This window comes from Paenirhodobacter ferrireducens (assembly GCF_004022265.1).
Classification (GTDB): Bacteria; Pseudomonadota; Alphaproteobacteria; order Rhodobacterales; family Rhodobacteraceae; genus Rhodobacter; species Rhodobacter ferrireducens.
Genome location: NZ_SAVB01000029.1, coordinates 1 through 57,546, shown reverse-complemented (window position 1 = coordinate 57,546; position 57,546 = coordinate 1). Strand labels below are relative to the sequence as shown.

The following is a 57,546-nucleotide window of genomic DNA, read 5'->3' as shown; positions in this document are numbered from 1 at the left end:
GTTGGAAGTTCTCGAACCACTCCATGAAGTCGGGGCGGAACATCTGCCGCTTGCCGTAGAAGGTGTTGCCGCGCAGCCAGGTGCTTTCGCCCCGCGTCAGCCGCAGCCCGCGCGCGTAATCCAGCTGTTCACGCAGCTCGCCCTCGTCGATCAGCTCGGCCAGGCGCACGTCCTTGGCGCGGTTGATCAGGCTGAAGGTGACGATCGTGTCCGGCTTGTTGCGGAAGATCGACTGACACATCAACAGCTTGTAGAAGTCGGTGTCGATCAGCGAGCGCACGATCGGGTCGATCTTCCACTTGTGGTTATAGACGCGGGTGGCGATGTCGACCATGGTGCGGGGTCCTTTCACTTGTCGAGCACGACGCCAGCGGCGCGCATCGCGTCCCGGGCCGCGGCAAGCGAGCCCGCCAGGTCGATCGCCCGGCACGCGCCTTCCAGCACGCGGGCACGGAAACCGAGCCTCGCCGCGTCGATCGCCGACCAGGCGACACAATAGTCAAGCGCCAGTCCGACGAAGGTCAGATCGGTGATGCCGCGCTCGCGCAGGTAGCCGGCCAGCCCGGTGGGGGTGGTGTGGTCGTTCTCGAAGAAGGCGGAATAGCTGTCGACCTCGGCGCGGAAGCCCTTGCGGAGGATCAGATCCGCCGGGTCGATCGACAGCCCCGGATGGAAGGCCGCGCCCGCGCTGCCCTGCACGCAATGCACCGGCCAGAGCGTCTGCGGCCCATAGGGCATCTCGATCGTCTGGAACGGCGCACAGCCCGCATGGATCGCGGCGAAGGAGCTGTGCTCCTCGGGGTGCCAGTCCTGGGTCAGCACGGTGACCGGCAATTCCTGCATCAGCGCGTTGACGCGCGGGATGATCTCATCGCCGCCCGCCACCGCCAGCGCACCGCCGGGGCAGAAGTCGTTCTGGATATCGATCACGATCAGGGCTTCGGTCACATCGGCCATGGCGCTCTCCCTTGGTTTTGCAATGGGTAAGGCCCATGGGCGGCGGGGTCAATCACGCTTGCGGGAGGGCGGGGCGGCGGCGTAAGGGAAGCCATGTTCACTGTTGCTGCCCTTTATCACTTCACCCGCTTCGACGATCCCGCCGCGCTGCGCGGCCCGCTGCTGGCCTGCGCCGAGGCGGGCGGGGTGCGCGGCTCGCTGCTGCTGGCCCGCGAGGGGATCAATGGCACCATCGCCGGCCCCCGCGCCGGCGTCGACACGCTCCTTGCCCACATCCGTGCCCTGCCCGGCTGCGAGGGGCTCGAGTGGAAGGAAAGCGGCGCGGCCGAAATGCCCTTCGGCCGGATGAAGGTACGGCTGAAGCGCGAGATCGTGACGATGGGCGAGCCCGACGTCGATCCGCGCGCGGCCGTCGGCCATTATGTCGAGCCCGCCGAGTGGAACGCGCTGATTTCCGCCCCCGATGTCGTGGTGATCGACACCCGCAACGATTACGAAGTCGCCATCGGCAGCTTCGAGGGCGCGATCGACCCGCAGACGAAGTCGTTTCGCGATTTCCCGAAATGGTGGAAGGAAAACGCCGCCCGCTTTCACAACAAGCGTGTGGCGATGTTCTGCACCGGCGGCATCCGCTGCGAAAAATCCACGAACTACCTGCTGGCGCAAGGCGTCGAGGAGGTCTTTCACCTGAAGGGCGGGATCCTGAAATACCTCGAGGAGGTGCCCGAGACCGACAGCCTGTGGCGCGGCGACTGCTTCGTCTTCGACGGCCGCGTCAGCCTGCGCCACGGGCTGCGGCAGGGCGACTACGAACTTTGCCACGCCTGCCGCCGCCCGCTTGCCCCTGCCGACCGCGCCCGTCCCGAGTTCGAGGACGGCGTCAGCTGTCACCACTGCCTCGACGAGTATTCAGACGCCGACCGCGCCCGGTTCCGCGAACGCGCGCAGCAGATCCGGCTGGCCGAAGAGCGTGGCACGGCGCACCTTGGCGCGGTTCACCGCCCTGAATGACCGGCCCCCGGCGCGCTCTGCGTCACCGGCGCCTCTTGGCTCGGAAAGCTGAAGCGCGGAAGATCGACGCCGAAGCCGCCCGCGGCTGCGGCGCGGACGGTCAGGGCAAGCATGAGGAGGCCGGATGCGATGCGGTTCATGACTTTCTCCATGGTCTGAACTTGTCGGTTCACTTTCAAAACTGAACTGCCCGGTCTGGATACGCAAGCGAATAGTGAACTGACAAGTTCAGATTTCGCAGTTGCAAAACATCCGCCCCCGGATATTTTGGAACCATTCTAAAAAGGACGTCTCGATGATCCCCGGATTCGCCTCCCGCCGCCGTTTCTCGGAATTGTCCGAGCAGGAAGTTCTCGCCCTCGCGATCTCCTCTGAGGAGGACGACGCGCGCATCTATCGCCTCTATGCCGAGAAGCTGCGCAAGCAATACCCGGCCTCGGCCGCGGTCTTCGACGGCATGGCCGCCGAGGAGGACGAGCACCGCCGCCGCCTGATCGAACGTCACCGCGCCCGCTTCGGCGAGGTGATCCCGCTGATCCGGCGCGAACATGTCGCGGGGTTCTACGCGCGCAAGCCGGTCTGGCTTAGCACCAATCTCTCGCTCGAGACGATGCGCGGCGAGGCCGAGTCGATGGAGCGGGAATCGGCCAATTTCTACACACGTGCGGCGCAGCGCAGCACGGATGCCGACACCCGCAAGCTCCTGGGCGATCTGGCTGCGGCCGAGCAGGGCCACGAGAAGAAGGCCGAGGCGCTCGAGGCCGAGCACCTGACCGGGGACGCCCGGGCCGAGGAGGACCGCGCCGCCTATCGCCAGTTCATTCTGACCTGGGTGCAGCCCGGGCTGGCCGGGCTGATGGACGGCTCGGTCTCGACGCTGGCGCCGATCTTCGCCACCGCCTTCGCCACGCAGAACTCGCACACCACGCTGCTGGTGGGGCTTGCCTCGGCGACTGGCGCCGGGATCTCGATGGGCTTCACCGAGGCCGCGCATGATGACGGCGTCATCTCCGGTCGCGGCAGCCCGCTGAAGCGTGGCCTTGCCTCGGGGCTGATGACCGCAGCGGGCGGCTTCGGCCATGCCCTGCCCTATTTCATCACCGATTTCTGGACCGCGACCACGGTCGCGATGATCGTGGTGTTCATCGAGCTCTGGGTGATCGCCTGGATCCAGAACAAGTACATGGAAACCCCCTTCCTGCGTGCCGTGCTGCAGGTGGTGCTGGGGGGCGCGCTGGTCTTTGCCGCAGGCTCGCTGATCGGCGCCGGCTGAGCCGGCCGCGTCCGGGTCAAGGCGAGTATTCGGGCCAAGAAAAAGCCCGGCGCTTGCAAGGCCCGGTGCTGGTGCGGCGGCGGAGCGCATGCTAGCCCTGTCGGATGCTCGCGATTTTTCTCAAGACGCTTCCGTTCTTCGGCCTGATCGGGCTGGGCTGGGCCGCCGGCCGGGCGCGGATGTTCCCCGCCGAGGCGACGGCGGCGCTGACGAAATTCGTCTTCTATTTCGCACTTTCGGCGATGCTGTTCCGCTTCACCGCGACGCTGCCGCTTGAGCAGCTGTTCGACCCGGCCTTCTTCGCCGCCTATCTGAGCGGCTCGGCGCTGGTCTGGGGGCTTGGCTTTGCCGTGGCGCGCGCGCGCCGCCGGCCGCTGGCCGAGGCGGCGATGGAGGCCCATACCGCAATGACCGGCAATACTGGTTTTCTGGGTGTGCCGATGCTCGTGGTGCTGCTCGGGCCGCAGGCGGCGGGGCCGGTGCTGATGGTGCTGTCGGCCGACATGATCGTGTTCTCGACGCTCATCACCGCGGTCATCACCGGGGCACGGCATGGGCGGATTGCGGTCCGGCCCATTCTTCTGGGAATCCTGAAAAATCCGATGGTGGTTTCGATGGCGGCGGGGCTGGCCTGGGCGGGGCTGCATCTCCCGATGCCGGCGCCGCTTGCCGAGTTCCTGACGCTGCTCGGGGCCGCGGCCACACCCGGCGCGCTGTTTGCCATCGGCGCCTCGCTTGCCGGCAAGTCGGCCGAGCGGGCGGGGCCGGCGCTCTGGCTCTCGGCGGCGAAGCTCTTCGTGCATCCGCTGGCCGTCGGCGGCGCCGCGCTGCTCTTTCATGTCGAGCCCTTCGCCGCCGGCGTGATGGTGGCCGCCGCGGCCTTGCCCGTCGCCGGAAACGTCTACATTCTGGCGGCACATTACGCCGTCGCGCCGCAGCGGGTCTCGACCGCGATCCTGATCTCGACGGCGGCCAGCATTCTGACCATTCCGGGCGTCATCGCCTGGATCACACGATAGGAGGTGCCGATGCGCACGGTTTCGGAAAACAAGTGCTTCGGCGGGGTGCAGGGGGTCTATAGCCACACGTCGGAGGTCACCGGCACGGAGATGACCTTCGGCCTGTTCCTGCCGGCCGAGGCCGAGACCCGCCCGGTGCCGGTGCTGTGGTATCTGTCGGGGCTGACCTGCACGCATGAGAACGCGATGGTGAAGGCCGGGGCACAGCGTTACGCGGCCGAGGCGGGCATCGCGCTGGTCTTCCCCGACACCTCGCCGCGCGGCCCGGGTGTGGCCAATGACGAGGCCTATGACCTGGGGCAGGGCGCGGGCTTCTACGTCAACGCGACCGAGGCCCCCTGGGCCGAGCATTACCGGATGTGGGATTACGTCGCCGAGGAGCTGCCCCGCGTCGTCACCGCCGCCTTCGACATCGACGAGGAACGCCAGGGCATCACCGGCCATTCGATGGGCGGACACGGGGCGCTGACCCTCGCCATGGGGCTGCCGGGGCGCTTCCGCTCGGTCTCGGCCTTCGCGCCGATCGCCCAGCCCACGCGCAGCGACTGGGGCCGCAAGCAGCTGACCGCCTATCTTGGCGCAGACGAGACCGCGTGGCTGCCGCATGACGCGACGCACGTGATGCGCGAGACGGGGTTCGACGGCGAGGTGCTGATCGACCAGGGCGGTTCGGACCAGTTCCTCGACCTGCTGCGCCCCGAGGTGCTGGCTCAGGCGATGGCCGCACGCCGCCAGGCCGGCGCCTTCCGCATGCAGGCGGGCTATGACCACAGCTATTTCTTCGTCGCGACCTTCATGCCCGATCACGTCGCCTTCCATGCCGCGGCGCTGACGCGGTGATCTGGGTCGATGCCGATGCCTGCCCGGTGAAGGCCGAGGCCGAGCGCGTGGCGACGCGGGCCGGGGTGCCGATTGCCTTCGTCTCGAACGGCGGGCTGCGGCCCTCGGCCAATCCGCTCGTCACCATGGTCTATGTATCCGAAGGGCCGGACGAGGCCGACAAGCATATCGCCGAACGTGCGGGGCCGGGTGACGTGGTGATCACCAACGACATTCCGCTGGCCGCGAAATGCGTGGCGGCGGGGGCGCGGGTGCTGCGCCCCGACGGATCGGCCCTGACCGAGCGCAACATCGGCGAGGTGCTGGCGATGCGCGACCTGATGTCCGACCTGCGCTCGGCCGATCCGTTCCGGCAAGGCGGCGGGCGGCCGTTTTCAAAGGCCGACCGGGCAGAATTCCTGCAAGCGCTGGAACGGGCGGTGCAGGCGGCAAAGAGGGAAACCCATGGTTGACGCAGTGATCTTCGACATCGGCAACGTTCTGATCGAATGGCAGCCCGAACGGCATTACGACACGCTGATGCCGCAGGCGGAGCGCGAGGCGATGTTCGCCGAGGTCGACCTGCACGGGATGAACGACCTCATCGACAGCGGCGGCCCGTTCCGCGAGACGATCTATGACTGGGCCAAGCGCTATCCGCGCTGGTCGCGCTGGATCCGGCTGTGGCACGACGACTGGATCCGCATGGCAACGCCCGAGATCCCGCACTCGGTGCGGCTGATGAAGGCCTTGCAGGCGAAGGGCGTGCCGGTGTTCTCGCTGACCAATTTCGGCATCGGCTCGTTCGACTATGCCACCGGCTTCTATCCGTTCCTGCGCGATTTCGACCGCGCCTATGTCTCGGGGCACATGGGGGTGACGAAGCCCGCGCCGAAGATCTACGAGATGGTCGAGGCGGACAGCGGCCTGTCTGGTGCGCAGATCCTGTTCACCGACGACCGCGCCGACAACATCGCCACCGCCCATATGCGCGGCTGGAAGACGCATCTCTTCGAGGGGCCCGAGGGCTGGGCAAGGCGCCTTGTCGCCGAGGGCCTGCTGAGCGAGACCGAGGCCGCCTGACACCTGCCCGGGCCCTTCGGCGCCCGGTCTTTTTTCTGGCCCGAATACTCCCGCCGAAGGCGCCTTTCCGCGCGCCCCCGCTCAGGCCCGTTTCGCCACCGCGACGCCCAGCAGGTCGAGCACCTTCGCCTCGATCTCGGGGGCGTTCATGCCGGCGCTGCGATACATGTCCTCGGGGCTTGCGTGGTCGATGAAGGTGTCGGGCAGCACCATCGAGCGGAAGCGGAAGCCGCGGTCAAAGACCCCGCTCTCGGCCAGGAATTGCGCGACATGGCTGCCGAAGCCGCCGATCGCGCCTTCCTCGATGGTGAGGATCGCCTCGTGCTCGGCCACAAGCCGCAAGATCAGATCGGTGTCGAGCGGCTTGACGAAGCGGGCATCGGCCACGGTCGGGGCCAGCCCGCGCGCCGCCAGCGCTTCGCGTGCCTTCAGCACCTCGGCCAGCCGCGTGCCATAGCTGAGGATCGCGACGCGCGCCCCCTCGGCCACGATCCGGCCCTTGCCGATCTCGAGCGGCACGCCCGACTCGGGCATCTCGACGCCCATGCCCTCGCCGCGCGGATAGCGGAAGGCGATCGGCCCCTCGTCATGCGCGGCTGCGGTGGCGACCATGTGGACAAGCTCGGCCTCGTCGGCCGCGGCCATCACCACCATCCCGGGCAGCGAGGACATGAAACCGATGTCGAAGCTGCCGGCATGGGTCGCGCCATCGGCGCCCACCAGCCCGGCGCGGTCGATCGCGAAGCGCACCGGCAGGCGCTGCACCGCGACGTCATGCACGATCTGGTCATAGCCGCGCTGCAGGAAGGTCGAATAGATCGCGCAGAAGGGTTTCATCCCCGCCGCGGCCAGCCCGGCCGAGAAGGTCACCGCGTGCTGCTCGGCGATGCCGACATCGAAGCAGCGGCGCGGGAAGCGCTCGGTGAACAGGTTCAGCCCGGTGCCCTCGGGCATGGCGGCGGTCACCGCGACGATCTTCTCGTCACGCACGGCCTCCTTCACCAGGCTCTCGGCAAAGACCCGGGTGTAGGAGGGCGCGTTCGACGGCGCCTTGACCTGCACCCCGGTCGCCACGTCGAAGCGGTTCGTCGCATGGCCACCGTCGGGGCGGCTTTCTGCCGGGGCATAGCCCTTGCCCTTCTTCGTCAGCACATGGATCAGCACCGGCCCCGTCGCCCGCGCCTTCAGCATCCGCAGCAGCGGCAGCAGCGCATCGAGGTCATGGCCGTCGACCGGGCCGACATAGGTGAAGCCAAGCGCCTCGAAGAGCGTGCCGCCGACGGCCATGCCCTTGAGCATCTCCTTCGCGCGCCGCGCGCCTTCCTGCAGGGTCTCGGGCAACAGGCTGACCGCGCCCTTCGCCACCGCCTTCAGGTCCTGCATCGGGCCCTCGGCATAAAGCCGGGTCAGATAGGCCGAGAGCGCGCCCACCGGCGGGGCAATCGACATCTCGTTGTCGTTCAGCACCACGAAGAGCCGCTTGCCGAGATGGCCGGCGTGGTTCATCGCCTCGAAGGCCATGCCGCCGGTCATCGCGCCGTCGCCGATCACCGCAATCGCGTCGCCCGTGGGCGCGCCCAGCTCGCGCGCCGCGGCAAAGCCCACGGCGGCCGAGATCGAGGTCGAGCTGTGCCCGGCGCCGAACGGGTCATAGGGGCTTTCCGAGCGCTTGGTGAAGCCCGAAAGCCCGCCTTTCGCACGCAGGGTGCGGATGCGGTCGCGCCGGCCGGTGAGGATCTTGTGCGGATAGCACTGATGGCCGACGTCCCAGATGATCTTGTCGCGCGGCGCGTCGAAGACGGCATGCAGCGCCACGGTCAGCTCGACCACGCCCAGCCCCGCGCCCAGATGCCCGCCGGTGACCGACACTGCCGAGATCGTCTCGGCGCGCAGCTCGTCGGCCAGCTTTCGCAGCTCGCGGTCGTTCAGCGCCTTGAGATCGGAGGGCAGCCGCACACGGTCGAGGATCGGGGTCTTCGGGGTCTCGCTCATCGGCACTCCCGTTTCATCTGTCGCGCGAGATAACGAAGCGCGCCGTTTCCCGCAAGGTTTCGGCCCTTTCGCCGTAAGGCGCAAGGGCGGCTTCGGCCTCGGCCACCAGCGCCGCGGCACGCGCCTTCGCGCCTTCAAGGCCGAGCAGCGAGACGAAGGTCGCCTTGCCCGCCTCGGCATCCTTGTGCAGTCGCTTGCCCGCCGCCTCTTCCGAGCCCTCGACATCGAGGATGTCGTCGGCGATCTGGAAGGCAAGCCCAAGCGCCTGCGCATAGGCCGCCAGCGGCGCGCGGTCGGTGCCGGCAAGGATCGCTCCCGCCTCGGCGGCAAAGGAGATCAGCGCGCCGGTCTTGCCGGCCTGCAGCCGGGTGATTTCGGCAAGCGTCAGCGGCACGGGCGCGGTCTCGGCCGCGATGTCGAGCATCTGGCCATGCACCATCCCTGCCGCGCCCGAGGCCTGCGCCAGCGCCGCGACCAGCGCGATGCGCCGCTCGGCCGGGCCAAGCACCGGATCCGCGCAGAGCTCGAAGGCGAGGGTCTGCAGCGCGTCGCCCGCAAGGATCGCCGTCGCCTCGTCCCATTTGCGGTGCACCGTGGGCTGGCCGCGGCGCAGGTCGTCGTCATCCATCGCCGGCAGGTCGTCATGCACGAGGCTGTAGGCGTGCAGCGCCTCGACCGCAGCGGCGGCGGGCATCGCCTGCGCCGCGGGAATGCCGAACAGCGCCGCCGATTCGAGCACGAGGAAGGCCCGCAGCCGCTTGCCGCCCTGCGCGGCATAGCCCATGGCATCGCGCAGCGGCCCCTCGGGCAGCCGCGTCATCGCCTGCGCCAGCGCCGCGCCAACGGCCTGCTGCGCCGCGTGAAGACGGGTGTCGAACATCACAGGCCTTCGACCGGCACCGTGCCCGTGGGCGCACCGTCGGCGCCAAGGGTGATCTTCTCGACCCGCTCCTCGGCCTCCTTCAGCAGCGCCGCACAGCGCGCCTTCAGCGCCGCGCCGCGCTCGTAAAGCCGGATCGAGGCATCGAGCGGCACCTCGCCGCGCTCGAGCTGCCCGACGACGGTCTCGAGTTCCTTCATCGCCTGTTCGAAGCTCATCGCCGCAATGTCGGCATCGGTCGCGGTCATCGCATTCTCCCTTGCTTGCCGGACGGGATGCCACGGACGGGGGCGGTTTTCCAGCCAAACCATGCGCACCGCGGCGAAATCGCGCCAAATAGAAAGGGCCGCATGCCTCCGGCAGCGGCCCCCGAGATCTACGGAGATGGTCCGGTTAGGGTCTGGATCAGATCCTCCGTCCCAGCCAGGGTTCTTGCCCTTGGGGTTGCCCTCAGGCCTCGGCCCCCCTGACTGTCCCGACACCTCTCTCCAATATCACTCTAGACACTGGACCACCTCCTTTCATGCGTTGCCGATAAGGAAAGGGTGGCACAGATCTGGTGTATGGCAAGTCAAATTACGCAAGTCTTGGCGTTTTCCGCCAAGTAAATGCCCGAAAAGGCGCCAGAGCGATCACCGCAAGTGCAATTTTTACACACCAGTCGGCGCAGGCGAGCGAGATCCACAGCGGCACCATCGGCCCGAAGCTGAGCAGCGGCAGCATCTCGTTCGCCCAGGAGACATCGTTGCCCGGTTCGAGCCAGGCAAGCTGCAGCGAGAAGGCCGTGGTGAAGAAGATCGCGGTGTCGAGGCTCGCGCCGATCAGGGTGGAGACGAGCGGCGCCTTCCACCAGCGGTCGCGGCGCAGGGCGTTGAACACGGTCACGTCGGTCAGCTGCGCCGCGAGGAAGGCCGCGCCCGAGCCGAGCGCCACGCGGAAGCTGACGAGCGGGCCGAACTCGCCGATGATCTGCGAGCCGATCAGCGAGCAGACGATGCCGACGACGAAGCCCGCGACGACCACGCCGCGCGCCGCACGCGGGCCCTGCAGGCGGTTGGTCACGTCGGTGACGAGGAAGGCGAAGGGATAGGTGAAGGCGCCCCAGGTCAGCCACTGGCCGAACAGGTATTGCACCAGGATGTTGGAGGCCACCACGATGGCGGCCATGGCGAGAACGCCGGGCAGATAACGTTTCATGGTTCACCGTTTTTACATGGTCGCGGAGACATGGCCCGGCCGTGCCGGACAAGGGGCGCGGATACGCCCGCGCGCCCCATCGGTCAAGCGCGATCAGGGGCGCAGACGATATTCGACGACTTCGGTGCGCTGGAAGAAACGGAAATTGTCGTCCGAGATCATCGTCAGCCGAATCGCCCCCTGCGCGTCGCGCCAGACCGCAAGGCCTTCAAGGTTGTCATGCGTGCCGGCCGGGGTCTGCACCAGCACCTCGCCGCCGGTGATCGTGTCGCCCTTGATGTCGAAGACCCGCACCCGGGTGAGGAAGCCCAGAAAGCCCCAGAAGTCGCGCTCGAGCAGGTAGAACCGCCCGTCGGGGCCGAAATCGGCATCGGTCGGCAACCAGCTGCCGTCGCGCGGAATCGAGAAGGGCTGGTCCCAGGCGCCGTTGCGATAGCGCCAGACCGGGAAGGGCAGCTCGAGACTGCCCGAGCGTTCGGGCAGGGTGTAGAGCGTGCCCTCGGCGTCGATCGCCAGCGATTCAAGCGAGGAGTTGCGCTGGAAATGCTTGAACGCCTCGGGGCGCGGCAGGCGCTCTGCCGGGCCGTCGTCGGTGGGATAATGGGCGACACGTGCCACCCCCTCGAAGGAGATGTAGACGCTGCCGTCGGGGGCCTCGGCCAGCCCCTCGGAATCGCCCGTCACCGTGTCGAGCGGCTTGCCCGCGCTGTCGTGCAGCAGCACCGGGCCGCTGGTCGAGACGCCGAGGATGCGGCCGGTGGCATCGCGGTTGATCCGCCCGCGCCAGATCGTGGCCCGGTCCGACTGGGTGACGAAATCCCGCCCGTCGGGGCCGAGTTCAATGCCGGAAAAGCCGCCGAAGGCGGGGTTCGCCACCGTCCAGACCCAGCTTTGCAGATATTCCGCGCGTGGCGCCTGCGTTCCGGCGGCGCTGCCCGCCCCACCACCAAGGCCCAGCACCAGCCCGACGAGGGCGCCGGTCAGCGCGAGGCGAGGACGGTGCGGCATTCGGCAGGCAGATCCGACAGGACATAGGTCTTCGCCGTCTTCGGCGCAGGCCCCGGGTTTGCGGGACGCTTCGGCGGGTGGCGCAGCTCGTCGAGATAGGTGGTCACCCACCAGTTCAGCGTCTCGTCACAACCGTCACCGCCTTTCGACAGCTCGTCGACCGTGGGGCTTTGCACCTGGCACAGGGGCGAGCCGGGCGGGCATTTCAGCCGCACGTGGAAATGCTCGTTATGGCCATAGATCGGGCGGATCTTCTGCAGCCAGGCGCGGTCATTCCGCGGTGCGGCATTGCACATCGCGATCTTCGCGGCAGCGGCGACGAACACCCGGTCGACCCGCGAGTCAGAAGCGGCAGCGCGCAGCAGCGCCATATGCGCCGGCGTCCAGTTCCCGTTCACCCGGGTCTGGTCCTCGGTGCGCACAGAGATCGAGGAGATCTTCTCGCGGTCGGCGCGGCTCAGGGTCAGCCGGCTCGCGGGCAGCATCCAGATATCGGCATCAAGGCCGATCTGGTGGCTGGCATGGCCGCCGGTCATCGGGCCGCCGCGGGGCTGGCTGATGTCGCCGATGTAGAGCCCCTTCCAGCCCGGCAGCGTGGCGGCATAGCGCGACAGGTCCTGAAGATAGGAGATCATCTCGGGCTGGCCGTAATAGCGGTTGCGGCTGAGCCGCATCGCCTGCCAGGTCGGCCCGGTTTCGGGCAGCGCGACCAGCCCTGCCGCACAGCCGCGCGAATAGAACCCGATCGGCGCCGGGGCGCCCGCCGTCGGCGCCGTCTTCGCGCCGAAGAGTTGTCGCGCCAGCGGCTCGGCCGAGACGGGCGCGGCCGCACCGGCGATCACGGTGGCGACGAGGGCGGCAACACGAGCGGCGGCGCGGCAAATCACTTGCGTTCTCCGTAGGGTTTCACCCATCTCAACAGGACCATGCCGATCAGGAAGAGGCTAATCAAAGGTATGGAAATGCCGATCCGTTGTGAACCGGTAATCGTCGTGGCTATGGCAATCGTGAACGGCGCGATGAAGGCGGTTGCCTTGCCCGAAAGCGCATAGAGACCGAAGGCCTCGGTCGCGCGCTCCTGCGTGGTGTGATAGACCATCATCGTCCGGCTGGAGGCCTGCAGCGTGCCCCCCGCCGCACCGATCAGGAGGCCGCAGACATAAAAGATATAGTCAGGCAGTGCCGATCCGGGGGGGAAGGCCAGGCCGTAAAAGGCATCCCGCGACATTCCCGCGATGACCAGGCAGACCGCGATCAGCACCACCATCGCCAGCTCGATCACCGGTTTCGGTCCGCGCGCACTGTCCATCTTGCCACCCAACCACGAGAACAGCGCGCCCGAGATCGCGCCGACGATGCCGAAGACGCCGATCTTGGTCACCGTCCAGCCCAGCACCCCCGAGGCATAGACCCCGCCGAACCCGTAAAGCGCATTCAGCGCGTCGCGATAGAACATCGAGCTGAGCAGATGCGCGGCCAGGCTTTCGCGGGTGCGCAGCGACCGGATCAGAGCCCACAGATCGGCCATCGCGCCGGTCAGGTTGAAGCGGCGCGCCGGGCCCCTTGCCTCGCGCACCCAGGCGAAGAACGGGATCATGAAGATCACGTACCAGATCGCGGTCAGCGGCCCCACTGCGCGGGTGCCCTCGCGCAGGGCGGGGTTCAGGCCGAAGGGCGGGTTGAGGCCGATCAGAGTCTTGCCGGTCTGGCCGCTCTCGCCGAAAAGCAGAAGCATGATGATGAGCGAGATGATCCCGCCGACATAGCCGAAGGCAAAGCCCGACCCCGAGACCTTGCCCATGTCCTCGTCCCCGGTGAGGTCGGGCATCAGCGAATTGGTGAAGATCGTGGCGAATTCCATTCCGATCAGGCCGATCCCGAACCAGAGCATCGCCATCATCAGGTCGGGCTGATCGGGCGCCAGATACCATAGCATCCACGAGCCGATCACATAGAAGCCCGAAAACAGCCAGATCCAGACCATGCGCCGGCCGGTGCCATCGGCGATCGCGCCGAGGATTGGCGCAAGAAGCGCGATAATCACGCCCGAGGCGGTCTGCCCCCAGCCCCAATAGGCCTGCGCCGCCGCCGCCGCCGCATCATGGCCGAGCCCGCCCGCCATGAAATGCGCGCGGGCGACCTCGGCGAAATAGGGGCCAAAGACGAAGGTCAGCAACAGGGTATTGTAGGGCTGGCTGGCCCAGTCGAAGAACCACCAGCCCCAGATCCGCTTGCGCGTGGTGATCATACCCGTCCCCCGTGTGCCACGGGCACCCGCGTCGCCCGTGGCGCGATCAAGCCGCAAATCGCGCCGCGGCGCAAGCCGCCGCGCCAGGCGGGCTCAGAGCGCGGGGGGCCAGGGGCGTTCGTGATCGGCGGCGATCCAGTGCTGCACCCAGGCCGGCAGCTCGGGGCTTGGCGCCGCCTGTCCCATCGCCGCGACCACCGTGTCGGGCGGTACGATCCCGGCCTTCGAGGTGACGGCGGCGCGGATCAGGATGTGGTTGCAGCACTCGCCGTCGCGATACATCCCCTGCTCCATATAGACGAAGCGCTGGTCCCAGCCGATGCAGCGGGTCCGCATCTCGAAGCGCTGCAGCATGGTGATGCGCTTGCGATAGCGGGTGGTGTTGCCCGCGACGACGATGCCCCAGCGGTTCGCCAGCAGCGTCCGGTTCAGCCCCGAGCGGCTGGCAAGCTGGATCCGGCCAAGGTCGAACAGGGTCAGGATCCGGCCGTTGTTCAGGTCCTTCCACGGGTCGATGTCCCAGGGCCAGGCGATATGCGTGCTGACCACCGGATCGAGAATGCCAAGCGGCGCGCCCCGCCCGACCAGCAGGGCCTTGCCCATGCGAATGACTGGATACATCTGCGTCTCCCCTTTCCCGATCGGTGCCGCAGCGCGGCGCAACGGTCAACGGCTACGTGGCGGCAGATGCGCCCTTGCGGTTGCAAGCGGCCCCGTGCTGCCTTACCTCTGAGCCGGCACCACCCGGAGGTTTCGCATGGTCACGCTGTTTCAGGCACTCAACCTGATCCTGAACGTCATCTGGTTCGTGATGATCGCCCATATCATCATGAGCTGGCTGATCAACTTCCAGGTGCTGAACCTGCGTCAGCCGCTGGTGGCCCAGCTCTGGTACGGGCTGAACAACCTGCTCGAGCCGGTCTATGGCCGGATCCGGCGGTTCCTGCCGATGACCCCGGGGCTCGATCTGGCGCCGCTCGTGGCCTTCATCGCGCTGATCATCCTGCAACGCGCGCTGCTCAACAATGCGGGCTTCTTCTACAGCTACTGAGATGCCCGCACCGGCCCTGCCCGCGCCGGAAGAGGCGCTTGCCTCCGTCTTCGGCTTCCGCGCCTTCCGGCCGGGGCAGGAAGAGATCGTGCGTGCCGTTCTGGCCGGGCGCGACACGCTGGCGATCATGCCCACCGGCGGCGGCAAGTCGCTGTGCTATCAGCTGCCGGCGCTGTGTCTGCCCGGGCTGACGGTGGTGATCTCGCCGCTGATCGCGCTGATGCGCGACCAGGTGCGCTCGCTGCGCGAGGCGGGGGTGGAGGCCGGCGCGCTGACCTCGGGCAACACCGAGGACGAGACCGAGGCGGTATTCCAGGCGATTGACGCGGGGCGGCTGAAACTTCTGTACATGGCGCCCGAGCGGCTTGCCGCAGGCGCCACCACGGCGCTTTTGCGCCGCGCCGGCACGCAGATGATCGCGGTCGACGAGGCGCATTGCGTCAGCGCCTGGGGCCACGACTTCCGCCCCGATTACCTGCGCATCGGCGAGCTGAAGCGGGCGCTGAACGTGCCGCTTGCCGCCTTCACCGCCACCGCCGACGAGGAGACCCGCGCCGAGATCGTCGCACGGCTGTTCGAGGGCCGCGCGCCCGAGACCTTCCTGCGCGGTTTCGACCGGCCGAACATCCACCTCGCCTTTGCGCCGAAGGACAGCCCGCGCAAGCAGATCCTCGATTACGCCGCCGCCCGGCGCGGCCAGTCGGGCATCGTCTATTGCGCCTCGCGCGCCCGCACCGAGAGCCTGGCGCAGGCGCTGCGCGAGGCCGGCCACCCCGCCTGTCACTATCACGGCGGCATGGAGGCCGAGGACCGGCGCGAGGTCGAGGCGCGGTTCCAGCGCGAGGACGGGCTGATCGTGGTGGCGACGGTCGCCTTCGGCATGGGCATCGACAAGCCCGACATCCGCTGGGTCGCGCATGCCGACCTGCCGAAGTCGATCGAGGGCTATTATCAGGAGATCGGCCGCGCCGGCCGCGACGGCGCCCCGGCCGAGACGCTCACCCTCTACGGCCCCGACGACATCCGCCTGCGCCGCACTCAGATCGACGAGGGCCTTGCGCCGCCCGACCGCAAGGCCGCCGACCATGCCCGGCTGAACGCACTTCTGGGCCTGGCCGAGGCGACGGGCTGCCGCCGTCAGCGGCTGCTCGCCTATTTCGGCGAGGAGTCGCAGCCCTGCGGCAATTGCGACCTGTGCGAGCATCCGCCTGAGCTCTTTGATGCCACCGACGCGGTGCGCAAGGCGCTGTCGGCCGCGCTGCGCACCGGCGAGAGCTATGGCGCGGGCCACCTGATCGAGATCCTGCTCGGCAATACCAATGACCGCATCCGCGCCCGCGGCCATGACGCGCTGCCCACCTTCGGCGTCGGCCGCGAGCTGAGCCGGCCGCAATGGCAGGCGGTGTTCCGGCAGATGATGGGCCACGACCTCGTGCGCCCCGACGCCGAGCGCCACGGCGGGCTGGTGATGACCGAACGCGCCCGCCCGATCCTGCGCGGCGAGGAGCGGATCACCCTGCGCCACGACCTCGTCCGCCGGGCCCAGTCGAAACCCGTGGCGAAGGCGCTGGTCTCGGACGAGGACGCGCCATTGCTCTCGGCGCTGAAGGCAAAGCGGCGGGCGCTGTCCGAAGCGGCGGGCCTGCCCGCCTACATGATCTTCCCCGACCGCACCCTGATCGAGATGGCCGAAAGCCGGCCCTCCACGCTTGATGCAATGGCGCGGGTGAACGGCGTCGGCGCGAAGAAGCTCGAAAGCTATGGCGCGGCCTTCCTCGAGGTGATCGCGGGGGCGGGCGCGGCACCGCTGCACCCGTCGCGGATGAAACTTGCCGGGCGCGACGAGGGCGCGCTTTTCGACCGGCTGGCCGAGGCGCAGCTTGCCCTTGTGCGCGGCGAGGATGGCCACGACCGCTATCTCAGCTGCACCCATTCCACCCTGCGCCGCATTGCCGAGACGAAACCGCGCAGCCGCGACGAGCTTTCCCGCATCGCCGGCCTTGGCGAGGCGAAGATCGACCGCTTCGCCGACACCTTCCTTGCCCTCGTCGAGGAATTTCGCTGATTACCCTGCCGCGGGGGGCTGGAACGGCCGGGTGTCCGGCGGCTGATGTGCCTGCATCTGCTCGAGGATCGCGCTTTTCTTCAGCGGTTTCGTCAGATAGGCGTCGAGCCCCGCCGCGAACATAGACGCGCTGTCGCCCTCCATCGCATGGGCGGTGAGGGCGCAGATCGGTACGTGTCGCCCCTCCGGCTCCTCGGCACGGATCAGCCGCGTCGCCTCGCGCCCGTCCATCTCGGGCATCGAGATGTCCATGAAGATCAGGTCGGGCTGGAAGCGGCGCCAGACCTCGACCGCCTCGCGCCCGTTCGTGGCAAAGCGCAGCTCGATGTCGAGATTCTTCACCATCTTGCCGAAGACGAGCTGATTGGTGCGGTTGTCCTCGACAGACAGCACGCGCATCGGCCGCGCCCCCGCGTCCTCCGCACCGATCGTGACGACGGCCGCCGCCGGCTCGGGCGGTGCCCGGCCCGACAGCTTTTGCAGCATGTGGAACAGCTCCGCGCGCAGCACCGGCTTTTCCAGCCAGTCAATGCCGCGACAATCGGCCTGCGCCGCACGGAACGCCTCGGCATCCGAGGTCAGCAGCAGGATCGGCGTGTCGATGCCGCGCTCGCGCAGCCGCCGGATCAGCTCGATCCCGTCGATATCGGGCATGCGGTGATCGGTCAGCACGATGTCGAAAGCAATGCCCTCGTCGAAGGCCCGCAATGCCTCGGCGCCGGTGCGGCACAGCGTCACCTCGAGCCCGTAGGTCTGCAGCTGCCGTTCGAGGATCATCCGGTTGACCAGGCTGTCGTCGATCACCAGTGCCGCGCGCAGCGTGATCGGCTGCGTCGGCCCTGCCCCCTCGACCGGGGGGCCGGGTTCGGCGCGCGGCACGGTGAAGCGCACGCCGAAGCAGGAGCCACGGCCAAGCTCGCTTTCCACCCAGACCGTGCCGCCCATCAGCCGCACCAGCTCGCGGGTGATGGCAAGGCCGAGCCCGGTGCCCTCGAACCGGCGATTGGTGGCGGTGTCCACCTGATTGAACTCGCCGAAGATGTGCTCGATGTTCTCGGGCGCGATACCGATGCCGGTGTCCTCGACGGTGAGATGCAGGTCATACTCGCCATCCGCCCGCTCGAGCCCCACGACGCGGATCAGCACATGGCCGGTCGCGGTGAACTTGACCGCATTGCCGATCAGGTTGGTCAGGATCTGCCGCACCCGGCCCGGATCGGCGCGGAAGCGCGTCGGCAGGAACAGGTCGTAATCGACGAGGAGCTCGATCCCCTTTTCCTTCGCCGAGGGCTGCAGCAGCATCATGATCTCGTGGATGCAGCGCTCGAGATCGAAGACCTCGGGGAAAAGCTTCAGCCGCTCCGCCTCGATCTTCGAGAAGTCGAGCACATCGTTGATGATTGTCAGGAGCGCCTCGCCCGAGGAGCGGATGGTTTCGGCATAAAGCCGCTGTTCGTCGCTCAGCTCGCTGTCGACCAGAAGTTCGGCCATACCGACGACGCCGTTCATCGGGGTGCGCAGCTCGTGGCCCATGTTGGCAAGAAAGGCCGATTTCGCCCGGCTCGCGGTTTCGGCCCGCTGCCGCGCGGTTTCAAGCTCGGCCTCGCGGGCGATGGTGCGGGTGATGTCCTGCACCACGCAGACCAGATCACCGCCCTCGCCCCAACGGTCGATCAGCTTCAGGTGATGACCACGATGGGTGCGCACGGTCATCGGCGTGATGCGCTCGCAGCGCACCCGCGCCACCATCTGGTGATGCCAGTCGAGCGGATCGCGCCCCTCCAGATCGATCATGTGATGCGTGGCCACGATCTTCACCACAGCCTCGTAGGCAACCCCCGCGGCCAGCGCGACCTCGCCACGGAAGAACGACAGATAGGCCCGGTTCGCCACGACCAGCCGGAGGTCGCGGTCGAAGACGGCAAAGCCATCCTCGATCGTCTCGATCGCATCCCACAGCCGGCGCTGCGCGATCAGCGCGACCGAGGTGGCGCGTTCCAGATCGCCGCGCACCCGGCTGTTCTCGCCCTTCAGCGATTCCGCCTCGGTCAGGGCGCGCTGCAGCCCGTGGCGCTGCTGCACGATTTGCTCGGACAGCGCGCGCGCATGCAGCGCGAGCGTCTCGTTCGCCGCGAACAGCTCGCGTTTCTTCTGTTCCAGCAAGCGTTCCGCTGCCAGCCGCGCCCGTCGCTCCTGTGCCAGTCTGTCCGCCAAGCTCGCCGTCATGCCCGGCCTGTCCCGTTCCGATTCGCGTTCTGCAACAGGCTCGCAGCGGCGCGTGAATTTAGCCTTAACCGACCCCGGAGCGGTTGATCCCGCCGCTGCTGCATGAGACGATCGCGCCATCGCCGAGGAGTATTTTCATGCGTGTGCCGTCTTTCCTGATTCCCGTTCTTGCCGCCGTCCTGACCCTTGCCGCCCCCCCCGCCGGCGCCCAGGAACGGGGGCTGATTCCGGAACGGCGGCTGTCCATCGCCGAGGGCATGGACCTGAGCGGCAGCGACCTGGCGCAGATCTTCGACACCACGCTCGAGGGCTGCGAGGCGGCCTGCCTTGCGCGCGCTGACTGCGAGGCGGTCACCTTCAACGCCCGCAACAATTCCTGCTTCCCGAAGGCCGGCATCAGCGGCATGACCCCCTATCAGGGCGCCTTCTCGGGCGTCGTCGTGGCCAGCCCGGCGGCGGCCGAAACCCGGGCAAAGACCCGCGCCGCCGATCTCGGCTTCCTGTGGGACGGCAGCCTTGATGCGGCGCTCGATCAGGCGCGTGGCATGGCGCGCGCGCATCTGACGAATTTCGCCCGGCCCGAGGACCTGACGCAGGCGCTGTCGGCGGCCCGCGCGCAGGGCGACGTGACCCGCGAAATCGCGATCGAGGGCGCGCTGATCGTGCTCACCGACGCCTCGGATCTGTGGAGCGATTACGCCCTGTTGCAGCTGCGCCGGCCGCAGGGTGCGGACAGCGGTGCCGCGGTCACGGCCGCGGTGAACAGCTATCTGCGCGCCGCGAATGCCGCCCAGCAGGCCGAGGCGCTGAGCACGCTCGCGCAGGCGCTCGAGGCCGATGGCCGCACCCGCGAGATGGTCGCGGCGCTGCGCCTTGCCGCCAGCTTCTCGCCGCGGCAGGACATTGCCGCCGCGCTCGATGACGCGGTGGCGAAATACGGCTTCCGCATCACCGAGCATCAGGTCGAGGCCGACAGCGCCGCGCCGCGGATCTGCGCGGTATTCTCGGATGATCTGGCGCGTTCGGGCGTCGATTACGCCAGTTTCGTGCAGCTGCCGAAGGCCGGGCTGTCGGTCGAGGCCGAGGCGAACCAGCTCTGCGTCGCCGGCCTTGCGCATGGCGAGCGCTATGCACTCACCTTCCGCAAGGGGCTGCCCTCGGCAACGAAGGAAACGCTGTCCAAGGACGTGACGATCACCGCCTATGTCCGCGACCGCGGGCCGGCAGTCACCTTCCCGGGCCGCGCCTATATCCTGCCGAAGGGCGAGGATTCGGGCCTGCCGGTGCAGACGGTGAACACCGAGCATCTCGACCTGAAGCTACTGCGGGTCTCCGACCGCAACCTTGTGGCGTCGATGCAGCGCGACTATTTCGCCCGTTCGCTCGACCAGTGGGACGCCGGCAACCTCGAGGACTCGCTGGCCCAGACGGTCTGGACCGGCACCGCCGATGTCGGCATGGAGGTGAACCGCGACGTCACCACCCGCCTGCCGGTGCAGGAGGTGACGGGCCCGCTTGGCCCCGGGGTCTATGTGCTGAGCGCCTCGATCCCCGGCGCCGATCCCTATGAGCACCCGCCGGCAACGCAATGGTTCGTGATCTCGGACCTTGGTCTCACCAGCTTCTCGGGCACCGACGGGCTGACGGTGGCGGTGCGCGGCCTGTCCGATGCGAAGGCGGTTGCCGGGGCCACGGTGACGCTGGTGTCGCGCGCCAATGCGGTGATCGGCAGCGCCACGACCGATGCCGAGGGCGTCGCACATTTCGATCCGGCGCTGGCCGCGGGTGCGGGCAACGCCGCCCCCGCCCTTGTCTCGGTGACGCAGGGCGAGGACATGGCGTTCCTCTCGCTCACCGATGCCGAGTTCGACCTGTCCGACCGCGGTGTCGAGGGCATGCCCCCCGCGCCGCCGATCGACGTGTTCCTCGCCACCGACCGTGGCGCCTATCGCACGGGCGAGACGGTGCAGGCGACGATGCTGGCGCGCGACGCCACTGCCGCGGCGCTGCCCGGCGTGCCGCTGACCGCGGTGCTGATGCGCCCCGACGGGGTCGAATATTCCCGCTCGCTCGCGCAGGACGCGGGCGATGGCGGCGCCACCGCGGCGCTGCCGATCGGCGCACAGGCGCCGCGCGGCACCTGGCGGCTCGATGTCTTCGCCGACCCGAAGGCCGCGCCGCTTGCCACCACGAAATTCCTCGTCGAGGATTTCCTGCCCGAGCGCATCGACTTTGCGCTGACCCTGCCCGAGGGCATTCTCGCGGGCGGCGATCTGCCGGCGATCGGCATTGCCGCGCGCTATCTCTTCGGCGCACCGGGCGGCGGGCTCGGCTTCGAGGGCGATCTGCGCCTTGCCGCGGCCGACAGCCTGCCGGGCTTCGACGGCTACCGCTTCGGCCGCTATGACACCCCCTTCGAGCCGCGCTATGACAGCCTCGAGGCGGGCGAGACCGACGCCGAGGGCGCGGGCGAGATTCAGGCGGCGCTGCCCGATCTGGGCACCGAGGCCGCCCGCCCGCTCGAGGCGCGCTTCACCGTGCGGCTGCGCGAGGGCTCGGGCCGGCCGGTCGAGCGCAGCATCTCGCGGCTCGTGATGCCGTCGCTGCCGGTGATCGGCATCCGCCCGGGCTTTGACGGCGCGGTGGCCGAAGGGGCTGAGGCGCGCTTCCGCCTGATCGCGCTTGGCCCCGATGCGAAACCCGTCGCGCTGCCGCTGCACTGGACGCTGAACCGCGTCGAGACCCGCTATCAGTGGTATGCGATGGACGGGCAATGGAACTGGGAGCCGATCACCCACCGCACCCGCGTGGCCGAGGGCGACGCGAGCCCCGGCACCACGCCCGCCGAGATCGCCGCGAAGACCGACTGGGGCGAATACGAGCTGGTGGTCGAGGCCGGTCATGGCGACAGCTACACCTCGGCCTCGATGCGCTTCGATGCCGGCTGGTATGCGCCCGCCGACGTGATGGCGAGCCCCGACCGGCTCGAGCTTGCGCTCGACAAGCCGGCCTATGCGACGGGCGACACGGCGCGGCTGCGCCTCGTGGCGCCGGCGCCGGGGGTGGCGCTGGTCTCGGTGCTGTCGAACCGGCTCATCGCGCTGAAATCGGTGCCGGTGAAGGCTGGCGAGAACCGGATCGAGCTGCCGGTGACCGACGACTGGGGGGCGGGCGCCTATGTCACCGCCTCGGTGATCCGGCCGCTCGCCGAGGACGCGCCTGCGCGCGCGCCGATGCGGGCGATGGGGCTGAGCTATGCGCAGGTCGATCCCGGCCCGCGCGCGCTGAAGGCAAGTTTCGACGTGCCCGCGGCCTCGGACCCGCGCGCGCCGCTTCCCGTCGCGCTGAAGGTCGAGGGCGCGCAGCCCGGCGAGACGGTGCACGCGACCATCGCCGCTGTGGACCTTGGCATCCTGAACCTCACCGGCTTCAAGGCCCCCGATCCGCAGGCGCATTACTTCGGCCAGCGCCGTCTGGGCGTCGGTCTGCGCGACGTCTATGGCCGGCTGATCGACGGCCGCGCCGGGACCGAGGGCGTGCTGCGCTCGGGCGGCGACGCGGGGCGCGAGATGTCGCTGCAGGCCCCGCCTCCGACCGAGGAACTGGTGGCCTATTTCTCCGGCCCGCTGACGGTGGGCGAGGACGGCATGATCCGCACCAGCTTCGACATGCCCGCCTTCAACGGCACGGTGCGGCTGAGCGCCATCGCCTGGTCGAAGACCGGCGTCGGGCAGGCCTCGGCCGATGTGCTGGTGCGCGACCCGGTGGTGGTGACCGCCTCGCTGCCGCGCTTCCTGGCGCCCGGCGACCACTCGCGGCTGCTCCTCGAGATCGTGCATGCCACCGGCCCCTCGGGGCGGATGGGGCTTGATGTCAGCGCCGCCGGCGTGACGCTGGGCGAGCGGCCCTCGGGCGTCGATCTCGGCGATCTCGGCAAGGCCGAGGTCGAGATCCCGCTCACCGCCCCCGCGGCCGAGGGCGTGCAGCAGATCCGCATCGCGCTGACCACGCCCGACGGCAAGCTCCTCGAAAAGGTCGTGACCGTGCCGGTCGAGCGCAACGACCCGCAGGTGGCGCATGAATCGCGCTTCGAGCTGGCGGCGGGCAAGACCTTCACCTTCGACGCGAATGTCTTTGCCGGCATGGTGCCGGGCACGGCGCGGGCAACGCTCGCGGCAGGGCCGATTGCGCGCTTCAACACGCCGGCGCTGCTCGCCGCACTTGACGCCTATCCCTATGGCTGCACCGAGCAGATCACCTCAAAGGCGATGCCGCTTCTGTATCTGAGCACGGTGGCCGAGAAGATGCGGCTGGTGACGCCCGCCGATCTCGGCGACAGGATCGACACCGCGATCCGCAAGGTGCTGACCAATCAGGACGCCTCGGGCGCCTTCGGGCTGTGGTCGCCCGAATCCGGTGACGGCTGGCTGGATGCCTATGTGACCGACTTCCTCAGCCGGGCGAAGGCGGCGGGCCATGCGGTGCCCGACACCGCCTTCCGCAATGCGCTCGACAACCTGCGCAATCAGGTGAACTACGCCGCCGATTTCGACAGCGGGTCGAACGGCGGCGGGCAGGTTCTGGCCTATGCGCTGATGGTTCTGGCGCGCGAGGGGGCGGCGGCCGTGGGTGATCTGCGCTATTACGCTGACGTCAAGGGCGACGATTTCGCGACGCCCCTTGCCGCGGCGCAGCTCGGCGCGGCGCTCGCCTCCTATGGCGATCAGGGCCGGGCCGATGCGATGTTCGCGCGCGCCGGGCGGATGCTGAGCGCGAAGGGCGCCGAGACCGGCTGGCGCGACGATTACGGCACCGGGCTGCGCGACACCGCGGCGGTGCTGGCGCTGGCAGCCCAGGCGGGCTCGAACGCCGTCAATCTCGAAAGCACCGGCAAGGCACTGGCCTCGCGGCTGGCCGCGGTGCCGCTCTCGACGCAGGAGGCGGCCTGGACGCTGATGGCGGCGAGTGCGCTCATCGACCGGCCCGATGCCGGCGGGCTGACGGTTGACGGCGCGCCCGTCAAAGGCCCGCTCGTCGAGGTGATCGACGCCGAGACCGCCGGCCGCGCGGTGGCCATCGCGAACCCGGGCGACAAAGCGCAGACCCTGACGCTGACCACCTTCGGCGTGCCCGAGGTGCCTGAACCCGCTGGCGGCAAGGGCTGGTCGATCTCGCGCAGCTGGTACACGCTCGAGGGCGATCCGGCCGATCCCGCCACGGTGAAACAGGGCACCCGCCTTGTCGCGGTGCTGGAGATCGCCCCGCTCGGCCAGCAGGACGCGCGGCTGATGGTCGACGACCCGTTGCCCGCGGGCTTCGAGATCGACAACCCGAACCTGATCCGCGGCGGCGACATCGCCGCGCTCGACTGGCTCGACGTCGCCGAGGACACCCGGATGACCGAGTTCCGGCAGGACCGCTTCCTGGCCGCGATCGACGCGCATGGCGACCGGCCGTTCCGGCTGGCCTATATCGTGCGCGCCGTCAGCCCGGGTCGCTTCCACCTGCCGGCGGCCTCGGTCGCCGACATGTATCGCCCCGAGATGCGGGCGCAAAGCGACGCGGGCGAGGTGGTGATCGAGTGAGGGCGGGCGCGCTTGCGGCGCTCGCGTTCGGCCTCGCGCTGGCGGCGGGGGGGCGCGATGCGCTCGACGGATGGGTGGCGGCGACCACGCTGCCGCCGCTCACCGTCGCCACCGGGACCGAGGTTCTGGCCCGCGACGGCACGCTCTTGCGCGCCTTTCCGGTCGCCGATGGCCGCTGGCGGCTGGCGCCCGGGCCGGTCGACGAGGGCTTTCTCGCCGATCTGGTGGCCTATGAGGACGGCCGGTTCTACGACCACGCCGGCATCGACCCGGTCGCCGTTCTGCGCGCCGGTGCGCAGGCACTGGCGGCGGGCCATGTCGTCTCGGGCGCCTCGACACTGACGATGCAGGTGGCCCGGCTTCTGGAGGAAGGGCCGACCGGCACGGTGGCGGGCAAGATCCGTCAGGCACGGGTGGCGCTTGCGCTCGAGCGCCGGCTGAGCAAGGCGCAGATCCTTGACCTCTATCTGCGGCTCGCGCCCTATGGCGGCAACCTCGAAGGGGTGCGGGCGGCAAGTCTTGCCTGGTTCGGCAAGGAGCCGCGGCGGCTGACGCCGGCCGAGGCGGCGCTGCTGATCGCCCTGCCGCAATCGCCCGAGGCGCGCCGCCCCGACCGCGCGCCCAAGGCCGCGCAGGCGGCGCGTGACCGGGTGCTGACCCGCCTTGCCGCCGCCGGCGCGCTGAGCGAAGACAGCGCCCGCGCCGCGATGCGCGAGCCGGTGCCCGCGCGCCGGCGCGACTTTCCCGCGCTTGCGCCCCACCTGACGGCGCGGCTTGCCGCCGCGGCGGCCCCCGGCGCACGGATCGAGACGACGATCGACGCCGGGTTGCAGCGCGCGGCCGAGCGGCTTGCCCGGCGCGCGGTCGCGGGCATGGCGGGGCAGGTCTCGGCGGCGATGGTGCTGGCCGATCACCGCAGCGGCGAGATTCTGGCCGAGGTCGGCGGTGCCGACTGGACCGACACGGCGCGGGCGGGCTTCGTCGATCTGACGCAGGCGCCGCGCTCGCCCGGCTCGACGCTGAAGCCCTTCGTCTATGCGCTCGCCTTCGACGACGGGCTTGCCCATCCCGAGACGCTGATCGAGGACCGCCCCGTCGCCTTCGGCAGCTGGCATCCGCAGAACTTCGACCACGCCTTTCGCGGCACGGTGAGCGTGCGGCAGGCGCTGACCCTGTCGCTCAATATCCCCGTGGTGCACCTGACCGAGGCACTCGGCCCCGAGCGGCTGCTGGCCACGCTGCGCCGCGCCGGGGCGCGGGTCGAGTTGCCGGGATCGGGGGCGCCGGGGCTTGCCGTGTCGCTTGGCGGGCTCGGCATCAGCCTCGAGGATCTGGTGCAGGCCTATGCGGCGCTTGCCCGGATGGGGCGGCCGGTCACGCTGTCGCCGCTCGCGGGCGGGGCCCATCCGCGCGAGGGGCAGCTCTTCGGCGCCGTCGCCGCCTGGCAGGTGGCCGACATCCTGTCGCGGATCGCACCGCCGCCGGGCGGCACGCCGAACCGCATCGCCTACAAGACCGGCACCTCCTATGGCCACCGCGACGCTTTGGCGGTGGGGTTCGACGGGCGTCATGTCGCGGGGGTCTGGCTCGGTCGCGCCGATGGCACGCCGGTGCCTGGCGCCTTCGGCGGCGAGATCGCGGCGCCGGTGCTGTTCGAACTTTTCGACCGGATCGGGGCCGAGCGCGCGCCGCTGCCACCGCCCCCGCCTGCGACGCTGATCTTGCCGAATGCGCGGCTGCCGCAGCCGCTGCAGCGCTTTCGCCCGCGCGATGCGGCCTTCGCCGAAGCGCCGGCCGGTGGCCCAGAGCTGACCTTCCCGCCCGATGGCGCGCAGGTCGAGGTGCCCGAGGGCGGATTGACGGTGAAGCTGCGTGGCGGCGTGCCGCCCTTCACCTGGCTTGCCAATGGCGCACCGGTGATGGTGGGGACGCGGGCGCGGGAAAGCCTGCTTCCCCTGCCCGCGGCCGGGTTCGTGACCTTGACGGTGCTGGATGCCGAGGGGCGCTCGGCCAGCGCCCAGGTGCGGCTGACCTTCTAGATGTCTGGTCCCGCCATCTGCTGGATCTGATTCAGGGTGACGCGATCCGGTTCCGAGGCTGCCCTGCGCACCGGATGCGGTTACCGGTGAGAACCGCATGGATCTGGCAGGGCACGACCTCACGCATCTGCTGCAGGGCCTCCCGGGTCGTCTTCCTGTCTGCCCTGTCGAGGCGTCGGGTCACGGCGAACGCGCGCGTGCGGCCGAACTCAACCGGCCGATGCCCGAAACGGTGACCGCGGACCAGGGTGGAAACGGCCCGACGTTTTCCCTAATCGAGCCGGGCGATCTGTTCGGCCAGCTGTGCTACCGCCTGCGACTGCGCCGCGGCGATCGCGGCGGGGCCTTCGCCCGCGAGCGGCACGCTCAGGTCGAAGCGGCGCACGATGTCGCGGCCCTCGGCCATCGCGGGGGTGACGTAATAGCTGCCCGACAGCCGCACCGCCCCGTCCGCCTGCGCCATGAACTGCTCGACCCGCACCTCGATGCGGCGTTGCGGCCCGTCGGCAAGCGGCCAGGGCTCGGCGATCACCCGCGCTCCGGAGAGCGCCGAGATCTGCCGCGCCAGCGCCAGCGTCACCGCGCGCGACGGATCGTCGGCCCAGATCGTCTTCGGCGTCGAGTGCAGCGCACCATCCGCCCCCTGCCAGGAAATCTCCTGCCCCGAGGCATATTGCGGCAAGGACACCTCGCGCAGCTCGGCCATGCCGAGCCGGTCGGGCAGACGCTTCGTCGCCGCCGGCGGGTCGATGGTGTAGCGCGCCGTCTTTTCCGGGTTCGAACAGGCGGCCAGCGCCGCGACGGTGGCAAGAAGGAGGAGACGGGTCATGGCACTCTCCGGTCAGCGGCCAAGGATGAAGGCGCGCGGGTTGCGTTCGATCATGCGCGCGAGCGAGCCGAAGGCCGCGGTGGCGCGGCGCAGCTCGCTCAGCGTGCTGACCATCTCGGAATTGAAGGTCGAGCGGTCGCCATAGGCGGCCACCAACCCCTGGGCCTGGGTGACGAGCGCATCAAGCTTGGCCGTCAGCTCGGGCAGCCGGCCCGAGGCGTCGGAAATCGCCGTGGCGGCATCCTGCGTCGCGACCAGCGTGCCGTTCAGCTTCTCGGCCGCCCCGCCCGCGCGCAGCTCCTCGAGCAGGGCCGCGGTCTGTTCGAGCGTATCGGACAGAGCCTTCGGCAGCCGCTCGGCATCCTTGGTGCCGAGCATGCCGCGGAGATCGGCGATCAGCCCGTCGACGTTCTTGCCGATATCCTCGAGCGGCATCGCCGCCACCGCCTGCGCCGCCTTGTCGGCGGAATCGAGCGTCTCATGCAGCCCGTCGATCTCGGTCAGGAAGCTCGAGGCGGCCTCGGACACGCCGTCGATCGCGGTGATCGTCTTGTTCGCCGCGTCCTGCTTGTTCAGATCGCCAACGAGCGTCTGCATTTCCGACAAGAGGCCCGACAGATTGCCCGGCACCGCCCGCGTGTCCTGGCTTTCGGCAATCGCCGAGACCGAATCGAGCGTGCGGATCGCCGAGGCCATCAGCTCCTCGATCGGCAGCTTGTTGATCCGGCCGAAGACATCCTTGGCCGAAGCGGCCAGATCGTTTTGCGCTGCGGGGGCGGTCGGGATCGTCGGGAAGGGTTTCGCATCGAGCCCCATCTTCGCCACCGGCAGGTCGGGAATATCGACAAGCTCGATCACCAGCGTCGTGCCCAGAAGCCCGGTGCCGGCGATGCGGGCGCGCAACCCCGCCTCGACCTCGGTCTCGAGGAACTCGGTGACGATCTGGGTATCGGTGTCGCGCGCCAGGCCGAGCCGTTCGGGCGAGAGCGCGATCACCACCTGTTGCTGGGCATAGCGGGTGCCGGTGGAATCGGTCTGCACCTTGACCGAGACATCGGTGACCTCGCCCGCCTCGACGCCGCGGAACTGCACCTTCGAGCCGCGCGAAAGCCCGCTGATCGCGTCGTCGAAGAGCAGCGCGTAATGCGGCGGATCGACGAGTTCGGCGCCGAAGATCGAGGCCTTCGCCTCCTCGGCGCTCGGATAGAGGCGGAAGGCATGGCCGTTCTCGACGATGCCGCCGCCGGTCGAGAGAGTGTCGAACTCGACCCCGCCCTGCACCAGCGTGGCGAGCGAACGCATGTCCAGACTGACGCCGGAGGCGCCGAGCGAGACCGAGATCCCCGACGTATCCCAGAACCGGGTGGTGGTGCTCAGCCGCTTGTCATGCGGCGCCTCGATATAGGCGTCGACGGTGACGCCCGAGTCGCCCTCGTTCAGCCGCAGGTTCTGGATCCGGCCGACGGTGACGCCGCGAAACAGCACCGGCGCGCCCTCGGCGATGCCGCCCGCATCGTCGGCGCGCAGCTCGACCACCGTGCCCTTCGTCGGGTCGGGGGCGACCGGCGGACGGTCGAGCCCGGCGAACACGGTCTTGTGCCCCTTTGGCGTCGCATCCCACCAGCCTTCGATGAAGGCGCCCGACAGCACCGTGTCGAGCCGGGAGATCCCCTGCGTGGTGACCTCGGGCCGCACCACCCAGAAGCGCGACTCGTCGTCGATATATTGCGCGACATCCTTGTTCACCCGCACGCCGACGCGCACCGAGGTGAGGTCGGGGCTGAAGCCCACGCTCTCGACCTTGCCGACATCGACCTCGCGGAACTTCAGCGGGGTCTCGCCGGGCACGATGCCGGTCGCATCGGCAAAGTCGATCTCGATCAGCATGCCGCGGTCGGCATAGGTCTTCCAGGCGATGCCGAGGGTGATGGCCAGCGCCAGCAGCGGCACCAGCCAGACCACCGAGACCCGCGTCCAGATCGGGTTCGGGGCGGTCTCCGTCTTCAGCGCGGCGGGCTGCGGGTCAGTCGTCATGGGTCACTCGTTCTCCGTGGGGCCGCGCCAGATCAGCCGGGGGTCGAAGCTTTGCGCCGAGAGCATGGTGAAGGCAACCGAAAGCGCGAAGGCCGCGGCGGCCGGTCCGGGATGGATCGAGGCGACGAAGCCGAGCTGCACCAGCGCCGAGAGCACCGCCACCACGAAGACGTCGATCATCGACCAGCGGCCGATGAACTCCACCACCTCGTAAAGCAGCAGGTGACGGTGACCGCCGGCGCGCCGTTCGGTGCCGACGGCGATGGCGAGATAGGCAATGGCGATGAATTTCGAGATCGGGATCAGGATCGAGGCGAGGAAGATGATCCCGGCGACGCCCCAGCTGCCATGCTGCGCCAGTTCGACCGCACCGCCGAGGATGGTGTTCTGCTGATGCCCGGTCAGCGTCGCGGTGAGCAGCATCGGGAAGAGATTGGCGGGGATGTAGAAGATCAGCCCCGCCGCCCACCAGGCCCAGACCGGCTGCAGGCTGGCGGTGCCGACCGGGTGCAGATGCGCACCGCAGCGCCCGCAGCGCGCCGTGCCCGCCGGCCAGACCCGGCCGCAGCTGGTGCAGCCGGTCAGCCCGGCATCGGTCGCGGTGAGGAACGGGGCGGCGTCGGTCATCGGCCGATCGCCTCCCAGATCGTCCACTTGCTCATGAATGCCGTTTTCAGCACGGTGACCACGATCAGCGCGCAAAAGGCCCAGAACGCCGGCCCGAAGGAGATTTCCGCAAGCCCTGCCACCTTCACCAGCGCAACTCCGGTGCCGATGACGAAGATCTCGGCCATCGACCAGGGCTGCAACTCCTCGGCGAAGCGGAAGGCGAAGGCGGCGTGGCGCAGGGCCGGTCGGCCGTTCGCCAGCGGCCAGAGCGTGTAGATCAGCGCGATGAATCGCGCGACGGGCAGCAGCACGATGGCGAGCAGCACGGCGAGCGACAGCGGTGCCAGCCAGCCGTCCGAGAAGGCCATCGCCGCCTCGAAGACCGAGCTTTCATGCGACAGCCCGTGCGAGGAGATGCCGAGGAACGGGAAGAACACTGCCGCCACCATCAGGATCATCGCGGTGAAGGACAGCGCCACCACATGCAGGAAAGAGCGGGTCCGCGGCGTGATCAGCAGCGTGCCGCAGCGCGCACAGGCGGCGCGCTCGGTCTCGGCCAACACCCGGCACTGGTGCAGCGTATCGCAGCGGGGGCAGGCGATCAGCTCGTCTATGGGCGGAAGCGGCACGGACATGCCCCGAACATAGCCTCCCCCCGCGGCACCGCAAGTCGCGTGCGCCGCGGCGCGGATTTTTCCCGTTAAGGGCACATTAATGCCGCGCTGCTAGGTCTGCCGGAAGAGCAGACGAGGTGACCTGATGAGCATGCGCGACAACGCCGTTCCGGTCATCATCAAGCGCAAGAAGGTCGTCCGCGGCGGCGGCCATCACGGCGGGGCCTGGAAGGTCGCCTATGCCGATTTCGTCACCGCGATGATGGCCTTCTTCCTGCTGATGTGGCTGTTGAACGCGACGACGGAAAAACAGCGCAAGGGGCTCGCGGATTACTTCAACCCGACGGTGCCGATCAACCGGGTCTCGGGCGGCGGCGACGGCGCCTTCGGCGGCGACTCGGTGTTCTCCGACCGGCAGATGGCGCAAAGCGGCACCGGGGCGTCGCAGCAACGCCCGACCACCCTGTTGCAGGCCCCGGGGCCGAGCGGGACGGAGGTGTCCGACGCCTCGCAGGAGCAGCAGAAATTCGCGCAGATGGCGAAGGATGTGGACTCGGCACTGCAGGGGCTTGGCGGCGAATCGATGGCCTCGCAGACCCTCGCGCGGCACATCGTGACGCGGGTGACGGACGAGGGGCTGATCGTCGAATTCTTCGATATCGACGACGCCCCGCTTTTCGCCCGCGACAGCGCCATGCCCGAACCCGTCCTCGGCGAGATCGCGGCGGTGCTGGTGAAGGTCTTCGGCCTCGTCAGCAACAAGGTCGCGCTCAATGGCCATGTCCGCGCCTATCCGGCGATGCTGCGCGAAAACCCGGTCTGGGAGCTGTCGCTTGCCCGGGCGCAGGCGATGCGTGCGCTGCTTGAGGAGCAGGGCCTCGACCGCCAGCGGATCCAGCGGGTCACCGGATTCGCCGACCGTGCGCCGGCGACCGAGCCGCCGATGGCGGCCCGCAACAACCGGCTCGAGCTGATCTTGCTGCGCGCGCAGCATTAGAAAATCCAGAAAGCCGTGCATGTTAGGCGGCTGTTAACGAGGCGCGCGGCAGAGTTCCGGGCGATCGAAGGACGCAGCAGCAGAAAGGCGCTTTCATGTCCATTTCTTCTTCGCTCAATGCGGGTGTGGCCGGTCTCGCGGCCAATGCGACCCGTCTTGCAACGATCTCCGACAACATCGCCAACTCTGGCACCTATGGCTACAAGCGCGCCACGACCGATTTCGAGAGCATGGTGCTCGCCCAGGCGCGCAACTCCGGCACCTATTCCGCCGGCGGCGTCCGCGCCTCGACCGGGCGGCTGATCGACGAGCGTGGCTCGATCGTCTCGACCGCGAATGCGACCGACCTTGCCGTCGCCGGCCGCGGCTTCCTGCCCGTCGCCAGCGCCGCCACCTATGACAACACCCAGGGCGAACAGCCGCTGATGATGACCACCACAGGGTCTTTCCATACCGACAGCGACGGCGTGCTGCGCACCGATTCGGGGCTTGTCCTGCTTGGCTGGGCGGCGAATGCCGACGGCTCGATCCCGACGATGCCGCGCGACACCGTGGGCGGCCTCGTGCCGGTGGTGATCAACGCCAACCAGACCGCGGGCGACCCGACCACGACGATGAACCTCGGGGTGAATCTGCCCTCCTCGGAGACCGAGGCCGGTGCGAGCGGCGACGCGCTGCCGCTTTCCGTCGAATATTTCGGGAACCTCGGAAACTCGGAATCGCTCGATATCACCTTCACCCCCACCGTGCCGGCGAACGGTTCCTCGAACGCCTGGACGATGGTGATCCGCGATTCGGCGACGATCGACGATCCGGCCACCGCCGCCGACGAGCGGATCCTGGGCGAGTATGCGCTGGTGTTCGACAACACCAGTGTGAACGGCGGCACGCTCGCCTCGGTCAGCACGCTGTCGGGCGGCACCTATGACCCGGCGACCGGCACCGTCGATCTGAGCGTGGCCCAGGGCCTGCAGAACATCACCCTGACGATTGGCAAGATCGGCGACACCAACGGGCTGACCCAGCTGGCGACGGATTTCGCGCCGACCTCGATCACCAAGGACGGCTCGCCCGTCGGCAACCTCACCGCGGTCGAGATCGACAACGACGGCTTCATCAAGGCGACCTACGACACCGGTTTCATCCGCACCGTCTACCAGATCCCGCTGGTCGACGTGCCGAACCCGAACGGGCTGAGCGCGCTCGACAACCAGACCTTCCAGGTCTCGCCGACCTCGGGCTCGTTCTTCCTGTGGGATGCCGGCGACGGCCCGACCGGCACGATCGAGGGCTATGCCCGCGAGGGCTCGGCCGTCGACGTGGCGCAGGAGCTGACCAACCTGATCCAGACGCAGCGCGCCTATTCCTCCAACGCCAAGGTCATCCAGACCGTCGACGAGATGTTGCAGGAGACGACGAACATCAAGCGCTGACCCCCGTAACGCGGAGACGATCTCATGAGCATCTCAACGGCCTTCAGCAATGCCTCCTCCGGGCTGACGGCCACGTCCCGGATGACGGAGGTCGTCTCTTCGAACGTCGCCAATGCGATGACCGAAGGCTATGCGCGCCGCGACGTGGCGCTCTCCGCCCGGACTGGCGGCGGGGTGCGGATCGACACGGTCTCGCGGGTGGTCAGCGAGTCGCTGCAGCAAAGCCTGCGCCTCGCGGCGGCCGACGCCGGCAATGCCCAGGTCCGCAGCACCTTCCTGCAGCGCTTCGAGGACCAGCTCGGCACCCCCGGGGGCAGCGGCGCGCTGTCGAGCGCGGTCTCGGACCTCGAGACCGCGCTGATCTCGGCCTCGAGCCTGCCCGACAGCACCGCCCGGCTGACCGCCGTGGCCACCGCCGCGGGGGCTCTCGCCGACAAGCTCAATGCGGTTTCGGCCGATCTGCAACAAAGCCGGCTCGAGGCCGACCGCTCGATCGCGACGCAGGTCGACACCCTGAACGCGGCGCTGCAGCAGGTGGCCGAGCTGAACCGGACGATCACCGGCGAGCTCGCGAACGGGCGCGATGCGAACGGCCTGATCGACCAGCGTCAGGCGCTGATCGCGAAGATCGGCGAGATCGTCCCCGTCCGCAGCGCCCCGCATCAGGGTGGCCAGGTAACCCTTTACACCACCGGCGGCGCGCTGCTGCTTGACGGCACCTCGACGGTGGAGATCGGTTTCAGCCCGGTCGGGGCGATGACCGCCGACATGACCCTTGCGGGCGGCGCGCTCTCCGGGCTGACGATCAACGGCAAGCCGATCTCGTCGACGGATGAGGGCGTCCTTGGCGGCGGCACGCTCGGCGCCGCGTTCGCGGTGCGCGACGCGCTTGCCCCCGCGGCACAGGCGGGGCTCGATGCCCTTGCCCGCAACCTGATCGACAGATTCGCCGACCCGAGCGTGGACCCGACCCTCGCCACCGGCGCGGCAGGCCTGTTCACCGATGCCGGCACGGCCTTCGATGCGGCGAATGAAACCGGGCTCGCCGGGCGTATCCGGCTCAATGCTCTGGTCGATCCGGCCGCGGGCGGCGAGGTTTGGCGCCTGCGCGACGGGTTGGGCGCCACGGTCCCGGGATCGGTCGGCGACGCGACGCTGCTGAATGCCCTGTCAGAGGCCCTTACCCGCGACATGACGCCTGCCTCCGCTACGCTTGGGACGGCGGCACGCAGTGCCTCGGGCCTCGCGGCCGAGCTGCTGTCACGGGCCTCGACCGCCCGGGTCTCGGCCGAACTGCGCAGCACCTACACGGCGGCCCAGCACGACAGCCTGTCCGAAGCGGCGCTCTCCGAGGGGGTCGACACCGATTTCGAGATGAAGACCCTGCTCCAGATCGAGCAGAGCTACGCCGCGAATGCCAAGGTCATCCGGGCGATCGACGACATGATGCAACGGATTCTGGAGCTTTGAGATGGCGTATGTATCGATCGGTGACATGGCGCAGAGCTTCCGCTTCCGGCAGCATAACCAGCAGCTGAAGACCACCCTCGCCCAGCTGACCGACGAGGTGGCAAGCGGCGTGCAGCAAGACATCGGCGCCGCGCTCAAAGGCGAATTCACCAGCTACTCCGGCCTTGTCGCCTCGATCGCGCGGCTTGACGCCTATGCGCAATCCGCAAACGTCACCGGCACTTTCCTGTCCGTGATGCAGGCCACGCTCGGAACGATCCAGGACCAGACGGCGGAGTTCGGCGCCACGCTGATCTCGGTGCGCCAGGATGGCGACACCGCGGCCCTCGATGCCGCGGCGCAGGATGGCGCCCAGCGGTTTTCGGCCGTTGTGACCGCGCTGAACACGCAAGCCGGCGGACGCTACGTGTTCTCGGGCATGGACACCGCGACCCGCCCGCTGACCGGCCCGGACGAGATCCTGACCGCGCTGTCGACGGCGGCTTCCGGGCTGTCGACGGCGGAGGAGATCCTCACCGCGGTGAACGGCTGGTTCGCCGCGCCGGCCGGTGCCGGCGGCTATGGCGATCTTGCCTATCAGGGCAGCGACAGCCCGCTTGCGGCACAGCGTGTTTCCGATGCGGTCTCGGTCTCGGCCGGGGTCACCGCCAATGACGAGCGGCTGCGTGACATGCTGCAGGGGCTGGCGCTCTCGGCCCTTGTCGCGAAGGGCATGGTGCCCTCGGATCCTGCGCTCCGCGCCCAGCTGCTTGACGCCTCCGGCCGTCAGGTGATGTCCGCGAGCAGCGCGCTGACCAGCGCCCGCACAGAGGTCGGTGTGGCGGAGGCGGCGGTCTCAGCCGCCCGGACCCGCAACAGTGCCGAGCGGACCAGCCTCGAAACCGCCAGACTGGGTATGGTGGCCGCCGACCCCTATGACACATCGACCGCCCTGAAGGCGGTGCAGACGCAGCTTGAAACGCTGTACGCGCTCACTTCGCGCCTCTCCGGCATGCATCTGACGGACTACCTGTGATGCGCCTTCTCGCCCTGATCGTCCTGCTGCTCCTGCCGCTTTCCGTGCAGGCGGCCTCGATCCGGATCAAGGATCTGGTCGAAGTCGACGGCGTGCGCAGCAACGATCTCGTCGGCTACGGGCTGGTCGTCGGGCTCAACGGCACCGGCGACGGGCTCCGCAACGCCCCCTTCACCGAAGAGATCATGTCGAACATCCTCGAACGTCTGGGGGTCAACGTGACTGGCGAGCAGTTCCGGCCGAAGAACGTCGCAGCCGTTCTGGTGACCGCCTCCCTCCCTGCCTTCGCGCGATCGGGCCGCGAGGTCGACGTGACGGTCTCGGCGATCGGCGACGCGAAAAGCCTGCTCGGCGGCACGCTGGTGATGACACCGCTGAAGGCGGCAGACGGCGAGATTTACGCCGTCGCCCAGGGCACCATCATCGCCGGCGGGGTCTCGGCGTCGGGCCAGGCCGCGTCGGTGACGCGCGGCGTGCCGACCTCGGGCACCATCCCCTCGGGGGCGCGCGTCGAACGCGAGGTCGCCTTCGAACTCGACAGCCTGCGCGAGCTTCGCCTCGCGCTGAAAACCCCCGATTTCACCACGGCCGCGCGGATCGAGACCTCGATCAACCGCGAGTTCAAGCGGCGGGTCGCACAGATGACGGATTCCGGCACCGTGTCGGTCGACATCGGCCAGGCCGGCGCCTCGAATGCCGCCCATGTCATCAGCCGGATCGAGAATATCCGGATCGAGCCCGAACAGAAGGCGCGGGTGGTGATCGACCAGCGCTCGGGTACGATCGTGATCGGCGAGGACGTCCGGATCTCCCGCGTCGCCGTCAGCCAGGGCAGCCTGACGCTCCGGATCGAGGAAACCCCGATGGTCTCGCAGCCCAACCCCTTCGCCCGCGGCGAAACCGTTGTTGTGCCACGGACCAATGCAAGCATCGAGCAGGGCGGCGACTCGAAGATCGCCGAGATCGCCAGCACGAGCTCGCTGTCGGATGTCGTGGCGGGTCTGAATGCCCTCGGTGTGCCGCCGCGGGACATGATCGACATCCTCAACAGCATCCATGCCGCCGGTGCGCTGCATGCGGAAATGGTCGTGAACTAGGCCCCGTCATCGACGCGAGGCAGGCACGATCCCGGCGCATGCCGTGCCTGTCGTGATGAAGGCAAGGTCGCTCCCCCTTGATCGGTCCCTCTTCCCGACCTAGCAATGAACCCACTTCGTCGGGGCGGATTTCACAAGGACAGCAGCATGGCGCAACCGATGGCGGTTTGGGGCATCCACATGGGCGAGCACGTCGCCGCGCGCCCGATCGAGCAAGGCTATGTGGCCATCGGCTGGCCTGAAATGGGCGATCTTCGCCAGTATCCGGACCGCGAGGCGCTCAAGGTCGCGCTCGCCCGCATCTATCCTGACAAGAAGCCGGGTGCCCTGCCTGTCGATGCCGGCACGCTGTTCCGCTTTTGCCGCGAAATCCGCGCCGGCGACATCGTCATCTATCCCTCGAAGCACGACCGCATGGTCAATGTCGGGCGTTTCCGGGGTGATTACGCGCATGTGTTGGGCGATCCTGACGAATACCCCAATCACCGCCGCGTCGAGTGGCTGGGGCGGTTCCCGCGCAACAGCTTCAGTCAGAGCGCCCTGAACGAGATCGGCTCCTTCATCACGCTCTTCGCCGTGCGCGAGCATGCCGCGGAATTTCTGGATAAGATCGGCCTGGCCGCACCGCAACCGTCCGACACCGCAGCCCTGCCAGCCGAGCCTGCGACCGATGACGATACCGCCACGGTGGCCGTGTCGCGCCAGGCCGAGATGACGACAGGCGATTTTGTGATCCGGCAGATCATCGCGAAGCTCTCGGGCTACGAGTTCGAGGAGCTCGTCGCCCATCTGCTGGAGTGCATGGATTACACCGCCCGGGTGACGCCGCGTTCGGGCGACGGCGGTGTCGACGTGATCGCGCATCGGGACAAGCTCGGGTTCGAGCCGCCGATCCTGAAAGTGCAGTGCAAGCGCAAGACCGATCAGATCTCGCGCCCAGAGGTGGATCAGCTGCTCGGCACTCTGGGCGAAGGCGAATGTGGCCTGTTCATCACGCTCGGCTCGTACAGCAGCCAGTCGATCCAGTTGGAGCGCAACCGCCCGAAGCTGCGGCTGATCGACGGCGAGGATTTCGTGGAGCTGCTGCTCGAACATTATGCGCGACTCGCGCCGCGCTATCGCTCGATCATTCCGCTCAAGCAGATCTACGTGCCCGATCTGCAGGGCTGAGGCGACCGCGGCAGTCGCCGCAATGCCCCCCCTGCACGGCGACGCGGCAAAGGCCACTCGCCCGATCCTTTCGCAAGTTCCTGAGTCCCGGCAAAGGACAGTTCCGATGGCCCGCGCCCTGCGCCTTTTCTCCGATGTCCTTTTCGCGCTGGTCGTGCTTTTCGGTGCCGCATGGGCCGCCACGGCGCTCTGGCTGCATCTGACCGGGGTCATGCGGCTTGCCGCCCTTGGCGTGCTGGCGCTTGCCGCGGCGGCCGCGTTTCTTGCGCGAAAGCGCCGGCGCCGGGCCGGCTGGGCAGTGCTTGCCCTCGCCGCGCTTGTGGTTGCGAGCTGGTATCAGACGATCACCCCGCGCGCCGATCGGGATTGGGCGGTGGATGTGTCGCGCGGCGTGACCGCCCGGATTTCGGGCGATACCGTCACGCTCGACAACCTGCGCGATTTCGACTGGTCCAGCGCGGACGAGGCGACGCCGCGCTGGATCACCCGCCGCCTCGATCTGAACCAGCTCGACACCGTCGATATGATCACCTCGGTCTGGGACAATCCCGATATCGCCCATCTGCTGGTGAGTTTCGGCTTCCGCACCGGCGAGCATGTCGTCTTCTCGGTCGAGATTCGTCGCGAAGAAGGCGAGGAGTTCAACGAGGTCGGCGGCTTCTTCCGTCAGTTCGAGCTGGTGCTGATTGCCGCGACCGAGCGCGACATCCTGCGCCTGCGCACCGACCTGCGGCGCGAGGAGGTGCGGATGTATCCGGTGCTTCTCTCCCCCGAACAACGCCGTACGCTGTTCCTGTCCTACGTCGGCCTTGCCCAGCAGCTTGAGCGGCAGCCGCGCTTTTACAACACCCTCACGGCGAATTGCACAACGGTGGTCTACGGGCTGGCCCTTGGCCTGAAATCGGATCTGCCGCTGAGTGACAAGCTGATCCTGTCGGGCCGCCTGCCTGAATATCTCGAGGCGCTCCATGTCCTCGGCGGCGAGGGCACGATGGCCGAGCGCCGCGCCGCCGCGCTGCTGCGCCCCGGTGCCGAGGCGCGACATCCCGGGTTTGGCTATTCTGCGGCGATCCGTCTGAAATAGCGGCGCGGTCCGCGCTTCGGCCGCACCGGGGACGGCACCGGGGATGGCGGCCGAAAAACACGAAAGCCGCGCAACCTGAAGGGGTTGCGCGGCTTTCGAAGTATTGGTGCCCAGAAGAGGACTCGAACCTCCACGCCTTGCGGCACACGGACCTGAACCGTGCGCGTCTACCAATTCCGCCACCTGGGCCGGTGATGTGAGGGGGGATTTACCGACCCCCGCGGGGAGTGTCAACAGGGTTCGACAAGAAAATCTTCACGCCGCTGCAACACCTTCGTCAGGGTCTTGTTTGGCAGGGGGGTTGGCGGTAATCAGGACGCGACTTTTTCTCAGCAGGGGGCCGAAGCCGATGTCGAAGCTGGTCACGATCTATGGCGGTTCGGGGTTCGTCGGGCGGTACATCGCCCGCCGGATGGCGAAGGAAGGCTGGCGCGTGCGCATCGCCGTGCGGCGCCCGAACGAGGCTCTCTTCACCAAGCCCTATGGCGCCGTCGGCCAGGTCGAGCCGGTGCTGTGCAACGTCCGTGACGACGCGAGCGTGCGCGCCGCGATGCACGGCGCGGATGCGGTGGTGAACTGCGTCGGCATCCTGCTCGGCCGCGGCAAGAACCGCTTCGGTGCGATCCATGCCGAAGGCGCGCAGCGCATCGCCAAGATCGCGGCGGAAACCGGCGTCACGCGGCTGGTGCACATCTCGGCGCTTGGCGCCGATGCCGGCTCGCACAGCGAGTACAGCCGCACCAAGGCGGCGGGCGAGGCCGCGGTTCTCAAGGCCTTCCCGATGGCGATGATCCTGCGCCCCTCGGTGATCTTCGGCACCGAAGATCAGTTCTTCAACAAATTCGCCGCGATGACGAAATTCGGCCCGATCCTGCCGATCGCCGGCGGCAACACCCGCTTCCAGCCGGTCTATGTCGATGACGTGGCGAAGGCCGCGGTGAAGGGCGTTCTGGGCGAGGCGCAGGGTGTCTTCGAACTGGGCGGCCCGGACGTCGAGACCTTCAAGCAGCTGATGCAGCGCATGCTGGCGGTGATCGACCGTCGCCGTCTGGTGCTGAACCTGCCGCGCGTCGTCGCCTCGGCGATCGGTGTCGCGGGCGATGCGGTGCAGGGGCTGACCGGCGGGCTCGTCGCGAACAAGGTCCTGACCTTCGACCAGGTCCGCAATCTTTATACCGACAGCGTGGTCTCGGCCGGCGCCAGGGGTTTCGACGCGCTCGGCATCACGCCGACGCCGATGGGCGCGATCCTGCCCGACTATCTGTGGCGCTTCCGCCCGCATGGGCAGTACGAGGCGATCCAGGCCTCGGCGAAGAACCTGCGCAAGCCGTCCTGATCCGGGGCGGCGGCAGCACATCCCGCATGGGAGGACAGCTTGTCCTATCTGAATGACGTGCTCCTCGGCATCATCGAGGGCATCACCGAGTTCCTGCCGATCTCGAGCACCGGGCACCTGCTGCTGGCCGAACACTGGCTTGGCGCCCGGTCCGACACCTACAACATCGTGATCCAGGCGGGGGCGATCCTCGCCGTCACGCTGATCTACTGGCAGCGGATCGTCGGGTTGTTCCTGAACTGGCGCGACCCCGAGAACCGCGATTACCTGCTCAAGCTGACCATCGCCTTCGGGATCACCGCCGTGCTTGGCCTGGTGGTGAAGAAGCTGGGCTTCGAGCTGCCCGAGACGGTCACCCCCATCGCCTGGGCCCTGGTTCTGGGCGGTTTCTGGATCCTCGGCGCCGAGGCCCTTGCCGCGCGGCTTCCCGACAGCACCCGCATCACCTTGCGCGTCGCGATTGCCGTGGGCCTTGCGCAGATCGTCGCCGGGATCTTCCCCGGCACCTCGCGCTCGGGCGCGACGATCTTTGCCGCGATGCTGCTCGGCACCTCGAACCGCGCCGCAGCGACCGAGTTCGCCTTCCTCGTCGGCATCCCTACAATGTATGCGGCGAGCGGCTATGAGCTTCTGAAGCAGGTGAAGGACGGCGTCGGCCAGGAAGACTGGACCGGGCTCGGCATCGCCTTTGCCGTGTCGACCGTGACCGCCTTCATCGCGGTGAAATGGCTGCTCGGCTTCATCCGGACGCATCGCTTCACCTCTTTCGCGATCTATCGCATCGCCTTCGGCGCGGTTCTGCTTGCCCTTGCGCAGGCCGGTGTCGTCAACTGAAACGAGAGAATCACCCTCACATCGGTGATTCCCGCCCCTGATTTTCTTGCCGAATTGCGCATACGTCATAATTGCTGACGTTATTTGGCCTAAAAAATTCACCCCACCTCGGTCATCCCAGTATTTTTCGGCCATTTAGGTCATGTATGCTGACTTTTATTCCTCCGCGAAGGGGTGTAACTCATGCGCACCCGGAATTGCACCAATGGGAGGCGCATCCATGGCACAGCAACGCATGCTCAAGTTCGTCCACACGGCGAAGGAGATGCCCGAGAAGCGTGACGCGACCGTGCGCTCGCAGGATTTCCACGAGATCTACCGCGAGTTCGCCGATGCCAAGGCGGCCGAGCAGGCCAGCCGCTGCAGCCAGTGCGGCGTGCCCTACTGCCACTCGCATTGCCCGCTGCACAACAACATCCCCGACTGGCTGCGCCTGACCGCCGAGGGCCGGCTGCAGGAGGCCTACGAGATCAGTCAGGCCACCAACACCTTCCCCGAGATCTGCGGCCGGATCTGCCCGCAGGACCGCCTGTGCGAAGGCAACTGCGTGATCGAGCAGTCGGGCCACGGCACGGTGACGATCGGCGCGATCGAGAAATACATCACCGACACCGCCTGGGACATGGGCTGGGTCAAGCCGATCAAGCCGGCGGTCGAGCGCGCGGAAAGCGTGGGGATCATCGGCGGCGGCCCGGGCGGCCTTGCCGCGGCCGACGCGCTGCGCCGGGCGGGCGTCCAGGTCACCGTCTATGAACGCCACGACCGCGCCGGCGGGCTGCTGACCTATGGCATCCCGGGCTTCAAGCTGGAAAAGGACGTGGTGATGAGCCGCGTCAAGCAGCTCGAGGAAGGCGGCGTCGAGTTCGTGCTGAACTGCAACGTCGGCGAGGACATCTCCTTCGACGCGATCCGCGGCAAGCATGACGCGGTGCTGATCGCCACGGGCGTCTACAAGACGCGCGATCTGCGCGATCCGGGCGCCGATGCCGCGGGGATCGTGCGCGCGATCGACTTCCTCACCGCCTCGAACAAGAAGGGCTTCGGCGACGACGTCCCGGAATACGACGACGGCACGCTGAACGCCGAGGGCAAGCGCGTGCTGGTGATCGGCGGCGGCGACACCGCGATGGACTGCGTGCGCACCTCGATCCGTCAGGGTGCGACCTCGGTCAAATGCGTCTACCGCCGCGACCGGGCGAACATGCCGGGCTCGCAGCGCGAGGTGAAGAACGCCGAGGAAGAGGGCGCCGAATTCGTCTGGCTCGCCGCGCCCAAGGCGTTTTCCGGCAACCCGGTGCGTTCGGTGACGATCCAGCGCATGAAGCTGGGCGCGCCCGACGCCTCGGGCCGGCAGTCGCCCGAACCGATCGAGGGCGGGATCTACGAGGAACCGGCCGATCTGGTGATCCAGGCGCTCGGCTTCGAGCCCGAGAACCTGCCCGAGATGTGGGGCGTCGACGCGCTCGAGACCACCCGCTGGGGCACGATCAAGGCGGCCTTCGGCACCCATGCGACCTCGCTGCCCGGCGTCTATGCCGTGGGCGACATCGTGCGCGGTGCCTCGCTCGTGGTCTGGGCGATCCGTGACGGCCGCGAGGCCGGCGCCGAGATCGTCAAGTATCTCGACGGCGCCTCGCGCGTCGCGGCCGAGTGAACGACCTTTCCCGTGTCCGGCCCCGGCCGACACGGGCGGTCCCGACCCCGTTCGGAAGGATGAGAATGCGTCCTGTTCTGGCATATCTGGCTCTGTTCGGAGGGCTGTGCGCGGCCCTGCCGGCGCTGGCCGGCGGCACCTTCGCGCCACCGCCGGGCTGCACGCTCGAGATGACGGTGCAGCTGCATTCGTGCCAGGTCGCCAACCACTATCGCTGCGCGGGCGACCCCGCGGGCGATCAATGGGTGTCGCTGGCCGATGGCAAGGGCGAGTTCTTCCGCAGCCACATCGACAGCGAGACGCGCTGGATCGCCAGCCTCGACCTCGAGACCGGCGACTATGATGCGCTCGACGCCGCCGCCTCGGCCGACAACGCCTCGTTCAGCGCGCTGCTGTCAACGGGCCGTGACGATTACGACTTTGTCACCCGCTCGTCGAGCGGCGAGGTGCGGCGCTACATCGGCCACGATCAGCTGACCGGCGAGAGCGTGACGATCGGGGGGCAGCCCCTCGAGCGTTGCAGCTTCGAGATGCGGATCGAGGACGGCGCCGGCACTGCGCTCGCCACCCGCAAGGGGATGCAGCTGATCTCGCGCAAGCTGCGTCTCTTCTTCTCGGATACCGAGACCTATGAAACCGTCCAGGGCGACCACAGCGAGATCTCGCAGGCGCCCGTGACCTTCGCCTTTCCGGGCGACAAGGGCTTTGCCGCGGCCGAGCCCGAATTTGATTGCGACATGATGATGACCAACATGTCCCCGAACCCTGACCGTCCCACTCTCTGAGGAGGCACTGTGATGACGAAATACGATGAAGCCTGGGTTGCCGCCGAGGAAGCGAAGCGCAAGTGGATGGCGGAGAACTCGCTCTACCGCGAGGACGACGAGAAGGCGTCCTGCGGCGTCGGTCTCGTCGTGGCGCTGAACGGCAAGGCCTCGCGCCGGGTCGTGGCGAGCGGCATCGAGGCGCTGAAGGCGATCTGGCACCGCGGCGCGGTCGATGCCGATGGCAAGACCGGCGACGGCGCGGGCATTCACGTGCAGATCCCGGCGCCCTTCTTCTATGACCAGATCCGCCGCACCGGCCACGAGCCGGACATGGAGAAGAAGGTTGCCGTTGGCCAGATCTTCCTGCCGCGCATCGATTTCGGCGCGCAGGAGCGCTGCCGCACGATCGTCGAAAGCGAAGTGCTGCGGATGGGGCACTACATCTATGGCTGGCGCCACGTGCCGGTGAACACCGAGGTGCTGGGCGAGAAGGCGAATGCGACGCGTCCCGAGATCGAGCAGATCCTGATCCGCTGCGAGAAGGACATCGACGACGAGACCTTCGAGCGCGAGCTCTACGTCATCCGCCGCCGCATCGAGAAGGCGGCGATCGCGGCGCAGATCTCCGGGCTCTACATCTGCTCGCTGTCGACGCGCTCGATCATCTACAAGGGCATGATGCTGGCCGAGCAGGTCGCCGAATTCTACCCGGACCTGAAGGACGATCGTTTCGAATCGGCCTTCGCGATCTATCACCAGCGCTATTCCACCAACACCTTCCCGCAGTGGTGGCTGGCGCAGCCCTTCCGCATGCTCGCCCACAACGGCGAGATCAACACGCTGAAGGGCAACGTCAACTGGATGAAGAGCCACGAGATCCGCATGGCCTCCTCGGCCTTCGGCGACGCGGCCGAGGATATCAAGCCGATCATCCCGTCGGGCACCTCCGACTCGGGCGCGCTTGATGCCGTGTTCGAGGTGATGGTGCGTTCGGGCCGCTCGGCGCCGATGACGAAGACGATGCTGGTGCCCGAGGCCTGGTCGAAGGCGACGACCGACATGCCGAAGAAGTGGCAGGACATGTATGCCTACTGCAACGCGGTGATGGAGCCCTGGGACGGCCCCGCGGCGCTTGCCATGACCGACGGCCGCTGGGTCTGCGGCGGGCTTGACCGCAACGGGCTGCGCCCGATGCGCTATGTCGTGACCGGCGACGGCATGCTGATCGCGGGCTCCGAGGCCGGCATGGTTCCGGTCGACGAGATGAACGTGCGCGAAAAGGGCGCGCTCGGGCCGGGGCAGATGATCGCCGTCGACATGCGCGAGGGCAGGCTCTACCACGACAAGGAGATCAAGGACCGGCTCGCCAACAGTCAGCCCTTCGGCGACTGGGTCGAGAAGGTGATCGACCTGAACGCGATCATGCGCGACGTGCCGGAAAAGGCGCTGCACGCGGGCGCCGATCTGCGCAAGCGGCAGATCGCGGCGGGCTACTCGCTCGAGGATCTCGAGCAGATCCTCGCGCCGATGGCCGAGGACGGCAAGGAAGCGCTCGCCTCGATGGGCGACGACACACCGCCCGCGGTGCTGTCGAAGCAGTATCGCCCGCTGAGCCACTTCTTCCGGCAGAATTTCTCCCAGGTCACCAACCCGCCGATCGACTCTTTGCGTGAAAGCCGGGTGATGTCGCTGAAGACGCGCTTCGGCAACCTGAAGAACGTGCTCGACGAGGACAGCTCGCAGACCGAGATCCTGATCCTCGAGAGCCCGTTCATCGCCAATGCCGAATATGCCGAGATGATGAAGGTCTTCGGCGAGTCGGTGACGGTGATCGACTGCACCTTCCCCGCCGGCGCCGATCAGGAAGCGCTGCGCGAGGGGCTGGAGCGGATCCGCGCCGAGGCGGAGGACGCGGTGCGCTCGGGCGCGCTGCACCTCGTGCTGACCGACGAGCATCAGGATGCCGAAAAGGTGGCGATGCCGATGATCCTCGCGACCTCGGCGGTGCATTCGTGGCTGACCCGCAAGGGGCTGCGCACCTTCACCTCGGTGAACGTGCGCTCGGCCGAATGCATCGACAGCCATTATTTCGCCGTGCTGATCGGCGCGGGCGCGACGACGGTGAACCCCTACCTCGCGCAGGACAGCATCAACGACCGCATCGAGCGCGGCCTGCTGACCGGCTCGCTCGTCGACAACATGCGCCGCTATCGTGATGCGATCGACGCCGGCCTGCTGAAGATCATGGCAAAGATGGGGATCTCGATCATCTCCTCCTATCGCGGTGGTCTGAACTTCGAGGCGGTGGGCCTGTCGCGCGCCATGGTGGCCGAGTTCTTCCCGGGCATGCATTCGCGCATCTCCGGCATCGGCCTGCACGGCATCCAGCACAAGCTGGAGCAGGTGCATGCGAAGGGCTGGCTGGGTGGTCAGGACGTGCTGCCGATCGGCGGCTTCTACAAGGCGCGCCGCACCGGCGAGAAGCACGCCTGGGAAGCGCAGACGATGCACCTGCTGCAATCGGCCTGCGACCGGGCCAGCTATGACCTGTGGAAGCAGTATTCGGCGATGATGCGGGCGAACCCGCCCATCCACATCCGCGACCTGCTCGACATCAAGCCGCTCGGCAAGGCGGTGCCGATCGAGGAGGTGGAATCGATCACCTCGATTCGCAAGCGCTTCGTCACCCCGGGCATGTCGCTCGGCGCGCTCGGGCCGGAGGCGCACAAGACGCTGAACGTCGCGATGAACCGCATCGGCGCGAAGTCGGACAGTGGCGAGGGCGGCGAGGATCCGGCGCATTTCGTGCCCGAACCGAACGGCGACAACCCGTCGGCGAAGATCAAGCAGGTGGCCTCGGGCCGGTTCGGCGTGACCGCCGAATACCTGAACCACTGCGAGGAGCTGGAGATCAAGGTCGCGCAGGGCGCCAAGCCCGGCGAGGGCGGTCAGCTTCCGGGCATGAAGGTGACCGAGCTCATCGCGCGTCTGCGGCACTCGACCAAGGGCGTGACGCTGATCTCGCCGCCGCCGCACCACGACATCTACTCGATCGAGGACCTCGCGCAGCTGATCTACGATCTCAAGCAGATCAACCCGCGTGCCAAGGTCACGGTCAAGCTGGTGGCGTCCTCGGGCGTCGGCACGATCGCGGCCGGCGTGGCCAAGGCGAAGGCCGACATCATCCTGATCTCGGGCCACAACGGCGGCACCGGCGCTTCGCCGGCGACCTCGATCAAGTTCGCGGGTCTGCCGTGGGAAATGGGGCTGACCGAGGCGCATCAGGTCCTCGCGATGAACAAGCTGCGCGAGCGCGTCACGCTGCGCACGGACGGCGGTCTGCGCACCGGCCGTGACATCGTGATGGCGGCGATGATGGGCGCCGAGGAATACGGCATCGGCACCGCGGCGCTGATCGCGATGGGCTGCATCATGGTCCGTCAGTGCCAGTCGAACACCTGCCCGGTGGGCGTCTGCACCCAGGACCCGGTGCTGCGCGCCAAGTTCCACGGCACGGCCGACAAGGTGGTCAACCTGATCACCTTCTACGCCCAGGAAGTGCGCGAGATCCTCGCCTCGATCGGGGCGCGGTCGCTCGACGAGGTGATCGGGCGCGCCGACCTGCTGACCCAGGTCAGCCGCGGGTCTGCGCATCTCGACGATCTCGACCTGAACCCGCTGCTGATCACCGTCGATGGCTGGGACAAGATCGTCTACGACCGCTCGAAGCCGCGCAACTACGTGCCCGATACGCTCGATGCCGAGATCATCAAGGACGGCCACCGCTTCTTCGAAGACGGCGAGAAGATGCAGCTGTCCTATGCGGTGCGCAACACGCTGCGCACGATCGGCACCCGCGCTTCGAGCCACATCGTCAAGAACTTCGGGATGCGCAACGCGTTGCAGCCCGACCATCTGACGGTGAAGCTGACCGGCTCCTGCGGGCAGTCGCTCGGTGCCTTCGCGGCACCGGGGCTGAAGATCGAGGTTTCGGGCGACGCCAACGACTATGTGGCGAAGGGTCTGTCGGGCGGCACCATCGTGGTCCGTCCGCCGATGTCCTCGCCGCTGGTCGCGGCCGAGAACACGATCATCGGCAACACCGTGCTCTATGGCGCGACGGACGGCTATCTCTTTGCCGCCGGCCGCGCGGGTGAGCGCTTTGCGGTGCGCAACTCGGGCGCCAAGGTGGTGGTCGAGGGCTGTGGCTCGAACGGCTGCGAATACATGACCGGCGGCGTCGCGGTGATCCTTGGCCGGATCGGGGCGAACTTCGGTGCCGGCATGACCGGGGGCATGGCCTATCTCTACGACCCGGAAGGCGTCGCCGAGGATTACATGAACCTCGAGAGCATCGTGACCTGCGGCATCGGCCACTCGCATTGGGAGACGCAGCTGCGCAGCCTGATCGAGCGGCATGCGAAGGAGACCGGCTCGCGCAAGGCGTCGGAGATCTTGCAGAACTGGGAGTCGGAACGGGCGAACTTCCTGCAGGTCTGCCCGAAGGAGATGCTGGTGCATCTGCCGTATCCGCTCAGCGACGAACCGGCAGCGATGCCGGCCGAGTGAGATGGAACCGGATACCGTTTCCGGGCGTTGACGGGCGGGACCTTCGGGTCCCGCCCTGTTCGTTTGCAGCCACAAGGAGAGCGAGATGGCTGAGCTTCTGATCCTGGCCTTCGACACCGAAGCGGCGGCTTTCGGCATGCGCGATTCGCTGGCCGAGCTGCAGCGCACCGGCCTCCTCGACGCCGAGGACATGGTGGTGGCGACGCGCGACGCCGAGGGCGCGGTGATCCTGCACCAGCCGCTGAACCTGACCGCAAGCGGTGCCCTTGGTGGCACCGCCTGGGGGGCGCTGATCGGGCTCGTCTTTCTGGCTCCGGTGGCGGGGGCCGCGATCGGCGCCGGCATCGGCGCGCTTGCGGGCGCGCATACCGACATCGGCATCAACGATGATTTCATGCGCCGCGCCGCCACCGCGCTGCCGCAAGGCGGCGCCGTGCTCTTCCTGTTGCTGCGCCGGGCGCGGGCCGCCGAGGTGATGGAACGGCTGCGCAATCTCGGCGCCACCGGGCGCAGCCTGAGCACCGAGCTGCCCGAGGACATGGAGGCGCGGCTGCGCGTGGCGATCGCGCGCGCCGGCACCACCGCGGTCAGCGCCGAGGAGATGACCGAGGCCGCCGCCGAACGGAAGCAGCCGGTGATCGGCGCCGGGCCCGATTGAGGGCCGCGGATATCTTGACCTGACCGGCCCGGGCATGACTTATGGCGCCATGGCAGCACGCAGGGCATCACCGGGCAAGAAGGCCGCAGGCGCGGCCGCACAGGGCGCAAGCGCGCCCCTGCGCTGGGCGCTGCGTTGGCTTGCGCGCCTCGTGCTGGGGGGCGCGGCGGCCTATGTCGCGCTCATTGTCGCCTACACCGTCGTCAACCCGCCGATCACCCTGACGATCTGGTCGGAGATGCGCCGGCTCGGCTCGGTCGATCAGCAATGGACGCCGATGGACGAGATCGCGCCGGTGGTGGCGCGATCGGTCGTTGCCGCGGAGGACGCGAATTTCTGCCGTCACTGGGGGTTCGACATGAAGGCGATCCGGCAGGCGATTGATGCCGGGGGTGACCGTGGCGCCTCGACGATCAGCCAGCAGACGGTGAAGAACGTCTTCCTGTGGCAGGGGCGCAGCTGGCTGCGCAAGGCGATGGAAGCGGCGCTGACCCCGGTGGTCGAATTCGTCTGGAGCAAGCGGCGCATTCTCGAGGTCTATCTCAACGTCGCGGAATTCGGCGAGGGCGTGTTCGGCGTGAACGCCGCGGCCTTCCACTATTTCCGCACCACGCCCGACAAGCTGACGGCGCGGCAGGCGGCGCTGCTTGCCGCGGTGCTGCCCGACCCGAAGGGCCGCTCGGCCTCGCACCCGTCGACTTTCGTCTCGCGTCGGGCACGGGCGATCTCGGACGGGGCGCAGACGATCCGTGTCGACGGCCGCGCCGCCTGTTTCTCGCGCGACTGAGCCGGTTCAGAACACGAAGATGTCGGCGGCGCTCAGCGCGGTGCCGGCGCTGAAGGTGGCGACCAGAACCCTGTCGGTCGCCCCTGTGCCGTCGGCGTCGAACCACAATTGCCCGGCCGCGGCGTCGTAAAGGAAGCGGTCCGCGGCATCCTGCGCCGTTGCCCCGGCGTGGAAGGCCGTTTCGGACAGCGTGCCGCGGGCGACCCCCGCGAAGGCCCAATGCGCCATGCGCAGCATATCGCCCTCGGCAGCGGCGTTGCGGTTGAAATCGAGGATGTGGTCGACATTCTCCGCCCCCGGCAGCCGGTCGAAGACGAAGGCATCGGCGCCGGCGCCCCCGCGCAGCGTGTCATTTCCCTGCCGGCCGGTCAGGGTGTTGTCGAACATATTGCCGAAGAGCGTGTTCGCGAGCGCATTGCCGGTGCCGCTCAGCCCCTCGATCCCCGCACCCGAGGCATCGCGTGCGGGCTGCAGATACAGCCGCTCGACGTTCTGCGGCAGCACGGTCGAGACATAGGCGCGCACGGTGTCGAGACCGCGGTTCGCCCATTCGATCACCTGGTCGCCGGCGTCGCGCACGACATAGACGTCATCCCCCGCCCCACCAAGCATGGTATCGGCATTGCGGCCGCCGTCGATGAAATTGTCGCCGGCAGTGCCGGTGATCCGGTTCGCCAGCGCATTGCCGATGCCGCGCAGGGCCGTGCCGGTGAGCACCAGGTTCTCGAGATGCGCCATCGTCAGCGAGAAATCGACCGAGGCGATCACCGTGTCGGTTCCCCCCCAGCTCCGCCATTCGACGATCCGGTCGCCGGCAGTGTCGACATGGAAGAGGTCGGAGCCGTTGCCGCCGGTCATCCGGTCCGCCCCGGCGCCGCCGTTGAGCGTGTCGGCGCCATTGCCGCCGAACAGGACATCTCGGCCGAAGCCGCCGTTCAGCAGGTCATTGCCGAAACCGCCATCGAGCGTGTCGGCGCCGGCCCCGCCGATCAGCGTGTCGGCGCCGCCGCGGCCGAAGATCTGGTCTTCCCAGACCGTGCCGGCCAGCCGGTTCGCCGCAGCATCGCCGCTGATCGTGGTGATCGCCGGAACGGCATCCGCGGCGCGGGCATCAAGCGCCGCGTTCTCGCCGCCGAGGGTGACCGTGCCGCGCACCACGCCGTCGAGCCCGCCGCCCGAGAAAACCACCGAATAGCTGCCCGGATCGAGCCCGAGCTGGTAGCCGCCCGCATCCCAGGTCGTGGTGGTCATCGTGTGGCCATTGCCGGTGATGGTGACGGTGACGCCGCCCATCCCCTCGCCCGCATCGTAGACGGAATCGCCATCGGCATCGTCAAAGACCGCGCCCAGAAGCTGTGGTACGGCATCCGCGCGGGCCCCGAAGTCCTGGGTCACCACCCAGGGGCCGACGGTGGTCGAGGAAGACCGGTCGGCAAGCGCGCCGATGCCGACCTCGGTATAGGCACCGTTCAGGATCGTGACCCGGTGCCCGGCCGGGTCCTGCATCCCGCCCGGACCATAGCCCCAGTCGATGAAGAAGCCGGCATGGGCGTAAAGCGCATTCTCGGCATAGGCGAAGATGTTTTCGCCCACCCGCAGTGCCGGATAGCCCGTGGCAAGAATCCGGGGGCCGAGCGCGGCCTCGCCGGAAAGCTGGTGCGCCTGCGTGTCCTGATCGATCATCAGCCGGCTGTGTCCGAGCGCAGCATCGGCGAGCAGCCCGTTCCAGGCGAGCGGCGCGACCGGGTCATAGGCGGCAAGCTGCTCGCGGAACAGTGCGAGATCGACCCCGAAATAACGGATCGCGGTGGTGATGTCGGAGGCGACGGCGGTGCGGCTGCCAGCATTGGCGATCAGCGCGTCGAATTCCCCGGCCGGGTCCATCCGGGCGCGGTTGATGTATTGCAGGAGTTCCTGCTCGAAAGCCGTCGGTTGTCTCATCTGTCGATTCGTCCTGAGGCCGGATCCGTCGCGGGCCTGGGTAAGGAAAGACTGTGCCCGCGGTCAGTCAGAACCGAATTCTGCGGCATTTTCATGGCCGGAAGACCGCACCTGCGGCCGGCGGGGCCCCGGTCGGCCAAATGGGCTGCCTTTTGCCGCGGAAATCCCATATATGCCGTTTGAACCTGCCTGCAGGCATTGCGTGAAGGACGAACCATGACTTCCATCGTGACCATCGGCGACATCGCGATCGGCGGGGCGAACCCGATCGCCCTGATCCTCGGCCCGTGCCAGCTTGAAAGCCGCGACCATGCCCGGATGATGGCCGAACGCATCGCCGAGGCCTGCGCGCCGACCGGCACGCGCTTCATCTTCAAGGCAAGCTATGACAAGGCGAACCGCTCCTCGCTCGCGACCACGCGCGGGCTCGGGATGGAGGTCGGGTTGCAGATCCTCGGCGACATCGGCAAGGAATTCGGCGTGCCGGTTCTGACCGACGTGCACGAGCCCTGGCATTGCGCCATCGCCGCCGAGGTCTGCGACGTGCTGCAGATCCCCGCCTTCCTGTGCCGCCAGACCGACCTGCTGCTGGCTGCGGGCGAGACCGGCCGGGCAATCAACGTGAAGAAGGGGCAGTTCCTCGCGCCCTGGGACATGGCGAATGTCGCCGCCAAGATCGCCTCGACCGGCAACGAGCGCATCATGCTGTGCGACCGCGGCACCTCGTTCGGCTACAACACCCTGGTGACCGATTTCCGCGGGCTGCCGATCATGGCGCAGACCGGCTATCCGGTGGTGTTCGACGCCACCCATTCGGTGCAGCAGCCGGGCGGGCAGGGCACCACCTCGGGCGGGCAGCGCGAATTCGCGCCGGTGCTGGCGCGGGCGGCCTGCGCCGTGGGGGTCTCGGCGCTGTTCATCGAAACCCATCAGGACCCGGACAACGCGCCCTCGGACGGGCCGAACATGATCCCGATCGACCAGCTCGCCGGCCTGGTGGCCGACCTGCGTGCCTTCGATGCGCTTTACAAGGAACGGATCGCGAAATGACCGCCGACGCCTGCATCATCATTCCCGCGCGCTATGCCTCGACCCGCTACCCGGGCAAGCCGCTCGCGACGCTGAAGGGGGCGAAGGGCACGGTGCGCAGCCTGCTCGAGCGCTCGGTGATGGCCGGGCGCAAGGCGATCGAGGAGGCGGGCGGCGAAATCTCGCTTTACGTCGCGACCGATGACGCCCGCATTGCTGACGAGGCCGCCCGCATCGGCGCCGAGGTGATCCTGACCGACGCCGCCTGCCGCAACGGCACCGAGCGCGTCGCGCAGGCGATCGACCGCGCCGGGATCGGGGCCGAGATCATCGTCAACCTGCAGGGCGACGCGCCGCTGACGCCGCCGGGCTTCGTCACCGCGCTGATTGCCGCGATGCGCGCCAATCCGTCCTGTGGCATCGCCACCCCGGTGCTGCGCTGCGATGCCGAATCGGTCGGCCATTTCATCGAGGACCGCCGCAACGGCCGTGTCGGCGCCACCACGGTGGTGTCGAACAAGCTGGGCCAGGCGCTTTACTTCTCGAAGGAAGTGATCCCCTTCACCAATGGCCAGGGCGAGGTCGACGGCATCGTGCCGGTGTTCCACCACGTCGGGCTTTACGCCTATCGCCGCGCGGCGCTCGCCGCCTATTCCGGCTGGGAGCCCGGCCCGCTCGAGCTGCTCGAAGGGCTCGAACAGCTGCGCTTCCTCGAAAACGGCTACCCGGTCTCGACGGTCGAAGTCTTTGCCCCCGGCGCGAAGTTCTGGGAGCTGAACAACCCGAGCGACGTACCGCTGATCGAGGGCTATCTCGCGCAGATGGGCGTCGACTGAGCCGCTCCCCCGACACAGAAAATTTGAGGCATTCGGGGCCCGCAGAAATGCCGGCCCTTAGCTTTCCGTTAGCATCTCTTTGCAAGGATCAGCTCGCATTCCGATGGAATGGCGCGGCGACGCAACAGGCGTGCCGCATGGTCAGAACGCCACGAGCGCCGTTTCCCAAAAGGGCGGCACCTGAAGCCGGCGCAAAGCGCCGAATGGAAAGTGAAGGACCTGATATGTCCAGCATTCTGACGAACACCAGCGCCATGGTTGCGCTGCAGACGCTCAAGGGCATCAACTCCAGCCTGTCGAAGACGCAAAGCGAGATCTCGACCGGCAAGACGGTGAGCAGCGCGAAGGACAATGCGGCGGTCTGGGCCATCTCCAAGGTGATGGAGGCGGACGTCCAGGGGTTCCAGGGGATCTCCGACAGCCTGTCGCTGGGTGAATCAACGGTGGCCGTGGCCCGCCAGGCGGCGGAGACGGTGACCGATCTGCTGACCCAGATGCAGTCGAAGATCGTTTCGGCGCAGGACGAGAACGTTGATCGCGACAAGATCCAGACCGACGTGGAGGCGCTGAAGGCGCAGATCTCCTCGGTGGTCAGCTCGGCGCAGTTCAACGGCCTGAACCTGATCGACGGCAGCAAGGGCTCCACCAACATCCTGTCCTCGCTCAACCGCGACCTGTCGGGCAATGTCTCGGCCTCCTACATCGGGGTGAGCGGCGTGGACTTCTCCACCGGCGGCTACACCGCGCGCAGCGTCTTTGCGACGGGGTCGGGTGCCACCGGATCGCTCAGCGCAGCGGGTGCCGACACCAGCGCCTTCAGCCTCGATGCCACAACGGGAACCGGTTCCATCGTGATTGACGGCACGGTTGCGGATCTTGCGGCAGGCGATTCGATCTCGGTGAACATCGGTGGCCAGGCCGCCACCTATACCGTGACCGAAGACGACCTGCGGGCGGGGGTTGACCAGTCCGAGTCGATCGCCTTCGGGCTCAAGAACGCGATCGACGGGCTCGGGATCTCGGGGTTGACCGTGACCTACGACGATTCGACCACGACGGGGACGCTCTCGCTTGCCAACACCGGCGCTGACGCGCTGACGGTGACCGGTCAGTACAAGAACGCCGATTCCGGGGATCTCTCGCTGCTGGCGACGATCGACGTGACCGACGGCTCGACGCTTTCGGCGCAGCTGGTCAACATCGAAAGCATGATCGAGAAGGCCACGACGGCGGCGGCCGACTTCGGTTCGGTCGAAAACCGGCTGGGCATCCAGGCGGATTTCGTCTCGAAGCTGACCGATGCGATGAAGACCGGCATCGGCGCCCTCGTCGACGCCGATATGGAAGAGGCATCGGCCCGGCTGCAGGCGCTGCAGACGCAGCAGCAGCTCGGCATCCAGTCGCTGTCGATCGCGAACCAGCAGCCGCAGAACATCCTCTCGCTGTTCAAGTGATGACACCCGGCGGGGCGCCCCGAGGCGCCCCGCCTTCCGCGCCAAAGCTGCGCGATGTCTTCCCCAATACAGAAAGGTATTGCCGTGTCCGCGACGACCATGGCCAAGACGGCCTACGAGAACCCCGCTCAGCCGATCCGCACGCTGCGTGCCACCGAATACGAGGTCTTCGCGCGTGTGACGCGACGGATGAAACAGGCCGAAGCGCGCGCCGATTTCGTCGAACTCGCCAGCGCCATTCACGACAACCGGCGCCTGTGGACCATTCTGGCGACGGATGTCGCGCTGCCGCAAAACCCCTTGCCCGCACCGCTGCGCGCTCGCCTCTTCTATCTGGCGGAATTCACCCAGGCGCACAGCCGCAAGGTGTTGCTCGGTCAGGCCCGGGCGGAGGTTCTCGTCGACATCAACACCGCGATCATGAGGGGATTGCGCAACGAGGGGGCACACGGATGACGGGTCTTGTTCTCAAGCTGGCCCCGAAGGAAAGGGTCCTGATCAACGGCGCGGTGATCGAGAATGGCGAGCGGCGCTCGCGGCTGGCGATCATGACGCCCAATGCCCATATCCTGCGCCTGCGCGACGCGGTCCATCCCGACGAGGTCAACACACCGGTCCGGCGCGTGTGCTACATCGCGCAGCTCGTCCTCTCGGGTGATGCCGAGTGGGACGAGGCGAAGGTGCAGCTGCTGCGCGGGATCGAGCAGCTGAGCCAGGCTCTCACCGATCATGACAGCCGCGCGCAGCTGGCGCTTGCGACCTCGGCGGTGATTGAGGGGCAGACCTACCAGGCGCTGAAGGCGCTGCGCAGCCTGCTGCCGAGAGAGGAGCGGCTTCTCGCCGCGACCGGCGCATGAGCTACACTCCCGTCCTGCCGTTCGGTGGCTATGCCGGCTGGAGCCTGCTGAACCGGACGATGGGGCGACAGATGGCGGCCTTCACCGCATCGCCTGAGATCCAGCGCAACGAGACCTATTTCCGCGAAAAGATTGGCTCGATCCGGACCGCGGAAGACCTCGTTTCGGATCGCCGTCTGCTGTCCGTGGCGCTTGGCGCCTTCGGCCTGGAAGGCGACATCAACAACAAGTATTTCATTCTGAAGGTGCTGAACGAGGGCACGCTCGATTCGAAGTCTCTCGCGAACACGCTTTCCGACAAAAGCTATCTCAAGCTGTCCGAGGCGTTTGGCTTCGGTGACTTCTCGGTGCCGCGCACGCAGCTTTCCGATTTCGCCGACGAGATCTTGCAGAAATACGAGAGCCGTCAGTTCGAGGCGGCGGTGGGCGAGGCGGATGACAGCCTCAGGCTGGCGCTTTCGGCCCGGCGCGAATTGCCCGAGATCGCCGCGAAGCAGAGCACGCAGCGGGCAGGGTGGTACGCTGTCATCGGCTCGCGGCCGATGAGTTCCTTCCTGCAGACGGCGCTTGGCCTGCCATCCGAGGTTGCGGCCCTCAATGTCGACCAGCAGGCGGAGATCTATCAGAAGAAGGCCTTCGAGGTTTTCGGGACGTCGGATCTTGCGGTGATCTCGGGCGCCGAATCCTTCGAAAAGCTGAACCGGATCTATTTCGCCAGGGCGCAGATCTCTGAGGTCAGCTTCCAAAGCCCCGGTGCGGTTGCGCTTGCGCTTTTGCAGTCCTGACCTGCCGGCAAGTCCACCGCCTTTGATGCACCGTCCGGGCCCATCCATCGCCTGGCACGGGAAGCAATGGTGCGAGATCTCGATGATCCGCGGCACCGCCATGCGCGGGCCGACCTCACCGCGCCCCTCTTCGGCCGGCGCGGCACCTTCCTGAGCGGTTGCAGCATCCCGGTCTGGTGGCGCGGGGCGGGGCAGCGCAGCCCGTTGGTCCGGATATGCCGTATGGTCTTCCCCCGCCGCGGGCATTTCCTGCTTTGCCGCCGTCCGCAGGCCGTTTAAAACTCGATGGGGTACGGTTATTTGTGCATACTTTAAATTTAGAGTCGAATATATATCAGGGAGTGGAGCGACCCGACATGCCCAAAAGAATGTCACTTCCGAAAAAAATCGCGATGGCGCGGGGCGGCCTGAGAGAGCGGAACAAGCGGCTGCGGGCCGAGCAGGTTCTGGATGCGGCGGCGCTTCTGTTCCGCGAGCGTGGCTATGAGGGCACGCATATCGAGGCGATCGCGGAACAGGCCCTGGTCGCGCCGGCGACGGTCTACAACTACTTTGCCACCAAGCCGAACCTGCTGATGGCGCTGGCGCTGCGCCATGTCCGCGCCTCGCTGCCCGAACGGCGCGCCTTCCTGAGCAACCTGCCCGAGGAGCCGCTGCAGGGGGTGATTGCCTTCGAATCGCTGCTGGCGCGCCAGGCGATGCGGCGTCTCTCGCGCGAGTGCTGGCGGGTCATCCTGTCGGCGACCTTCCTCGAGCCCGAAGGCCCGGCAAGCCGCACCGGTGCGCGGCTCAATACCCTGATCCTGCGCCATTACATCCGGCTGGTGCTGCGCTATCAGGAGACCGGGAAGATCCGCGCCTCGGTCGATGCCCCGGCGTTGGCCGAGATCCTCCTCGCCCTGACCACGCAGTATTTCGGCAATTTCGTTGCCGCACCGGCGCGCCCGATCGAGTCGCTGCTCGACCAGACCGAGCGCCACATCGGGATCGTGCTGCAAGGCGTGCTCGCGGAGCAGGGGCTTGTTGCACATATCAGTGAGAGGGATTCATCTTGAGAATCCTGAGGGTTAGATCGTTGGCATGCCAGAGCCTGCCAACACCCGCTACCGCACGACGAACTGGTCCGGCTATAACGCTTCGCTGAAGCGGCGAGGATCGTTGTCCGTCTGGTTCGATCCGGAAATGTCTTGGCAGGCCGAGCGAGCCGTCAAGCGCGGCCACCCCGAGACCTTCT

At 67.9% G+C, this 57,546-nt stretch carries 48 protein-coding genes, 1 tRNA gene and 1 pseudogene (1 of these 50 only partly in view); 32 read left to right on the top strand and 18 right to left on the bottom strand.

The features are described from left to right. Together pncB and pncA are read right to left on the bottom strand one after the other, a co-directional pair. Window positions 1–334, bottom strand: the 5' end (the start) of a protein-coding gene (gene pncB / locus EOW65_RS18415; protein ID WP_128151924.1) for a nicotinate phosphoribosyltransferase. It extends 974 nt beyond the left edge of the window; 334 of the gene's 1,308 nt are visible here — the first part of the coding sequence; the start codon lies at window positions 332–334; its stop codon lies beyond the left edge, outside the window. 14 nt (window positions 335–348) lie between these two features. Continuing rightward, on the bottom strand, window positions 349–957 hold the full coding sequence (pncA, locus tag EOW65_RS18410; RefSeq protein ID WP_128151922.1) for a bifunctional nicotinamidase/pyrazinamidase: 609 nt from the start codon (window positions 955–957) through the stop codon (window positions 349–351). Between the two features lie 93 nt (window positions 958–1,050). Here pncA and trhO point away from each other — a divergent pair, with 93 nt between their 5' ends. Beyond that, window positions 1,051–1,968 (top strand): oxygen-dependent tRNA uridine(34) hydroxylase TrhO, encoded by a 918-nt coding sequence (trhO, locus tag EOW65_RS18405; RefSeq protein ID WP_128151920.1) that lies wholly within the window; start codon window positions 1,051–1,053, stop codon window positions 1,966–1,968. Here the strand turns inward: trhO and EOW65_RS20040 are convergent. Next, window positions 1,953–2,120 carry a hypothetical protein gene (locus EOW65_RS20040; RefSeq protein ID WP_164880156.1) on the bottom strand — a complete coding sequence of 56 codons (168 nt, stop codon included), beginning with the start codon at window positions 2,118–2,120 and terminating at the stop codon, window positions 1,953–1,955. The two genes, trhO and EOW65_RS20040, sit on opposite strands and share 16 nt — an antisense overlap. Before the next feature lie 143 nt (window positions 2,121–2,263). Between EOW65_RS20040 and mbfA the strand changes: the two genes are divergently transcribed. The 5 genes from mbfA (at window position 2,264) to EOW65_RS18380 (ending at window position 6,162) form a co-directional block, all read left to right on the top strand. Next, complete coding sequence (gene mbfA, locus EOW65_RS18400; protein WP_128151918.1) at window positions 2,264–3,241, top strand: iron exporter MbfA; 978 nt, start codon at window positions 2,264–2,266, stop codon at window positions 3,239–3,241. Between the two features lie 104 nt (window positions 3,242–3,345). After that, on the top strand, window positions 3,346–4,260 hold the full coding sequence (locus EOW65_RS18395) for an AEC family transporter (RefSeq protein WP_128151917.1): 915 nt from the start codon (window positions 3,346–3,348) through the stop codon (window positions 4,258–4,260). Window positions 4,261–4,269: 9 nt separating this feature from the next. Next, window positions 4,270–5,100, top strand: coding sequence for an S-formylglutathione hydrolase (fghA, locus tag EOW65_RS18390; protein ID WP_128151915.1), 831 nt, complete (start codon window positions 4,270–4,272; stop codon window positions 5,098–5,100). Further along, a complete protein-coding gene (locus EOW65_RS18385; RefSeq protein ID WP_128151913.1) occupies window positions 5,097–5,552 on the top strand; it encodes a YaiI/YqxD family protein in 456 nt (151 codons plus the stop codon). Before fghA ends, EOW65_RS18385 begins: the two co-directional genes overlap by 4 nt. Continuing rightward, window positions 5,545–6,162, top strand: a complete 618-nt coding sequence (locus EOW65_RS18380) for an HAD family hydrolase (protein WP_128151911.1) — start codon at window positions 5,545–5,547, stop codon at window positions 6,160–6,162. Before EOW65_RS18385 ends, EOW65_RS18380 begins: the two co-directional genes overlap by 8 nt. An 81-nt stretch (window positions 6,163–6,243) precedes the next feature. Here EOW65_RS18380 and dxs read toward each other — a convergent pair whose 3' ends face one another. The 8 genes from dxs to EOW65_RS18340 all read right to left on the bottom strand — a co-directional run bounded on the left by dxs (window position 6,244) and on the right by EOW65_RS18340 (window position 14,108). After that, window positions 6,244–8,154 (bottom strand): 1-deoxy-D-xylulose-5-phosphate synthase, encoded by a 1,911-nt coding sequence (gene dxs, locus EOW65_RS18375; RefSeq protein WP_128151909.1) that lies wholly within the window; start codon window positions 8,152–8,154, stop codon window positions 6,244–6,246. Window positions 8,155–8,167: 13 nt separating this feature from the next. Next, entirely contained in the window at window positions 8,168–8,974 is an 807-nt protein-coding gene (locus EOW65_RS18370; RefSeq protein WP_240664784.1) for a polyprenyl synthetase family protein, read from the bottom strand. A gap of 59 nt (window positions 8,975–9,033) precedes the next feature. Further along, window positions 9,034–9,282: an exodeoxyribonuclease VII small subunit gene (locus EOW65_RS18365; protein WP_121534307.1), complete on the bottom strand. Its 249-nt coding sequence runs from the start codon at window positions 9,280–9,282 to the stop codon at window positions 9,034–9,036. 328 nt (window positions 9,283–9,610) lie between these two features. Next, entirely contained in the window at window positions 9,611–10,231 is a 621-nt protein-coding gene (locus EOW65_RS18360; protein ID WP_128151905.1) for a queuosine precursor transporter, read from the bottom strand. A 93-nt stretch (window positions 10,232–10,324) separates the two neighbouring features. Further along, window positions 10,325–11,239 (bottom strand): esterase-like activity of phytase family protein, encoded by a 915-nt coding sequence (locus EOW65_RS18355; protein WP_128151903.1) that lies wholly within the window; start codon window positions 11,237–11,239, stop codon window positions 10,325–10,327. Then, window positions 11,212–12,153, bottom strand: coding sequence for a penicillin-insensitive murein endopeptidase (gene mepA / locus EOW65_RS18350; RefSeq protein WP_128151901.1), 942 nt, complete (start codon window positions 12,151–12,153; stop codon window positions 11,212–11,214). Before mepA ends, EOW65_RS18355 begins: the two co-directional genes overlap by 28 nt. Then, a complete protein-coding gene (locus tag EOW65_RS18345; RefSeq protein WP_128151898.1) occupies window positions 12,123–13,487 on the bottom strand; it encodes an MFS transporter in 1,365 nt (454 codons plus the stop codon). Before EOW65_RS18345 ends, mepA begins: the two co-directional genes overlap by 31 nt. A 93-nt stretch (window positions 13,488–13,580) precedes the next feature. After that, on the bottom strand, window positions 13,581–14,108 hold the full coding sequence (locus EOW65_RS18340) for an acyl-CoA thioesterase (protein WP_128151896.1): 528 nt from the start codon (window positions 14,106–14,108) through the stop codon (window positions 13,581–13,583). 136 nt (window positions 14,109–14,244) lie between these two features. On the opposite strand from EOW65_RS18340, the gene EOW65_RS18335 reads away from it, so the two are divergent. Next, window positions 14,245–14,538 carry a YggT family protein gene (locus tag EOW65_RS18335; protein WP_121534301.1) on the top strand — a complete coding sequence of 98 codons (294 nt, stop codon included), beginning with the start codon at window positions 14,245–14,247 and terminating at the stop codon, window positions 14,536–14,538. Window position 14,539: 1 nt separating this feature from the next. Continuing rightward, window positions 14,540–16,603 carry a DNA helicase RecQ gene (recQ, locus tag EOW65_RS18330; protein WP_394342759.1) on the top strand — a complete coding sequence of 688 codons (2,064 nt, stop codon included), beginning with the start codon at window positions 14,540–14,542 and terminating at the stop codon, window positions 16,601–16,603. Here recQ and EOW65_RS18325 read toward each other — a convergent pair whose 3' ends face one another. Then, window positions 16,604–18,829, bottom strand: a complete 2,226-nt coding sequence (locus EOW65_RS18325; RefSeq protein ID WP_128151894.1) for a response regulator — start codon at window positions 18,827–18,829, stop codon at window positions 16,604–16,606. A gap of 137 nt (window positions 18,830–18,966) precedes the next feature. Here EOW65_RS18325 and EOW65_RS18320 point away from each other — a divergent pair, with 137 nt between their 5' ends. After that, complete coding sequence (locus EOW65_RS18320; RefSeq protein WP_128151892.1) at window positions 18,967–24,414, top strand: alpha-2-macroglobulin family protein; 5,448 nt, start codon at window positions 18,967–18,969, stop codon at window positions 24,412–24,414. Continuing rightward, entirely contained in the window at window positions 24,411–26,453 is a 2,043-nt protein-coding gene (pbpC, locus tag EOW65_RS18315; protein ID WP_128151890.1) for a penicillin-binding protein 1C, read from the top strand. Before EOW65_RS18320 ends, pbpC begins: the two co-directional genes overlap by 4 nt. Before the next feature lie 271 nt (window positions 26,454–26,724). On the opposite strand, the gene EOW65_RS18310 is transcribed toward pbpC, so the two are convergent. Genes EOW65_RS18310 through EOW65_RS18295 form a run of 4 tightly spaced genes read right to left on the bottom strand, consistent with a single transcriptional unit; the run spans window position 26,725 to window position 30,560 of the window. Next, window positions 26,725–27,282: a PqiC family protein gene (locus tag EOW65_RS18310; RefSeq protein WP_128151888.1), complete on the bottom strand. Its 558-nt coding sequence runs from the start codon at window positions 27,280–27,282 to the stop codon at window positions 26,725–26,727. A 12-nt stretch (window positions 27,283–27,294) separates the two neighbouring features. Further along, window positions 27,295–29,316, bottom strand: coding sequence for a PqiB family protein (locus EOW65_RS18305; protein ID WP_128151886.1), 2,022 nt, complete (start codon window positions 29,314–29,316; stop codon window positions 27,295–27,297). A 3-nt stretch (window positions 29,317–29,319) separates the two neighbouring features. Then, window positions 29,320–29,943, bottom strand: coding sequence for a paraquat-inducible protein A (locus tag EOW65_RS18300; protein WP_128151884.1), 624 nt, complete (start codon window positions 29,941–29,943; stop codon window positions 29,320–29,322). Continuing rightward, window positions 29,940–30,560, bottom strand: coding sequence for a paraquat-inducible protein A (locus EOW65_RS18295; RefSeq protein ID WP_128151882.1), 621 nt, complete (start codon window positions 30,558–30,560; stop codon window positions 29,940–29,942). The genes EOW65_RS18300 and EOW65_RS18295 overlap by 4 nt, the downstream gene beginning before the upstream one ends. A 124-nt stretch (window positions 30,561–30,684) precedes the next feature. On the opposite strand from EOW65_RS18295, the gene EOW65_RS18290 reads away from it, so the two are divergent. From EOW65_RS18290 to EOW65_RS18260, 7 genes are all read left to right on the top strand, one after another. After that, window positions 30,685–31,536 carry a flagellar motor protein MotB gene (locus EOW65_RS18290; RefSeq protein ID WP_128151880.1) on the top strand — a complete coding sequence of 284 codons (852 nt, stop codon included), beginning with the start codon at window positions 30,685–30,687 and terminating at the stop codon, window positions 31,534–31,536. Between the two features lie 95 nt (window positions 31,537–31,631). After that, a complete protein-coding gene (locus EOW65_RS18285) occupies window positions 31,632–32,969 on the top strand; it encodes a flagellar hook protein FlgE (RefSeq protein WP_128151878.1) in 1,338 nt (445 codons plus the stop codon). A gap of 24 nt (window positions 32,970–32,993) precedes the next feature. Further along, entirely contained in the window at window positions 32,994–34,439 is a 1,446-nt protein-coding gene (flgK, locus tag EOW65_RS18280; RefSeq protein ID WP_128151877.1) for a flagellar hook-associated protein FlgK, read from the top strand. Between the two features lies 1 nt (window position 34,440). Beyond that, window positions 34,441–35,454 carry a flagellin gene (locus tag EOW65_RS18275; protein ID WP_128151875.1) on the top strand — a complete coding sequence of 338 codons (1,014 nt, stop codon included), beginning with the start codon at window positions 34,441–34,443 and terminating at the stop codon, window positions 35,452–35,454. Then, window positions 35,454–36,551 carry a flagellar basal body P-ring protein FlgI gene (locus tag EOW65_RS18270; RefSeq protein WP_113898458.1) on the top strand — a complete coding sequence of 366 codons (1,098 nt, stop codon included), beginning with the start codon at window positions 35,454–35,456 and terminating at the stop codon, window positions 36,549–36,551. The genes EOW65_RS18275 and EOW65_RS18270 overlap by 1 nt, the downstream gene beginning before the upstream one ends. 147 nt (window positions 36,552–36,698) lie before the next feature. Beyond that, window positions 36,699–37,721: a restriction endonuclease gene (locus EOW65_RS18265; protein WP_128151873.1), complete on the top strand. Its 1,023-nt coding sequence runs from the start codon at window positions 36,699–36,701 to the stop codon at window positions 37,719–37,721. Window positions 37,722–37,827: 106 nt separating this feature from the next. Further along, on the top strand, window positions 37,828–38,805 hold the full coding sequence (locus EOW65_RS18260) for an Lnb N-terminal periplasmic domain-containing protein (protein WP_128151871.1): 978 nt from the start codon (window positions 37,828–37,830) through the stop codon (window positions 38,803–38,805). 104 nt (window positions 38,806–38,909) lie between these two features. On the opposite strand, the gene EOW65_RS18255 is transcribed toward EOW65_RS18260, so the two are convergent. After that, window positions 38,910–38,994, bottom strand: a tRNA-Leu gene (locus EOW65_RS18255). Between the two features lie 160 nt (window positions 38,995–39,154). Between EOW65_RS18255 and EOW65_RS18250 the strand changes: the two genes are divergently transcribed. From EOW65_RS18250 to mtgA, 7 genes are all read left to right on the top strand, one after another. Further along, complete coding sequence (locus EOW65_RS18250; protein ID WP_128151869.1) at window positions 39,155–40,141, top strand: complex I NDUFA9 subunit family protein; 987 nt, start codon at window positions 39,155–39,157, stop codon at window positions 40,139–40,141. A gap of 39 nt (window positions 40,142–40,180) precedes the next feature. Next, window positions 40,181–40,975: an undecaprenyl-diphosphate phosphatase gene (locus EOW65_RS18245; protein ID WP_128151867.1), complete on the top strand. Its 795-nt coding sequence runs from the start codon at window positions 40,181–40,183 to the stop codon at window positions 40,973–40,975. 220 nt (window positions 40,976–41,195) lie between these two features. Beyond that, a complete protein-coding gene (locus tag EOW65_RS18240) occupies window positions 41,196–42,629 on the top strand; it encodes an NAD(P)-dependent oxidoreductase (protein ID WP_128151865.1) in 1,434 nt (477 codons plus the stop codon). Between the two features lie 65 nt (window positions 42,630–42,694). Next, window positions 42,695–43,414: a hypothetical protein gene (locus EOW65_RS18235; RefSeq protein WP_240664780.1), complete on the top strand. Its 720-nt coding sequence runs from the start codon at window positions 42,695–42,697 to the stop codon at window positions 43,412–43,414. Window positions 43,415–43,426: 12 nt separating this feature from the next. Further along, window positions 43,427–47,965, top strand: a complete 4,539-nt coding sequence (gltB, locus tag EOW65_RS18230; protein ID WP_128151862.1) for a glutamate synthase large subunit — start codon at window positions 43,427–43,429, stop codon at window positions 47,963–47,965. 85 nt (window positions 47,966–48,050) lie between these two features. After that, window positions 48,051–48,623 carry a DUF1269 domain-containing protein gene (locus EOW65_RS18225; RefSeq protein ID WP_128151860.1) on the top strand — a complete coding sequence of 191 codons (573 nt, stop codon included), beginning with the start codon at window positions 48,051–48,053 and terminating at the stop codon, window positions 48,621–48,623. A 49-nt stretch (window positions 48,624–48,672) separates the two neighbouring features. Next, window positions 48,673–49,410 (top strand): monofunctional biosynthetic peptidoglycan transglycosylase, encoded by a 738-nt coding sequence (gene mtgA / locus EOW65_RS18220; protein ID WP_128151858.1) that lies wholly within the window; start codon window positions 48,673–48,675, stop codon window positions 49,408–49,410. A 6-nt stretch (window positions 49,411–49,416) separates the two neighbouring features. Here the strand turns inward: mtgA and EOW65_RS18215 are convergent, their stop codons facing one another. Then, the gene (locus tag EOW65_RS18215; protein ID WP_128151856.1) at window positions 49,417–51,351 is read right to left on the bottom strand and encodes a carboxypeptidase regulatory-like domain-containing protein; all 1,935 of its coding nucleotides are present in this window, start codon (window positions 51,349–51,351) and stop codon (window positions 49,417–49,419) included. A 216-nt stretch (window positions 51,352–51,567) separates the two neighbouring features. Between EOW65_RS18215 and kdsA the strand changes: the two genes are divergently transcribed. The 8 genes and pseudogenes from kdsA to EOW65_RS18175 form a co-directional block, all read left to right on the top strand. Beyond that, window positions 51,568–52,401 carry a 3-deoxy-8-phosphooctulonate synthase gene (gene kdsA / locus EOW65_RS18210; protein ID WP_128151854.1) on the top strand — a complete coding sequence of 278 codons (834 nt, stop codon included), beginning with the start codon at window positions 51,568–51,570 and terminating at the stop codon, window positions 52,399–52,401. After that, window positions 52,398–53,216 (top strand): 3-deoxy-manno-octulosonate cytidylyltransferase, encoded by an 819-nt coding sequence (kdsB, locus tag EOW65_RS18205; protein ID WP_128151852.1) that lies wholly within the window; start codon window positions 52,398–52,400, stop codon window positions 53,214–53,216. The genes kdsA and kdsB overlap by 4 nt, the downstream gene beginning before the upstream one ends. Window positions 53,217–53,440: 224 nt before the next feature. Further along, window positions 53,441–54,670, top strand: a complete 1,230-nt coding sequence (locus EOW65_RS18200) for a flagellin (RefSeq protein ID WP_128151850.1) — start codon at window positions 53,441–53,443, stop codon at window positions 54,668–54,670. Between the two features lie 99 nt (window positions 54,671–54,769). Further along, on the top strand, window positions 54,770–55,126 hold the full coding sequence (gene flaF / locus EOW65_RS18195; protein WP_240664778.1) for a flagellar biosynthesis regulator FlaF: 357 nt from the start codon (window positions 54,770–54,772) through the stop codon (window positions 55,124–55,126). Beyond that, window positions 55,123–55,527, top strand: coding sequence for a flagellar biosynthesis repressor FlbT (gene flbT, locus EOW65_RS18190; protein ID WP_113898444.1), 405 nt, complete (start codon window positions 55,123–55,125; stop codon window positions 55,525–55,527). Before flaF ends, flbT begins: the two co-directional genes overlap by 4 nt. Then, window positions 55,524–56,312 carry a DUF1217 domain-containing protein gene (locus EOW65_RS18185; RefSeq protein WP_128151846.1) on the top strand — a complete coding sequence of 263 codons (789 nt, stop codon included), beginning with the start codon at window positions 55,524–55,526 and terminating at the stop codon, window positions 56,310–56,312. The genes flbT and EOW65_RS18185 overlap by 4 nt, the downstream gene beginning before the upstream one ends. A gap of 368 nt (window positions 56,313–56,680) precedes the next feature. After that, window positions 56,681–57,367 (top strand): TetR/AcrR family transcriptional regulator, encoded by a 687-nt coding sequence (locus EOW65_RS18180; protein WP_206364098.1) that lies wholly within the window; start codon window positions 56,681–56,683, stop codon window positions 57,365–57,367. A gap of 25 nt (window positions 57,368–57,392) precedes the next feature. After that, window positions 57,393–57,546: pseudogene (locus EOW65_RS18175) on the top strand (IS5/IS1182 family transposase); the annotation flags it as partial.

Bases quoted from the DNA above. Each gene is read 5' to 3' on its own strand.
- EOW65_RS18185 (WP_128151846.1), top strand. From the start codon at position 55,524: ATGAGCTACACTCCCGTCCTGCCGTTCGGTGGCTATGCCGGCTGGAGC.
- EOW65_RS18285 (WP_128151878.1), top strand. From the start codon at position 31,632: ATGTCCATTTCTTCTTCGCTCAATGCGGGTGTGGCCGGTCTCGCGGCC.
- EOW65_RS18200 (WP_128151850.1), top strand. From the start codon at position 53,441: ATGTCCAGCATTCTGACGAACACCAGCGCCATGGTTGCGCTGCAGACG.
- EOW65_RS18325 (WP_128151894.1), bottom strand. From the start codon at position 18,829: ATGACGGCGAGCTTGGCGGACAGACTGGCACAGGAGCGACGGGCGCGG.
- mepA (WP_128151901.1), bottom strand. From the start codon at position 12,153: ATGGGTGAAACCCTACGGAGAACGCAAGTGATTTGCCGCGCCGCCGCT.
- EOW65_RS18355 (WP_128151903.1), bottom strand. From the start codon at position 11,239: ATGCCGCACCGTCCTCGCCTCGCGCTGACCGGCGCCCTCGTCGGGCTG.
- trhO (WP_128151920.1), top strand. From the start codon at position 1,051: ATGTTCACTGTTGCTGCCCTTTATCACTTCACCCGCTTCGACGATCCC.
- EOW65_RS18180 (WP_206364098.1), top strand. From the start codon at position 56,681: ATGTCACTTCCGAAAAAAATCGCGATGGCGCGGGGCGGCCTGAGAGAG.
- EOW65_RS18235 (WP_240664780.1), top strand. From the start codon at position 42,695: ATGCGTCCTGTTCTGGCATATCTGGCTCTGTTCGGAGGGCTGTGCGCG.
- EOW65_RS18225 (WP_128151860.1), top strand. From the start codon at position 48,051: ATGGCTGAGCTTCTGATCCTGGCCTTCGACACCGAAGCGGCGGCTTTC.
- flaF (WP_240664778.1), top strand. From the start codon at position 54,770: ATGGCCAAGACGGCCTACGAGAACCCCGCTCAGCCGATCCGCACGCTG.
- EOW65_RS18305 (WP_128151886.1), bottom strand. From the start codon at position 29,316: ATGACGACTGACCCGCAGCCCGCCGCGCTGAAGACGGAGACCGCCCCG.
- mbfA (WP_128151918.1), top strand. From the start codon at position 2,264: ATGATCCCCGGATTCGCCTCCCGCCGCCGTTTCTCGGAATTGTCCGAG.
- kdsA (WP_128151854.1), top strand. From the start codon at position 51,568: ATGACTTCCATCGTGACCATCGGCGACATCGCGATCGGCGGGGCGAAC.
- EOW65_RS18300 (WP_128151884.1), bottom strand. From the start codon at position 29,943: ATGACCGACGCCGCCCCGTTCCTCACCGCGACCGATGCCGGGCTGACC.
- gltB (WP_128151862.1), top strand. From the start codon at position 43,427: ATGACGAAATACGATGAAGCCTGGGTTGCCGCCGAGGAAGCGAAGCGC.
- EOW65_RS18335 (WP_121534301.1), top strand. From the start codon at position 14,245: ATGGTCACGCTGTTTCAGGCACTCAACCTGATCCTGAACGTCATCTGG.
- fghA (WP_128151915.1), top strand. From the start codon at position 4,270: ATGCGCACGGTTTCGGAAAACAAGTGCTTCGGCGGGGTGCAGGGGGTC.
- EOW65_RS18370 (WP_240664784.1), bottom strand. From the start codon at position 8,974: ATGACGCGGCTGCCCGAGGGGCCGCTGCGCGATGCCATGGGCTATGCC.
- EOW65_RS18215 (WP_128151856.1), bottom strand. From the start codon at position 51,351: ATGAGACAACCGACGGCTTTCGAGCAGGAACTCCTGCAATACATCAAC.
- EOW65_RS18320 (WP_128151892.1), top strand. From the start codon at position 18,967: ATGCGTGTGCCGTCTTTCCTGATTCCCGTTCTTGCCGCCGTCCTGACC.
- pncA (WP_128151922.1), bottom strand. From the start codon at position 957: ATGGCCGATGTGACCGAAGCCCTGATCGTGATCGATATCCAGAACGAC.
- EOW65_RS18340 (WP_128151896.1), bottom strand. From the start codon at position 14,108: ATGTATCCAGTCATTCGCATGGGCAAGGCCCTGCTGGTCGGGCGGGGC.
- dxs (WP_128151909.1), bottom strand. From the start codon at position 8,154: ATGAGCGAGACCCCGAAGACCCCGATCCTCGACCGTGTGCGGCTGCCC.
- EOW65_RS18290 (WP_128151880.1), top strand. From the start codon at position 30,685: ATGAGCATGCGCGACAACGCCGTTCCGGTCATCATCAAGCGCAAGAAG.
- mtgA (WP_128151858.1), top strand. From the start codon at position 48,673: ATGGCAGCACGCAGGGCATCACCGGGCAAGAAGGCCGCAGGCGCGGCC.
- kdsB (WP_128151852.1), top strand. From the start codon at position 52,398: ATGACCGCCGACGCCTGCATCATCATTCCCGCGCGCTATGCCTCGACC.
- recQ (WP_394342759.1), top strand. From the start codon at position 14,540: ATGCCCGCACCGGCCCTGCCCGCGCCGGAAGAGGCGCTTGCCTCCGTC.
- EOW65_RS20040 (WP_164880156.1), bottom strand. From the start codon at position 2,120: ATGGAGAAAGTCATGAACCGCATCGCATCCGGCCTCCTCATGCTTGCC.
- EOW65_RS18310 (WP_128151888.1), bottom strand. From the start codon at position 27,282: ATGACCCGTCTCCTCCTTCTTGCCACCGTCGCGGCGCTGGCCGCCTGT.
- EOW65_RS18365 (WP_121534307.1), bottom strand. From the start codon at position 9,282: ATGACCGCGACCGATGCCGACATTGCGGCGATGAGCTTCGAACAGGCG.
- EOW65_RS18380 (WP_128151911.1), top strand. From the start codon at position 5,545: ATGGTTGACGCAGTGATCTTCGACATCGGCAACGTTCTGATCGAATGG.
- EOW65_RS18270 (WP_113898458.1), top strand. From the start codon at position 35,454: ATGCGCCTTCTCGCCCTGATCGTCCTGCTGCTCCTGCCGCTTTCCGTG.
- EOW65_RS18395 (WP_128151917.1), top strand. From the start codon at position 3,346: ATGCTCGCGATTTTTCTCAAGACGCTTCCGTTCTTCGGCCTGATCGGG.
- EOW65_RS18295 (WP_128151882.1), bottom strand. From the start codon at position 30,560: ATGTCCGTGCCGCTTCCGCCCATAGACGAGCTGATCGCCTGCCCCCGC.
- flgK (WP_128151877.1), top strand. From the start codon at position 32,994: ATGAGCATCTCAACGGCCTTCAGCAATGCCTCCTCCGGGCTGACGGCC.
- EOW65_RS18250 (WP_128151869.1), top strand. From the start codon at position 39,155: ATGTCGAAGCTGGTCACGATCTATGGCGGTTCGGGGTTCGTCGGGCGG.
- EOW65_RS18345 (WP_128151898.1), bottom strand. From the start codon at position 13,487: ATGATCACCACGCGCAAGCGGATCTGGGGCTGGTGGTTCTTCGACTGG.
- flbT (WP_113898444.1), top strand. From the start codon at position 55,123: ATGACGGGTCTTGTTCTCAAGCTGGCCCCGAAGGAAAGGGTCCTGATC.
- EOW65_RS18265 (WP_128151873.1), top strand. From the start codon at position 36,699: ATGGCGCAACCGATGGCGGTTTGGGGCATCCACATGGGCGAGCACGTC.
- EOW65_RS18260 (WP_128151871.1), top strand. From the start codon at position 37,828: ATGGCCCGCGCCCTGCGCCTTTTCTCCGATGTCCTTTTCGCGCTGGTC.
- EOW65_RS18360 (WP_128151905.1), bottom strand. From the start codon at position 10,231: ATGAAACGTTATCTGCCCGGCGTTCTCGCCATGGCCGCCATCGTGGTG.
- EOW65_RS18275 (WP_128151875.1), top strand. From the start codon at position 34,441: ATGGCGTATGTATCGATCGGTGACATGGCGCAGAGCTTCCGCTTCCGG.
- EOW65_RS18240 (WP_128151865.1), top strand. From the start codon at position 41,196: ATGGCACAGCAACGCATGCTCAAGTTCGTCCACACGGCGAAGGAGATG.